We start from the raw sequence: 57,671 nt of genomic DNA, 5'->3' as shown, positions 1-57,671 counted from the left end.
AGGCCCGTTCGCTGACCAAGTGGATGGCGAATGAAGGCAAGGACGTGACCAATCCCGGCCTCGATCTTCAGGATTTTATCGGTCTGAAATTCACCACCGCACCGGATGGCGATCTCTACCAGCTACCCGACCAGCAGTTCGCCAACCTGTACTGGTTCCGCTACGACTGGTTCAACGACGAGAAGAACAAGGCCGATTTCAAGGCTAAATACGGCTACGACCTCGGCGTGCCGGTCAATTGGTCTGCTTATGAAGACATTGCCGAATTCTTCACTGGTCGCGAGGTGAATGGGAAGAAGGTCTATGGCCATATGGACTATGGCAAGAAGGACCCATCGCTTGGCTGGCGCTTCACCGATGCATGGCTTTCCATGGCCGGCAACGGCGACAAGGGCCTGCCGAACGGTCTTCCGGTCGACGAATGGGGTATCAAGGTCAACGAGAAATCACAGCCGGTCGGCTCCTGCGTTGCCCGCGGTGGTGATACCAACGGCCCGGCCGCAGTCTATTCCATCCAGAAATATCTGGACTGGATGAAGGCTTACGCGCCAGCTGCAGCCAACGGCATGACCTTCTCCGAATCCGGTCCGGTTCCGGGCCAAGGTGAGGTTGCCCAGCAGATGTTCACCTACACGGCCTTCACGGCGGATTTCGTCAAGAAGGGCCTGCCGGTGGTCAATGACGACGGAACGCCGAAATGGCGTTTCGCCCCATCGCCGCATGGCGTCTATTGGAAGGACGGGATGAAGCTCGGTTATCAGGACGTCGGCTCTTGGACGCTTCTGAAATCCACCCCGGACGATCGCGCCAAGGCGGCGTGGCTTTATGCACAGTTCGTCGTATCGAAGACCGTGGATGTGAAGAAGAGCCATGTCGGCCTGACACTCATCCGCGACTCGTCGATCAACCACAAGTCCTTCACCGATCGTGCGCCAAAACTCGGCGGCCTGATCGAGTTCTACCGCTCGCCCGCCCGCGTCCAGTGGTCGCCAACCGGTACGAACATCCCGGACTATCCGAAGCTCGCACAGCTCTGGTGGCAGGCGATCGGTGACGCATCTTCGGGTGCCAAGACTGCACAGGCGGCAATGGATTCGTTGTGCGCCGAGCAGGAAAAGGTGCTGCAGCGCCTGGAACGCGCCGGCGTTCAGGGTGAGATGGGGCCGAAACTCGCCGAAGAGCACGATCTCGAATACTGGAACAAGGATGCGGTTTCCAAGGGCAACCTTGCGCCGCAGCTGAAGATCGAGAACGAGAAGGAAAAGCCGATCACCGTCAACTACGACGAGCTGGTGAAGAGCTGGCAGAAATAATCGGCAAACAGCCTATATGAGAAATGCCGGGGCGTGATATCGCGCCCCGGTTCTTATAGAATACGTGGAGGAGTTTGGATTTATGGGTGGGTATATTCTTGCCATCGACCAGGGCACGACATCGAGCCGGGCGATCGTTTTCGATGGCGACATGGCGATCAAGGGGTTTGGCCAGCAGGAATTCACCCAGTTCTTTCCGGCCTCCGGCTGGGTCGAGCACAACCCGGATGAAATCTGGCAAAGCGTCCTTACCACAGCCCGCACTGCGATCGAGAAGGCCGGGATTTCGGCTGCCGATATCGCAGCGATCGGCATCACCAACCAGCGCGAAACCGTTGTCGTCTGGGACCGCAAGACCGGAAAGCCGCTCAATCCGGCGATCGTCTGGCAGGACCGCCGCACATCCGGACTTTGCGAGGAATTGAAGGGTAGGGCGCTTGAGGCCGCCTTCACTGAAAAGACCGGTCTTCTGCTCGATCCCTATTTCTCCGGGACAAAACTTTCCTGGCTGCTCTCCAATGTCGAGGGTCTGCGTGCCCGCGCCGAAGGTGGCGACGTGTGCTTCGGCACGGTCGACAGCTGGTTGATCTACAAGCTCACCGGCGGGAAGGCGCATGTCACCGACGCCACAAATGCCTCGCGTACGCTGATCTATAATATCGGCGATAATGACTGGGATGACGAGTTGCTCGGCATTCTCGATATCCCGCGCGCCATGCTTCCAGAGGTCAAGGATTGTGCGGCGGATTTTGGGGTGGCGGACAGGTCGATATTCGGCGCTGAAATCCCGATCCTCGGCGTTGCTGGCGACCAGCAGGCGGCCGTCATCGGTAATGCCTGCTTCGAACCCGGCATGCTGAAATCCACTTATGGCACCGGCTGCTTTGCACTGTTGAACACCGGCACGGATCGCGTCACATCCTCCAACCGTCTTCTGACAACCATCGCCTACCGTCTCGACGGCGTCACGACCTATGCGCTGGAAGGCTCGATCTTCATTGCCGGTGCCGCCGTGCAATGGCTGCGCGATGAACTCGGTTTCATCAAGGTTGCGTCGGAAGTCGGTGCGCTGGCGCGGCAGGCGGATCCGAAACAGCGGCTTTACATGGTGCCGGCCTTCACCGGGCTGGGTGCGCCCTATTGGGATGCGGAGGCCCGTGGCGCGATCTTTGGGCTTACCCGCAGCAGCGGCCCGGCGGAATTCGCCCATGCGGCGCTCGAAAGCGTTGCCTTTCAGACTCACGATCTTCTCGAAGCGATGAAGAAGGACTGGCAGGGCCACGGCGCGACGACCGTGCTGCGCGTCGATGGCGGCATGGTTGCCTCCAACTGGACGATGCAGCGCCTGTCAGACATTCTGGCAGCGCCGGTCGACCGGCCGGAGCTTCTGGAGACGACGGCGCTCGGTGCCGCCTGGCTTGCCGGCTCCCGTGCCGGGGTCTGGCCGGATGCGAAAGGGTTTTCTGCCCACTGGAAACGCGACAAGCGTTTTGAACCGGAAATGGCGGATGACGAGAGGAAGACGGCAATCGCCGGCTGGCAGGATAGCGTCTCGCGCTGCCTTACCCGCCGGGCGTGATCCTATCCGCTACTTTCCCTCTTCTGGCTCTTCCAGCACGCGGCTGAACGCGCTCAGCTGATCCATGAGGTGGCCGAACTCAGCCTCGCCGAGGGCGGCGTGGAATCGTTTGCGTGCACGTCGTGCGGCGGCGGCGACCTGCTGCAGCATCTCCTCGCCTTCCGGGGTAATGTATATCAGGCGGGCACGTTTATCGCTCGGATCGACTTCCCGGCGAACGAAACCCTGGCTTTCGAGACCTTCCAGGCACTTGGTAACGGATGAGCGATCGAGTGCGATCCGTTCCCCCATCGTATTCTGGTGAATGCCGGGTTCGATATGGGCAAAGGCCAGCGCACTGTATTGCGTGGGAGAAAAGCCGAGATCGCCTGCCTCCTGCGTGAACATGGCGAGCGCCACCTGCTGGCAGCGTCGCAGCAGAATACCGTGCGAATGCAGGATTTCATGAGCAGTAACGATCACGCCGGTGTGCCTCCTTTTGCCGGATTGACAATTATCAATTGGTGGCGTAGCTGATAATCAGCTATCCAACTAATTCGGTGCGGCGGAGGACCGCGCTGTCTAGCGACAGCGTCATTGTGTTCACTCGCGCCTTTTTTGTTGTTGCATGTCCGCGATTCATTGTCCCGCTTCCGCCCTCAATATCCCCACCTCTGACACGATGGGGAGCAGGGTTGCGACGAAACTTGCCCGACATTTCGCGCACACGCAACGCGCCTTAACGGCCGCAGCTTTCACCCCGGAGGCATCAGCCTCTTTTTCCCCATGGTCAGGAAAACGATGACTAGACAGTCGAAAGACCTCAACGGAACGTTGACGATGTCGCGCCGTGGCATTCTGCTCGGCGGTGCGACGCTGTTTGCCGGCAGCATTGCCGCAACGCTCTGTCCCACCCTCTCGCTGGCGGCCGTCGATGCCGGCACGCAGGGACAGTTCATGAAACTGTCCAACCTGCTGATTCAGCACCAGCTCAGCCCGGCTGTCGGCGCGCGTATCGTTGATACGGCAAGCGGTGAATACAAGAACCTTCCGCAGATGCTCGATGCGATCATCGCCATCGCCGAGAAGAAAAATGCGGCGCAGGTCGAAGATTTCTTCGGCGATATTCCCGATGGCGAGCTGAAGGATTTTGCCCATTGGGTGATTTCTGCCTGGTATAGCGGCTGTTCCTCCGAGAAGCGCAATGCAACCGTCTTTACCTATGAAGAAGCGCTGACCTTCAAGACGACCAGCGATATTCTGACCATCCCCTCCTACGGCATTTCCGGTCCCAACCTGTGGACCCGGCCCAACTTGCCGCTTTCGGCGCCGATGCCGCGCTTCTGACGAAATCCAGCGAAGAAAAGTCTTTTTCCCATGGTTACCAAGAATAGTGCCGACGTCGTCATCGTCGGAACGGGCGTCGTCGGCGTCGTGATTGCCGAACAGCTGCTCGATGCAGGTCATTCCGTGCTGATGATCGAGGCCGGTCCGCGCGTCACGCGCGCCGAAGTGGTCGAAAACTGGCGCAACGCTCCTCTTGGCGTGAAGGGCGATACATCGGTCGCCTATCCGTCGCGGCCCTGGGCGCCGCATCCGATGGGCGGAGAGAAGCCGGAAGATGCCTATCTGCAGTTTACCGGGCCTGACGCCTATGACCAGACCTTCATTCGTTACGCGGGCGGCTCGACCTGGCACTGGGCCGGCACCTCCTGGCGCCTGACGCCAGAGGACATGCGCCTGAATTCGCTTTACGGCGTTGGTCGCGACTGGGCGTTCGACTACGACACGCTGGAACCCTATTACGTCCGCACTGAGCACAAGCTCGGCATCTGCGGCCCGTCCGACCGCTCGCAGCAATGGCCGCAGACAGGCGACCGCTCGGCACCCTATCCGATGCCGGCATTGCCGTTTTCACCCGGCGAAGTGAAATTCACCGAAGTCGTCAAGACGCTAGGTTACAACAACATTCCCGTCTCTCAGGCCCGCAACAGCGGCATGCCCTATGATGGCCGTCCTGCCTGCTGCGCCAACAACAACTGCGTTCCCGTCTGTCCCGTCGCCGCCAAGTATGATGCGGAAACCGCATTGCATCGCCTCGAAAAGAAGGGCGCGACGCTGCTGGTCGACTCGGTCGTCTATAAGGTCGAGACGAATGCCCAGAACAAGATCGAGGCGGTTTACTTCTACGACCAGCACAAGGAAAGCCACCGCATTACCGGCAAGCTCTTCGTGCTCGCCTGCAACGGTCTGGAAAACCCGAAACTGCTTCTGATGTCGCAGGACGACCGCAACCCGAACGGGGTTGCCAATTCCTCCGATCAGGTCGGCCGCAACATGATGGACCATCCGGCCCGCACGTTCACGGTCACCACCAAGGAGCCTTTCTGGTCTGGCATCGGCCCGGTCGTCAATTCGGGCATCATGGAAACCTCGCAAGGCGCGTTCCGCTCCGAACATGCCGGCGCCTACTTCCGCTACAACAATTTTGCTCGCAACCGCTTCGTCACATTCGCAGCGCTGAAGAAGGGCTTGGTCGGCAAGGCTCTGGACGACGAAATCCGGCGCATGGCGGCCTGCACGGCCGATATCGTCGCGGCTCACGAAATTCTGCCCGACCCGAATAACCGCCTGACGTTGTCGGACAAGAAAGACTGGCTCGGTCTTCCTAAGCCGTCGATCAATTACGACGTCGGCGACTATGTCCGTAAATGCTGGGAAGTCTACTCCCAGCCAATCGGCAAGCAGATCGCCGAAGCCATGGGTGCGATCGATATCAAGATCAGCCCGAAATACAACAACAGCAAGCACATTATGGGCGGCACCATAATGGGCAAGGATGCGTCCAACTCGGTTGTCGATGTCGATTGCCGCGCCCATGACCACGAAAACCTGTTCATCCCCGGTGGCGGCGCAATGGCAGCCGGTGCCTGCGGCAACAGCACCATCACCATGACCGCGCTCGCCCTCAAGGCCGGCGACGCCATTGTCGAACAGATGCGGGGCGCCTGATCATGAAGACCGTAAAATCCTTTGCCCTCGCGGCACCGCTTGCCCTTGTTGCGCTGGCACCGGCGGCAGCACAGGAATTCTCCAAGGAACTGATCAAGAAGGGCCGCTATCTCGCGACCGCTTCCGACTGCGTTGCCTGTCATACCAACCATGACGGCGGCAAGCCGATGGCCGGCGGCCTATCCATGGTGTCCCCGGTCGGCACGATCATGTCGACGAACATCACGCCCTCCAAGCAGTTCGGCATCGGCAACTATTCGCAAGCCCAGTTTGCCGATGCAGTGCGCAAGGGTGTTCGTGGAGATGGCGCAAACCTCTATCCGGCCATGCCCTATGTGTCCTATTCCAACATGACGGACGAGGACATCCACGCGCTCTATGCCTATTTCATGCAGGGCGTAGAACCGGTGGACGAGAAAGCTCCGGAAACGAAGCTGCCATTCCCTATGAACATCCGCGTTTCGATGATGGGCTGGAACCTGCTGTTCCGTCCGAACGAGGTACATAAGGATGATCCGATCCAGTCGGACGAATGGAACCGCGGCAAATATCTGGCTGAGGGTGCCGCGCACTGCAGCACCTGCCACACGCCGCGCGGCGTCTTCATGCAGGAACAGAAGAGCCTCAATCTGACCGGCGGTCAGGTCGGCGCCTGGTATGCGCCCGATATCACCAATGACAAGGGGCATGGTATCGGCTCCTGGAGCCAGGAGGATCTCGTCACCTACCTGAAGACTGGTAAGCTGGAAAACAGGGCGCAGGCGGCGGGCAGCATGGCTGAAGCCATCAGCTACTCCTTCCAGCACCTGACCGATGCGGACCTTAACGCGATCGCCACCTATGTGCGCAGCGTTCCCTCCGCCAATGCCCGGCAGGCATCGGGCATCACCCGCTTCGACAAGGGTTCAGCAGGCAATGACATGGCCGCTTTCCGCGGCAAGAACTATGCCGACGGACTGAAGGGTGATCACGCCGGCGCGCAAATCTTTGCCGCCAACTGCGCCTCCTGCCATGGCTACAATGCCCAGGGCACTAAGGATGGTTACTATCCGAGCCTGTTCCACAATGCCGCGACGGCAGGTGACAACTCGATCAATGTCATCTCCGCCATCCTCAACGGCGTTGACCGCCATACTGAAGCCGGCCATGTCTTCATGCCGCCTTTCGGCGATCAGGCGAATGCCGTCGTGCAGCTGAACAATGTCGAGGTTGCCTCGCTTTCGAACTATCTTCTGGCTCAATACGGCAATGATAAGCTGACCGTGACGCCGGAAGAGGTTCAGGTGCTTCGCGAGGGCGGACCGAAGTCGAATATCGTTCAGCTGGCAAGGATCGGCATGGGGGCGGGCGCGGTTGCCGCATTGCTGCTTGTCGTCAGTTTTGTCTGGTATAGGGCGCGACGCAAAGCAAGGCCTGCTCACGCAGCATAACAGATTGAGCCTTCGCCAGCCGATATGCTGACGGGGCTTTTTTGTCTTTCGAGGGTATGAAGCCTTCGCTGACCGAGCATTTGTTCGGTGCCATGCCGGATCACCCGTTCGTGACGGTAGGGGCAGATCGTTTGAACGCGTGCGTGCTTGTTGAAACGTAATCGGCTCCTACTTTTAGCTTTCGGACACCCACCGAAAGCATGCCTCAATGGATCTGCATACCAGTCGGCCGAAAACCGCCGAAACTGTCCCTGGCGACGGTCTCGAGAGTGGCCATAAGCCTCGCGGCGAAACTACGCCGGAAATACCCTTTCGATATGCGGGGCTCCCGATCGGCACGCGACGGATGATTGTGCTGGTGCTCAATCTCGCAACGATTGCAGCGCTGGGATATGGGCTGTTCCGCCTCCTTTCACCGGGCGGGATCGATCTGTTCGAGGCCGTCATGTTGCTCGGTTTTCTGCTGGCCATGCCCTGGACCGTGCTTGGCTTCTGGAATGCGATCATCGGACTGATGCTTCAGCATGGGCCGGGTAATCCTGCCCGCAGTATCTATCCGTTTTATCCGCAGGGTGAGCGCGGTCGCCCCAATAGCCTTTCGTCGCGAACCGCACTGACATTGTTTCTGCGAAACGAGGATCCGCTGCCGGCTCTGGCACGGTTGGAGGCGATGTCCGACAGCCTGAAGGCGACGGGCCTCGCGCAGCATTTCCGGTTCTTCGTCTTGAGCGACACATCCGACGAGGCTATTGCGAAAGCCGAGGCCATGGGCTTCGAATGCTTCGTTGGCGCGGTCGCTTTTCCCGCTGAAAACCGCCCGGTCTACCGGCGGCGTGAAGTCAATACCGGCTACAAGGCCGGCAACATTCACGACTTTCTCGATGAATACGGCGAGGATTACGACTTCTTCCTGCCGCTCGATTCAGACAGCGTCATGTCCGGCGATGCGATCATCCGCCTTGTCGCGGCGATGGAGGCCCGGCCCGAGATCGGCATTCTTCAGTCGCTTGTGGTCGGCATGCCGGCGACCAGCGGGTTCGCGCGGATGTTCCAGTTCGGCATGCGCCATGGCATGCGCGCTTTCACCATGGGCGCGGCGTGGTGGAATGCCGATTGCGGCCCATATTGGGGCCATAACGCTCTGATCCGCACGATAGCGTTCAGAGCCCACTGCCATCTGCCCGTCCTGCCGGGCGCACCGCCGCTCGGCGGGCATGTGCTGAGCCATGACCAGTTGGAAGCCGCCTATATGCGTCGCGGTGATTACGAAGTTCGGGTGCTGCCGGTCGAGACGCAGAGCTTCGAGGCCAACCCGCCGACATTTCCCGATTTCGCCAAGAGAGATCTGCGCTGGTGCCAGGGAAACATGCAATATTGGCGTTTCCTGTTCGAGCCCGGGCTGAAGACGCTCAGCCGGTTCCAGGTTCTCCAGGCTATATTGATGTATGTCGCGCCGCCGGCCTGGATCGTCGCAACATTTGCCGCCGCGTGGAAAGCCATCTCTGGGGAGTTCGATCCCGCCTATCTGCAGTTGGGCCTTAGTCTCTTTGCCGTCATCTTCTTCATGTCGGTAGCCCCAAAACTCGCCGGCATGCTCGATGTGTGTCTGACCAAAGGCGCGGTGCGGCGTTATGGCGGACCGCTGCGGTTCGGCTTGTCGGCAATAATCGAAATTCTCGCCTCGATGCTGATGGCGCCGATCATCGCGGTCTACGTGTCAGTCTTTCTGCTCGGCCTGCCGTTCGGACGCTGTGTCACATGGAGCGGTCAGAACCGCGACAGGCTTGGGGTCTCCTTTCTTTCGGCCTTGAAGACAATGGGACTTCAAACGGTCATCGGTTTTATGCTCGCAACCGCTCTCCTTGCAGGAGCAGGAGTAACGGCTCTTCTGTGGACATTGCCTATGGTTGTCGGTCTCTGTCTGGCAATCCCGTTCACAATGCTGACCGCCTCGAAGAGTTTCGGCCGCTGGACGACGCGCTTCGGCCTGTTCGCCGTTCCCGAGGAAGTGCGCATGCCGCGGATCTTGAGCCCGCTCGTGCCGCATGCCGCCCGTCGCTGGAGACGCCGCGCGACTGCACCTTTCCATCGGGATACGACGGTTCAATCCCAAGCTTTGGTGGATAGCCATACATGACGACATCGCGCGCCTTGTGGCTGACGGGTAAAATGAAGGCAGAACTGAAACCGACAATGATCGGACCGCTCACCGAGGGCGAGCTGCTTGTCGAAAGCCGCTTTGGCGCCATCAGCAGAGGCACGGAGGCTCTGGTGGCCGAAGGATCGGTGCCGGAGAGTGAACACGACTGCATGCGCGCCCCGTTGCAGGATGGTGAATTCCCGTTTCCGGTGAAATATGGTTACGCTGTCGTCGGCACGGTCAAGGCGGGCGCAGAGGCGCCTGCCGGTCAAACCGTCTTCTGTCTCCATCCGCATCAGGACCTGTTCCATGTGCCGGCAGATATGGCTGTAGCCGTTCCGCCCGATGTGCCGGCATCACGTGCCGTTCTTGCCGCGAATATGGAAACGGCTCTCAACGGCATCTGGGACGCGAACATTCTTGCCGGCGACAGGGTAACCATTGTCGGTGGCGGACTTGTTGGGCTTCTCGCCGCATATCTTTCGGCAAGAATACCGGGGACGGATGTAACCTTGATCGATGTGAACTCCGCGCGAGAGGCGCTTGCCACCGCTTTCGGTTGCCATTTCGCCCTACCCGGCGAAGCTGAGGGGTCTGCTTGCAACAGCGACGTGGTCATACATGCTTCGGCGACATCCGAAGGCCTTGCGACCGCCATTTCTGTCGCCGGCTTCGAGGCGAGGATCGTCGAAATGTCCTGGTTTGGTGAAGGCATGGTCAATATACCGCTCGGCGGACGGTTTCACAGCCATCGCCTGTCGATTGTCGGCTCGCAGGTTGGCCATGTCCCGGCTGCAAGGCGAGCCCGTTGGCCACTTTCGCGGCGGCTTGAAACAGCGCTCGCTCTCCTGGCGGACGACCGGCTTGATGCTCTCATTTCCGGTGAGACCGCTTTCGATGATCTCGCCGCAAGCTATATCCGGATCCTCGCCGATCCGAATACGTTGTGTCACCGCATCCGCTATTCCTGACAACCGGAGAATCCAAGAACGATGTTTGCCGTCGAAGTGCGCGACCACATGATGATTGCCCATAGCCTGCCGCGCCAGGTTTTCGGTCCCGCCCAGGCCATGCACGGCGCGACTTTCGTTGTCGACGCCGCCTTCATGACGGAGGATCTCGATGACAACGGCCTTGGCGTCGATATCGGGCTGGCGACAGTCGTGCTCAAAGACGCCTTGGCACCGCTCAACTACAAGAACCTCGATGAACTGGATATCTTTCGCGGCAAGGTGACCACCACCGAAGTGCTGGCCAAGCATATCTTCGACGATCTGCGTCGACGCATTGAGGCGGGCGAGCTTGGGCCGGGCGGCAAGCGGATTTGTCGCTTGAAGATCATGCTGCACGAAAGCCATGTGGCGCGCGCATGGTATGAGGCCGCGATTTGAACGGTGTGGATGAGGAAGCCGGAGCACCGCATCTCGTGTTTGCCATTCCCGGAGACATCGAGACCCGCAGTGGCGGTTACAGTTATGATCGGCGAATGATCGCGGAATTGCGCAAGCTTGGCTGGCAAGTCGACCATATGAGACTGCCGGACGGATTTCCGGCTCCAGGCCGCGACGAACTTGAGACGGCGGCACGGCACTTTGCCGATCTTGCGAAAAATAGCCTCGTGCTTGTCGATGGGTTGGCCTTCGGCACCATGCCCGATATTGCAAGGCGGGAGGCGGAGCGGCTGAAGCTCGTCGCGCTCGTACACCATCCGCTGGCGATGGAAACCGGGCTTTCACAACAGCGAGCGGAAGAACTCAGGCAAAGCGAAGCTGATGCGCTGGCTCATGTGCGCGGGGTGGTTGTTACAAGTCCCGAGACGGCCCGCATTCTGGCTTGCAATTTCGGCGTTCGACAGGGTTCGATCTGTATCGCCATACCGGGGACGGCACCTTCCGAGCAGGCGCATGGCAGCATCGACGGCGCACCGCCGATGATCCTTTCCATCGGCTCGCTGACGCCACGTAAGGATCATCAGACGCTTGTCGCGGCACTGGCGAAACTTCGAGATCGTTCATGGCAATGCCGTATCGTCGGTAGCGACAGGATGGATCTCCAATCCGCCTCCGCCCTGCGCCGGCAGATTGCAGAACTTGGCCTGAACGACAGGATTGCCGTGACGAGTGCCCTTGATGACGTTGATGCCGAATATGCGGCGGCCGACATTTTTGCGCTCGCGAGCCGCTACGAGGGGTTCGGCATGGTGTTTGCCGAAGCCATGGCGCGAGGCCTGCCGATCGTCGGCTGCCATGGCGGTGCGGTACCTGATTTAGTCCCCGATCGCGCTGGCATTCTGGTAGAACCTGGTGATGTCACTGAGTTTGCAGAGGCGTTGGTGACGATGTTGGATGAACCTCAGAAACGGCGGGACTACGCTGCCGGTTCGCTTGCCGTGGGCCTGAATTTGCCGGATTGGCCGGCGAGCGCCAGAATTCTTTCCGATTTTTTGGAAGGTATAGGATGAGCGGCTTCGACAAGACTTGGCTTGACCTGCGGGAAGCTGCCGATCATGCGGCGCGGGATCACGGCCTCCAAAAGCAGGTGATCGATCATCTGGCTGCGGCGCATGGAGAAACGCTGGTTGTCGATCTGGGGGCCGGGACAGGGTCGACCTTCAGGGCTTTTCTGCCTAAGGCTCTTCATTGGCGCTGGCGGCTGGTCGATAATGATCCACTGTTGCTAATCGAGGCAAAACGCCGGCATGCAGGGTCCGCACGGATTGAATGTATGGAGGCACATCTGGATGCCCCGGCTGACAGCCTGTTTTTCGAAGCGCGACTTGTGACGGCCTCCGCTCTTTTCGATCTTGTTTCGGAGAGCTTTCTGGCCCGGCTGGTTTCAGAACTCGCCCAGACAAATATCGGCCTTTATGCCGCACTGAATTATGACGGTGTCTGTCGCTGGGACGAACATCATCCGTTGGATGATGAGGTGGTTGCGGCGTTCAATGTCCATCAAAGGCGAGATAAGGGTTTCGGTCCGGCACTCGGCCCAGACGCTACGCCGGTTCTGCGCAGGTTGCTGGAGGAGCAGGGGTTTCAGGTCGCCTTGGCACCCAGCCCGTGGCGGCTTGATAAGGCACATGCGGAGCTGCAGCGGCAATTCATTTTCGGCATTGCGAGTGCCGCTGCTGAAACAGGGCTTGTTGAGGAAGCTGATGTGAACGACTGGCGACTGGCACGGCTGCAGCAGGCGGAAAGCTCGGACTGCCTAGTCGGGCATTGGGATCTGTTTGCATTTCGTTGAGGCTGCGCTCATCACGCCGGCATGTGAAACCGGCGTGATGTTCTTTTTCTGTGCCCTACGCCTTATTTCGCGCCACCCGTCTGCTGGTCAGCCTGGATTGCGGTGAGAGCGATGGTGAAGACGATATCGTCGACGAACGCGCCGCGCGACAGGTCGTTGACCGGCTTGCGCAGGCCCTGCAGCATCGGGCCGACGGAAACGACGTCGGCAGAGCGCTGAACGGCCTTGTAGGTGGTGTTGCCGGTGTTGAGATCCGGGAAGACGAAGACATTGGCGCGGCCGGCGACCGGGCTGTCGGGGGCCTTGGAACGGCCGACGCTTTCGACGCTTGCCGCATCGTACTGGATCGGACCGTCGATCAGCAGATCAGGCTTGCGCTGTTTTGCCAGCTCGGTTGCCTCGCGCACCTTGTCGACATCGCCGCCGGTACCCGACGTGCCGGTCGAATAGGAGATCATCGCCACCCGCGGATCGATGCCGAAGGCCTTGGCCGTATCGGAGGACTGGACGGCGATTTCGGCCAGCTGGTCGGCCGTCGGGTTCGGGTTGATGGCGCAGTCACCATAGACCAGAACCTGATCGGGCATCAGCATGAAGAAGACTGACGAGACGATGCTCTGGCCCGGTTCCGTCTTGATCAGCTGCAGGGCAGGGCGCACCGTGCTGGCGGTGGTATGAACCGCACCGGAGACCAGACCGTCGACTTCACCGACCGCCAGCATCATCGTGCCGAGAACGACGGTGTCTTCCAGCTGGGCCATTGCCTGGGGAGGCGTCATGCCCTTGGATTTGCGCAGCTCGACCATGGCGTCGACATAGTTGGCGCGCACGGCGGCCGGGTCAAGGATTTCGAGATCGGCGGGTAGTTCGATGTCCTTGGCCTTGGCGATCATCTGGATGGCATCGGGGCGGCCGAGCAACACGCAACGGGCAATGCCCTTCTGGTGGCAGATGACGGCAGCCTGCAGCGTGCGGGGTTCTTCACCCTCGGGCAGCACGATGCGCTTATTGGCCTTCCGTGCACCTTCGATCAGGTGGTTGCGGAAGCGCGGCGGCGAAAGCCGGGCTTCGGTCGAGGTGCCGATCCGGTCACGCAGCGATGTCGTGTCGATATGTTCGGCGACGAAATCGATGACCTTTTCCATGTGCTGGCTGTCATCCTGGCTGACATGGTAGCTGAGATGCGCCAGGCGGGAGGCGGTGGCATAGGTATCGTCGGGGGTGGACAGGATCGGCAGGATGTTTGAGCCGACCGAGGCCATCAGGTCTGCGACCGGGGTGGCAAGCGGTGCGCCGCAGGTCAGCAACAGGCCGGCAAGCGGCACGCCGCGGCTATGGGCAAGCGCCGAGGCAAGCGCGATATCGCTGCGGTCACCGGGCATGACGACCAAGGTTTCCGGACGCAGGCGGTCGATCATCTTCTCGACCGAACGGGCACCGACGACGATCTCACGGACACGCACGGCATCGAGCTTGGAACCCTGCACGACGCTTAGATCGAGCGACGAGACGAGGTCGGACAGGCGTGGCGTGTTCAGATTCGGCTCGTAGGGGATCGCGCCGAGGATGGTGCTGGTTTCCATTCCGGCTTTGGCAAATGCAGCCGTCAGAGCCTCACGCCGGCTTTTCTCAGGCAGCTTGTTGACGAGCAGGCCGGCAAAATGCCCCTCGGCGTCGCGCATATACTGACGCTCGGCGAGCGCAACCGTATCGGTCAGCCGCTTGTCATCATCGACACCGCTGACGACCGGAACCACTTCGGCGTCGAGGCTGCGAGCAATCTCGACATTGAGCCTGGGAACGATCTGCAGATCGGTAAACGGGATCAGGCCTTCGACGACAACCACGTCATGATCGGCGCGCAGGGCTTCCGTCATCGTTGCGACTTCTTCCAGCAACAGATCGAGTTCGCCCTTGCGCAAAAGATCTTCCGCATGGGTAAATGCGATCGGCTCGGGGGCCTCCGTCAGGCACAGGCTGCGGGCAAAATAGGTGGAGACTTCGGTCGTCTTCAGCGGCGAGCCGGGATGTTCACTGGCCGTCGGCTGAGCGATCGGCTTGACGAAGCCGACCTTCAGACCGTCACGCTGCAGGGCTCGCACGAAACCGAGCGCTACGGCGCTCAGGTCGACGTCTTGCGCCAGCGGTGCGAGAAAAATGAGATGTGCCGACATGAAACTATCGCCTTTCGATTTGTCATGACCGTTCCGGCCATGCCGGGAAAAATCTATTTTGAGGCGCCCAGCAACCCTTCGTATGGACCGGACGCCTCGGAATTTGATCGGACCGCCTCAGCTTGCCTTACCTATATAGGGCCGGGCCTCGTTTGCTATGGCCCATTCCTCGTTGGTGGCGATAACGGCCGCAGCGGTCCTGCTGCCGGAAGCGCTGATCACGCCGCAACGTCCGCCGAACATCTGGCCATTGGCTTCGTCGTCCAGCGTGATGCCGAGCACCCTGAGCCGGGCGATCGTCTTGCGGCGTACGAAGGCTGAGTTTTCGCCGATACCACCGGTAAACACGATTGCGTCGAGACGAAGCAGGGACGTGGCAAGACCGCCGATATAACGGGCGAGGCGATGGACCATTGCATCGAGTGCAAGAATCGCACCCTCATGACCTTCAGCCGCAGCACTTTCCAGCGTCCGGCAATCGTTGGAGAGGCCGGAAAGGCCAAGCAGGCCGCTCTTGCGGTTGAGCAGGGTGTCGAGTTCATCGATAGAGAGCTTATCCTGTCGGGCAATGTGGAATATTGCGCCGGGATCGATATCGCCGGAACGGGTGCCCATGACGAGGCCTTCAAGCGGTGTGAGACCCATCGACGTATCGACGCTTTCGCCGTTCAGGACGGCGGTTGCCGAAGAACCGTTGCCGAGATGGGCAATCAGGAGGCCATGATCGCTGGGGTCAAGGCCCAGCAGTTCAACCGCTTCCTTCGCAACAAAGCCGTGGCTGGTGCCGTGGAAGCCGTAACGGCGGACGCCGGCATCACGATAGGTCTGCGGAATGGCATAGGCATGTGCGGCTTGTGGGATGGTCATGTGGAAGGACGTGTCAAACACCGCCACATGCGGCACCCAGCCGAGCACTTCCATGGCGACACGCACGCCAAGCACGTTTGCCGGGTTATGCAGCGGAGCGAGATAGGAGAGGGTCTCGATCTCGTCGAGAACTTCGGTATCGAGGCGGATTGCCTTGGTAAAACGCTCGCCGCCATGCACGATCCGGTGTCCGACGGCACCGATCGCGTCCAGCAGATCTCGTTCCTTCAGGCTGTCCATCAGTCGGCGCAGCGCTGCGTCATGGCTGCCGCCATCAAGCGCGATCGTCACTTTCGCATCGTTTTCCTTGAGGATCAGTGAGCTTTCCGGCTGTCCGAGATTTTTGGCAAGGCCTGAAACGGCTGCCGTACGGCCTTCACCGGCAAACAGGCTGAACTTCAGCGACGAGCTGCCGCAATTGATGATGAGAACGTGTGACTGATCTTTGGCCATTCATGTAATCCCCTGGCGGGGCGTGCCGTATAGGCACGGTTCCTCATCGCAACGGCCGTCGCCGCTCGCGCCTGTCCTGTTGATATCGATTTCAATATTGCTGCGGGTTGCGTGACCAGCTTTGGCTACAGCCCGTTCCCCCAAAATTGTCGAGGCGTGGGCACCCACCAGATGCCCACGCCTTTGCGAAGCCGAAGCTTCACAGGGGTGTCTCAGAACGCTTCGACGCAAAGCGCGATGCCCATGCCGCCGCCGATGCACAGCGTTGCGAGACCCTTCTTGGCGTTGCGGGCTTTGAGTGCATGCAGCAGCGTGACGAGGACGCGTGCACCGGAAGCGCCGATCGGATGGCCGATGGCGATTGCGCCGCCATTGACATTGACCTTGGCCGGATCCCAGCCTAGATCGCGGTTGACCGATAGCGCCTGTGCCGCAAACGCCTCATTGGCCTCGATCAGATCGAGATCGTTGATTGTCCAGCCGGCCCGTTCCAGCGCCTTGCGCGAGGCGGGGATAGGACCGGTGCCCATGATGGCCGCATCGACACCCATCGTTGCAAACGAGGCGATCCGGGCAAGCGGGGTGAGACCACGGCGAGCAGCTTCCTCTTCGCGCATCAGCACCACGGCGGCAGCACCGTCGTTGAGGCCAGAGGCATTGCCCGCCGTCACCGTGCCGTCCTTCTTGAAGGCGGGCGTGAGCCCGGCCAGAACGTCGAGCGTCGTGGCGCGCGGGTTCTCGTCGGTATCGACAATGATGTCACCCCTGCGGCCCTTGATCGTCACCGGCACGATCTCTGACTTGAACCGGCCTTCGGCGATTGCGGCTGCAGCCTTGGTCTGCGAGGCAAGTGCAAAGGCATCCTGTGCTTCACGGGTCAATGCATATTTGGCTGCTACGTTTTCGGCGGTGATGCCCATGTGGTAGTCGTTGAACGCATCCCACAATCCATCGCGGATCATCGTGTCGACGAACTCGGCCGGGCCCATCTTGATGCCGGTGCGCAACACGGCGGCATGCGGGGCAAGGCTCATGTTTTCCTGGCCACCGGCCACCACCACATCGGCATCTCCGGCAAGGATCGACTGGGCGCCGAGTGCGACCGCACGCAGGCCCGAACCGCAGACCTGGTTGATGGTGAGTGCCGTGGCGCTCATCGGAATGCCTGCGGCAACGGCTGCCTGGCGGGCGGTGTTCTGGCCCTGACCGGCGCTCAGCACATGGCCGAGCACGACATCGGAAACGGCGGAGGCTTCAAGCTTGGCCCGTTCGAGAGCTTCGCGGATGACGATCGAGCCAAGCTGGCTTGCGGGAAGGGTGGAAAGCCCACCCATGAACTTGCCGATCGCAGTGCGGGCGGCAGAAACAATTACGATGTTGGTCATGGTTTTTCCAATCCTGCCGCATGAATTCGTGACCTTCCGGCCTTCATCCGCAGCGAAAGAGAGAAGATGGCGCAGGAGATCCGCGCCTCGACATTACGGTGGCTCGATGAGAGCCGGAATGACGCGGGAGGGACGACGGAGGAGGATACGCCCCTCCCGCAAACCGATAGTTCAGGCCGCGATGCCCATCACGCCTGGAACCTTCGGTATTAACAGTGTGGCTTCCGACGCTGCGACAACCTGATCGACTGTCACGCCGGGAGCAGTTTCCAGAAGCACAAGCCCTTCCTCGGTCGGCTGGATCACGGCCATTTCCGTGACGACCAGATCGACACGGCGAACGGAGGTGAGGGGCAGCGTGCACTTCTTGATGATCTTCGGAGCGCCCTTGGCCGTGTGGGTCATGGCAACGATCACACGCTTGGCACCCGAAACGAGGTCCATCGCGCCGCCCATGCCCGGCACCATTTTGCCCGGCACCATCCAGTTGGCGAGCTGGCCTTCTTCATCCACCTGCAATCCGCCGAGAACCGTCACATCGAGATGGCCGCCGCGGATCAGTGCGAACGACAAGGCGCTGTCGAAGGCGCAGGCCCCGGGTAGGGCACCGATCGGAGAGCCGCCGGCATCGGTGAGGTCAGCTCCGGCAAGACCCGGATCAGGCAGGGCGCTCATGCCGATAATGCCGTTTTCCGACTGGAAGGAGATGCCAGCATCGGAGGGCAGGTAGTTTGCAACCATGGTCGGCAGGCCGATCCCGAGATTGACAAGATCGCCGCGCTTCAGTTCCAGCGCGACGCGCCGGGCGATGATTTCTTTCTCGTTCATTTCTCGGCTCCCTTCGCGACGATCACGTCGACAAGCACATGCGGGGTAACAACGGCATCGGGCTCGATGCAGCCGATGGGGACGATCTCGTTCGGTTCGGCAATCACCAGCTCAGCGGCCAGCGCCATCAGCGGGTTGAAGTTACGCGATGTCAGCGAATAACGCAGGTTGCCGGAATAGTCGGCGCTACGGGCGGAGATCAGCGCGATATCGGCCTTGATGGCCTCCTCCACCAGATAGGTCGTGCCGTTCAGTTCGACGGTCTTTTTGCCCTCGCCTGCCGTTGTGCCGACACCCGTTGGCGTCAACACGCCGCCAAGTCCGGAACCGCCGGCACGCACGCGCTCGGCCAGCGTCCCTTGCGGAACGAGATCGACCTCGAGTTCGCCCGCGATCATCAGTTTCTGGGTCTGCGGGTTGGTGCCGATATGGCTGGCAATCACCTTCTTCACCAGACCGGCATCGATCAGCTTGCCGATGCCGACACCGGGGCGGGCCGTATCATTGGCGATCACGGTGAGGTTCTTCTTGCCCTGGCGGACCAGTTCGTCGATCAGCAGTGGCGGGGTGCCCGCGCCCATGAAACCGCCGATCATCAATACCGCGCCATCCGGGATCTGCTCGACTGCAGCTGCGACGCTACTTACTTTTGACATGGATCTTTCCTCTTCGGGGGAGGCGGGGCAGCCCGCAAGAGTTCAGGCTGCCCGCACCTTTGGCGCCTTAGTTCTTGGCCGGAATGTCCATCGCGAGAAGCGCGGAGGCCAGGCATTTACCGTGTGCATCAAGGGCAAGCGAGCGAGTTACGCCGCCGCCGAGAGCATCCTGCATGACGAAGTTGAGTGCGCCGAGCGTCGGGATTTCGTAACGAACGACGTCGCCGTTGACGATGCCCTTGAAATGCGCCCTGACCCGTTCGGGCGTGACGTATTCGCGGACCCGTTCGTAGTCCTTCTGGTCATAGACGATGACGGAGATGTTGGAGATGTTGCCCTTGTCGCCGGTGCGGGAATGGGCGATGTCGAAGAGTTTCATAGCCTTAAGCCTCCAGATATTCGATGACGGGAACGACCTTGTCGCGCGGGAAAAGCGCGGAAAGCATCGCAACCACCTGCTTGGCCGATTTCGTGGCGCCACCACCGCTGGCAGGGCCATTGGTGTAGAGTGTCTCGACTTCATTGCCGATGCGCACGGCTTCCTTCATGCTGTCGCAACGGCCGGTGACACGGACACGAACCTCGGTCGGTTCAGGAGCAGGGGCCAGAACGTCAGCGTGGATCGAGTTGACGCCGATCAGATCGAAGCGCAGCTCGTTGGCCTTGACGCCGGTGATCTTGAGCCTTTCCCTGACGATATCGAGAGCCAGCTGGGCACGCGCCAGCGCACCGGGACCAGCATAGGAAATCTGGCCTTCGCCCATGTAGCCGTCGTTATAGCCGACCGAAACCTTGAAGGTGTCAGTGCGGGCACGACCGGTTACGCCACCGACCTTGATGCGGTTGGGAGCTATTTCGGTAAAGGTGATCTGCGAGAAGTCGGCAGTCACATCCGGCGTCAGGTAGGTCTTGGGATCATGAACCTCATAGAGGATCTGTTCCTTGCAGGTGTGCTCGGTGACCTTGCCACCCGAACCCTCGACTTTGGTGATGACGATCGCGCCGTCTTCGGAAACTTCCGCGATCGGGAAGCCGAGGCGTGCGAGGTCGGCAACGTCCTTCTTGCCGGGTTCGGCGTAATAACCGCCGGTGACCTGACCGCCGCATTCCAAGAGGTGGCCGACGGCCGTGCCCTTGCCGATCTTGTCCCAATCGTCCTGCGACCAGCCGAATTCATGGATCTGCGGGGCTAGGAACATCGACGGATCGGCGACGCGACCGGTGATGATGACATCGGCACCGTTGGTAAGTGCCTCGACCATGGGGGCGGCACCCACATAGGCGTTGGCGGAGACGAGCACGCTGGCCATGCCGGAAGCCGGAGCGCCGGTTTCAAGAATATTGGTGTCGCTGACCTTGAGGGCTTCGACGACATCATCCCCGGAGATTGCTGCGATCTTGAGCTTGCCGAGACCCAGACGGGCGGCAATTTCGCGAACCTTGGCAGCGCCGGCCTGCGGATTTGCAGCGCCCATATTGGTGATGATCTTGATGCCGTTCTTCTTGCAGATCGGCAGCACGGCCTCGAAACGTTCGACCAGCAGCGGGTCATAACCCTTTGTCGGGTCGTTCAGCTTGGCGTTCTGGGCGATCGCGATGGTGCGCTCTGCCAGGCATTCGAAAACGAGGTAGTTGATGTTGCCTTTTTCGGCGAGTTCCACCGCCGGCTCGATGCGATCGCCGGAATATCCGGCTCCGGATCCGATGCGAATAGTACGCATTATTGTAACTCCTTATTTCAAATCAGGTGGGCGCGGCTCATCCGAACGGGGATGGGATGACACCCAGGATCACTGCGGTAATGGTCATCAGGACCGTGGCAGCGAAGAGGAATGGAATTGCCAGTTTCTGGTGTTCACCGAGGCTGACGCCGGTAAGGCCCATGATCAGGAAGGTGGCGGGCGTCAGCGGGCTGACGGGGAAGCCGGTGGTCATCTGGCCGAGAATGGAGGCCTGGGCGACGTGGATCGGGTCACCGCCGAAGCTGTGATAGACATTTGCCAGAACCGGCATGACACCGAAGTAGTAGGAGTCGGGGTCGAACAGCAGGCTGAGCGGCATCGACAGGATACCGGTGATGAAGGGAATGGCCTGTGCATGGTCCGCCGGGACGTAGGTTGCGCCGGCTGCGGCCATCGCCTTGATCATGCCTGTACCGCCCATGATGCCGGTGAAGGCGCCAGCGGCGAAGAGGATGGAGGCCATCATCAGCGCGGCTTTTGCATGGGCATCGACGCGAGCCTTCTGGTCCTTGACCTTGGGATAGTTGATCATCAGGGCAAGCACGGTACCGATCATGAACATCGGAGCGGCATCGACATAACCCGAGATCATCGTACCGAGGATCGCAAGCGCCAGAAGAATGTTGACCCAGAAGAGATGAGGACGACGGATTTCCTTTTCGGCATCGGTGAGTTCGCGCTTGTAGGCGCCTTCCGAACCTTCGCCGGTTGCAGCAACCGTGGCGCCAGCACCAAGGCCAAGGCGACGTTCCTCGCGCTTACCCATGTACCAGGCTGTGGCGAAGACGAATACCAGACCAACAATCTGCACGACAAAGAGCGGTGTGAAGATCGACGATACCGGAACATTCAGTGCAGCCGAAGCGCGCAGAACCGGACCTGTCCAGGGCAGGAAGTTGACACCGGCAGCCAGAGCCACGACGAGTGCCAGAATTCGGCGTTGCATGCCCAGACGGTCGTAGAGAGGCAGCATGGCTGGAATGGTGATGAGGAAGGTGACCGCGCCGGAACCGTCGAGATGGATGATCAGGGCGAGCAATGCCGAGCCGACGACGATGCGGGTCGGCTTTAACCCGACGGCTTTCAGAATGCGGTCGATGATCGGGTCCATCATGCCGGCGTCAGTCAAGACACCGAAGAAAACGATCGCAAAGACAAACATGGCTGCCGTCGGCGCGATGTTTTTGACGCCACTGACGATGAATGTTGCTGTTTCTGCACCGAACCCACCAATCAGCGATGCGATGATCGGGATCACGATGAGGGCAACCAATGGTGACAGCTTGTTCGTCAATATAACTGTCAACAGAACAAGGATTGTCACTAATCCAAGAATAGCTATCATATCTGCTCTCTCCCCAGTAACGCTAAAATTAGGAAGCGTTTACTTTTGAATTTGAAATGTATTTCCTCAGAAAGGGCTCCTTTTGTTTCTGATAAGCACAAATGATCGAGTGCAATCCATGTCGAGATTGCCTCAAAAAAACTGATCTGAATTTGCTTTTCACTTCGAAGGAAGCGCCTGAAAACTTTGTGGCAGAGATGTGACGTTTAAAGAATTGAATTTATTGGATCACTGTAATTAGCAAACGTAATGACAAGAGAGATTTCTAGAAAACGTCATATTATCAACCGGTTGCCTGCGTCATTGAGATGGATCCAAGCGCGTGTGGATCAAAATGTTGACGTTTTGTCGCATATTTCGGGCTATGCAACGTCGCCTTAGTATTGGCTTCGGCTAGTTTCGGCCTGAATTGTATCGGGGCTGGAGAAGCCTTCGATCGGGTTTGTTGCGTTTATAGATAGTGGATCACCTCTCGACGGACTGCCGCACGTGGGGCAAGTCCTGTTGCATATCCGTTCGCGCTTCCGAATTTTGACAAAGCTCTAACCCGGCACTGTGGGTGCAGCTATCGCGCAGGTTCATCAAGCGAGCAGAAACTCAGGCTTCAAGGAACAACCTATTCCATGCCGATGAACTGTCGGCCTCACGCCTGCCCTCTCAGTATCAGGCAGAGAGCAGTGGCATATTCGAATGTCTGATTTGTTGGACGAGTGGTTCAGGTGATCGGGGCAGGTCTAGGCGCCTTGCACCAGAATGAGTTTTGTTCGATTTCGGCCAGCGAGTTTGGCGTCGTAAAGTAATCTGTCGGCCTGCTTGTAAAGCTCGGCGAAGCCCGCATCTTCATCTGGTCGGGAGTTTGTCATGCCCATGCTGGCGGTGACCGCTTGCCCAAGTTCCGGTAGCGCAGTTGCGACTGCGGCAGTAATTGCCTGGCGCCGACGTTCCGCCCGTAGCTGGGCGTCTTCACCGCGTACGAGAAGCACGAACTCCTCGCCGCCCAGACGAAATGCACGAATCTGAGGGTCGGCCTGCAGGGTCTCGGCCACCGCTTTCAGAACCTCGTCGCCGATCCCATGACCGTAAACGTCGTTGATTTTCTTGAAATGGTCGAGATCAAGTACGGCAAGCGCGCGATATCCCTCGGCACGATACGTTTCGAAATTCTGTTCTATTGCCCTTCGGTTGAGCAGCCCCGTCAGTGCGTCGGATTCCGACAGGCGCTCGAAGACATCCGCCTCGAAGCGTGCGCTGTCTCTCTGGCGCCGGATCGCCATGAAGCGATCGGCAACCCCCAAGGTGGTGAACAAAACCTCGCATGCGCATCCCATATAGAAGAGCAGCATGGCATCATTGCTCTCCAGCCAAGGAGTGATACCGGTAACCAGCCGCACCGATCCGGCCAAGATCACGGGTATGTAGCCAAGCGCCTGGAATTTGGCGGCACGGCTGCCTCGCATCAAGGCGTCGGCAACTGACAGTAAGAAAATGACGAGAATCGGCGCAAAAGCCGCCGTATAGAGCGTCGACTGAATAGGGCGCGCTACGAAAGGAAATGCAGCGTGAGAGATGCTCAGCAACATTGCCCAGCCTGCGCAATAAAGCAACGCTCGGCGCAGGATGGGATGCATACGTCCGGGTTCGATGAAACTATGCGTAAACATAGCCCCGGATGCCACCGTAAAACCGAAAATGATCGTCGTCATCCAGCTTAGCGTCATCGCCGGCAGGTCGAAGAGAACCGCTGCAAGTCCAGACGAGACCAATATCGTCAGCAGAAGCGAGATGGTCAGCGTGGAATGCCACAATACAAAAGGCTCGTTCAAGATCCTGTAGAAAGCAGCGTTGAAAATGAGCGGCATGGAAAGCATGCCGGCAAGGATGGCAAGAAGCAGAAATGATCGTAGAAGATTGCCACTCAACGGGAGGTCGGATTGTGACAGATACGCTCGCTCCAGCGTCATCCGATGGCTTGGCAGATCAAATGCAGCTATGACGTGTTGCGTGTTGCGCGTGACTTCAGGCAACGATGCCTTGAAATACCCGCCACGAAGGGAATTCGACAGGTCACCTGAGGAAAATGAACTCTGGCGTGTCGCGCCATCCCGGTCGATCACCAACAGATGAACGGCCTGAAGTGCGCTTCTCCTGGAGAACAGATAGCGGGGAAGCGTATCGTCGGGCCCGATTTCGAAGCGCAGAACCACCCTTTCGCCCTCGAGCGAATAGGTCTGATCCCCGCAAATCCAATGCTCAAGCGATCCTGCAAGTTCGACCATGTCGCTCGATAATCCGCTCGAGGTCCAGCAGGAGCTAACAATTTTTGAAGGTTCTTCCGCACGCAAAGGATTGGCAACCAGATAGACCAGCACCGCCAAGCCTAACATTGCTATAAAGAATGACTTTTGAATTCTGTCCCTCAGCATCTCTCGACGCTATACGCCAAACATTGCAATGAAGTTACACCAGTTGTGTGTGTTCTTGCCTATGCTAGGTGCCTTGCCGGCCGCACCTGCGAGATTTTCGCGGCCGGCTGACCGCATCCACATTTGCATAAGCCAACCAGTCTGTGTTCATGTCAGGCGCCATACTTTATCGCTTGCGGCTGACCGTTCTTAAGTTTCAGATCACGATGCAGCGGTGACCGCCATGGCCGCCCCCTTGAACATGCCGGATGCTCCGAGCAGAGAGATATTGGTTGACGATGCTTCCACCGTTCAGCCACAAGCGACCGACTGAAGGATGGAAATTTTATGATCGAGTCCGTTTCCAGAACCACCCTCATTGGCTCGGATAGCAGGCTTGAAGCCCGAGACGTCACGTTGGTTTATGGCGACCGGACCATTTCGCGCGATCTGCGTTTCAAGGTTCCGGACGGTCTCTTCACCGTCATCGTTGGCCCCAATGCCTGCGGCAAGTCCACGCTTTTAAGAGCGCTCGCCCGGATCATCCGGCCGAATGCCGGTCATGTCGTGCTCGACGGCAAAGAGATCGAACGCATCCCGGCCCGCGATGTCGCCCGCACGCTCGGTCTTCTGCCGCAGAGTTCGGTGGCGCCTGACGGGATCACGGTTGCCGATCTCGTGGCTCGCGGCCGTTATCCACACCAGTCTTTTCTGCAGCGCTGGAGCCAAGCGGACGAGGACGCAGTCTCATGGGCGATGCGCACCGCACGGGTGGAGGAGCTTGCCGAGCGCGCCGTTGACGAGCTTTCCGGCGGGCAGCGCCAGCGTGTGTGGATCGCCATGGTGCTTGCACAGGAAACACCGCTTCTGCTGCTCGACGAACCTACGACGTTTCTCGACATCGCCCATCAGATCGAACTTCTCAATCTTCTGCGCGATCTGAACCGCCGGCAGGGCAACACTGTCGTTGCGGTTCTGCATGATCTCAACCAGGCCTGCCGTTATGCGGATCACATCGTTGCCATGCGCGACGGAAACATTGTCGCGGAAGGAAATCCGCGCAGCATCATGACCGCGGAGCTTGTGAAGTCTGTTTTCGGGCTTGCGGCTATCGTTATCGACGATCCGGTGACCGGCGATCCGATGGTCGTGCCGCTCGATGAGATGGCAACGTCGGCGTGATCTTGCTGTCAGCGCTGTTTTGATCGCGTGAGCAGCCACAAAAGATAGAGGCCGCCGACAAGGCCGGTCGTCCGCCCGATGGGCAGGACAATATCTGCGGCAATGTACTGGGTCACAAGATCGGCGATGACCAGAAGGAAAGCCCCCATGGCTGCGGCGCTGAAGACCGGCATTCCGCGCGAGGCGGTCAAACGTGCCGCAAGCTGCGGTGCCGCCAGCGCCAGGAAGGCGATCGGTCCCGCCGCACCGGTGGCGACGCCGGCGAGAAGAACGGCGCAGGCAATCATGGCGAACCGCGTCCGCTCTATATTGACGCCCAGCTGTCGGGCCAGATCATCGCCCATCTCGATCATCCGCAGCCGTGTTGCGGCAAGGCCGACCAGCGGAATGAGCAGAAGCGCCCCGCCAATCACCGTCGATGCGTGATCCCAGTTGCGGGCATCGAGCGAACCGGCAAGCCAGAGATTGGCGGCGATCGCATTGTCGAGGTCGCCCTTTACCAGCATCAGCCCGTTGAGGGCATTGAGAGTCGCACCCGCGCCGATGCCGATCAGGACCAGGCGATAACCGCCGGTCACTCCCTGCCGGAATGACAGGAGATAAACGAAGGTTGCCGTTATCAGTCCGCCGAGCATGGCCGACAGCGCCACGGCAAGCGGGCCTTCACCGAAAATGACGATCTGTAGCAGCGCGCCTGTCGCGGCCCCGGTGGTGAAGCCGATCACATCCGGCGAGCCGAGCGCGTTGCGGGACACGGACTGGAATACGGCACCCGATACGCCGAGAGATGCGCCGGCAAAGATCGCAACGAGCAGGCGCGGCAGGCGCAGGTTGATGACGACCTGTTGTCGCATGCCGCTCTCTCCATATCCGAATAGCGTTGCCACGACCTCCATGAAGGGAACCGAGACGCGCCCGAGCGTGATGGCGAAAAGTGCGGCGAGGAGTGTGAGAACCGTCAGGCAGAGCGTGATCGCGATCGGGCGGACGGCGATGGCAAAGGACATGCGCCGGCTGCGCCAGACAAGCCGGCGAGCCGTGCCGGTGGAACTGGAGGCAGATGCGCGGCTCATAGTTTCGATATCCGGTGGCGACGCACGAGCGTGATGAAGAACGGTCCACCCATCAGCGCCACCATGATGCCGACGCCGACTTCTCCGGGTGGTGCGATGATCCGCCCAAGCGCGTCGGCGCTGACTGTCAGGAGGGCGGCAATGGTCATGGCGTAGGGCAGCAGCCAGCGGTGACCGGGCCCGGTCATCAGCCGGGCGATATGCGGCGCGGTGAGGCCGATGAAGCCGATCGGACCCGCGGCCGCCGTCGCCGCGCCGGAAAGAATGATCACGGCAAGCGCCGAAAGGCTCCAGACATGCAGCGGATTGCCGCCGAGCGCCTTGGCGAGGTCCGCACCAAGGGCTGCCGTGTCCAAGGCCCTGGTCAGGGTGAGCGCGATCAGGATACCGACCGACGAGAGGGCGAGAGCAGGCACAAGAACCGCATAACCGCGGCCCTGAAGCGATCCGACGGACCAGTTGCGAAACTGATCAAAAACCTGTTCGTCGCTGTTGACCAGAACGATCTGGGTCAGCGACAGAAGAACGACGGAAAGCGCGGCACCTGCCAAGACGACACGCACCGGATCGCCGTTTTGCCCGAGATTGCCGAGCAGATAGACGGCCGCTCCGGCAAATGCGGCCCCGGCGATACCGAAGGCCATATAGGCCGTCACATCGGTTATGCCCAATACGGCAATCGCGCCCGTGACCGCCATCGCTGCCCCGGCATTGATGCCGAGAATGCCGGGATCGGACAAGGGATTGCGGGTCAGTGCCTGCATGATCGTGCCGGCCGCCCCGAGCGCTGCGCCGACCAAGATGGCAAGCAGCGTGCGGGGAATACGCAGCAGCCGAACCAGAAGATGATCGCTGTCGGCGGGATCGAAATGGGTAATCGCGTTCCAGGTGGTGGCAAGCGGGATGGGCCGGGCGCCAGCGACGATGCCGAATACGACCGCGGCGAGAACCAGCACGAAGAGCGCGCAGAGCCCGGCCGTCAGGCGGCTGTCACGTGTGCGGGTTGCCGCTGCCATACGTTTCGGGCCGCTTCGCAAGACCTCAGTCTCCGAACCTGGAGACGATGCCGTCGACGATTTCCTTGCCGCTGTAATAGTCGATACGGAAGGAATGGATACCTAGTCCAAAGACCTGGCCGTTCTTCACTGAAGGCAGGTTGGCAAGCACGGGATCGTTGCGGAAAGCTGCCGCCTTGCTGTCATCCACGCGCAGGAGGAATGTTGTTTCGGCCTTCAGATCCACCAGGCGCTCGTAGTCGGCCCAGACGAAATCGTCGCGGCTTGCCGCCTGCGTGTGCCATGCTGGATCCGGAGCCTCGATGTCGAAGCCGAGGGCTGTGAGAAGGGATGCATGCGGACCGCCCGGTCGCCCGATCGGATTGCTCTGGCCGGCTCCGTTGAAGCTGATGATATTGGCCTTGCCGGCTGGGATCTTGATCCTGGCTCTGGCTGCCGCAACATAGGCGTCGAAATCGGCGATCGATGCGGCGGCCTCTTCCTCCAGCCCCGTTGCTTTAGCCAGTTCGGTTGCAAGTTCCTGCCAGGAAAGGGCGCCGTCATCGACGAGAATGGTCGGTGCGACCTGCCGGAATGCGGCAATCTGATCCTTCGTCGAGCCTGCGCCGCTTGCCGTCACGATGATGAGATCGGGTTCGGTGGCATAGACGGCTTCCAGATCGACCTTGCCGGCTGGCCAGGCATTGTCGACGTTTTTCTCCTTGGCGACCTTTTCCCACTGGGCGAAAAACTGGCCGTTGGCAGCCGAGCCGCTTGCGACAACCGGAGCCTTGATCGCCAGAAGCGTGCCCGTCAGCGTCACCGAGGTCGAGAGAATGCGTTTCGGCTTGGCGGGTATTTCCGTCTGGCTGCCATCGACATTGGTGAAGATGCGCGGCCAAGTCTCTGCGGCGGAGTCCTGCGACCAGAATAGGAGCGACGCAATCGCTGCTGTAGCGATCCGCGCCGCGAATCGGCTGGTTGTCGCAATCCTCATGGCTGCATTCTCCGCTGACGGCGTGGGAAGGGCAGGGGCCGTGCCGTCCGCTCGCAGCCCGTGCGGGCGGCACCATTAGCATCGCTGACCGGCACCCGCTACCAAAACATGAGCGCATCGGGCAAGATTGTTCGGGCTGCGTCGTTCAGCCCTCGCCCTGACCTGTCTGACGCCGCAGTGACGAAGGTGGAAAGCCGAAATGCTTGCGGAAGGCGGTCGTGAAGTTCGACAGATGCACGTAACCCGCCTCGTAGGCGATATCGGAAATGCTGCGATTGCTGAAGAGAAGCGCCTGGCGCGCCTCGGTCAGCCAGCGGTTGCGGATGAACTCGTTGAGGGAGCAATGATGCGCCTTGCGCACCAGCCGCTGCAGCGTCGCCTGGCTGGCACCGAGTTCGTTCGCCATCTCCGCGACGGCCAGTTCCTGAGCTGAGTGGCGATCGATATACTGCACCAGCGCATAGATGCGCTGCTGTTCTGCTGCCGTCAGGTTCGTCGGCGGCATCACAGCATCGGGATTGGAGCCGAAGGCGGCAGTCAGTGCCTCATAGACTATGGCAAGCGTGTGGCTTTCCAGAAGCACAGCCGAAAACGGCGGCTTGCGGGCTGCGATATCGAACATCTGCCGGGCCAGGAATTCCACCTTGCGATTGGGCTGCCATTGCCAGAATCCGGGATCTGCGCCCAGAAGCGCCTGGAATGTGTCTGGAGACTCGCTCGTCTCTGAAAAGCGCTGCAGCCATTCGCGCGACATGCCGATGACCATCTTGTCGAGATACTGGCCCTTGCGTGCCCGCCGCCTGAGCCGCGCGCCGTTTTCGTGGGAAACGATGATTGCGGATGATTGCCAGCGTCCCTGCGCCGTGCGTTGCGGCATGGGCATCGGCACCCCGTTCAGCGAGGCCTCGACGAAACCTTCGAGGAAGATCTTGATGCAGACCTGAGCGTCGAGCGCCACTTCCATCTCGAGATCGTCGACCTGCATGCGGCGGCCGAAATTGACGTGGATGCCATCCATCCGCACCTGCCCGACAATACCGCATGCGACAACCGCATCGCCTTGATCGCCGCCATCGAGCACGCGCACGCCGTTCTTGCGCAATTCGCGCCGCGTCAGGACGGGGTTGGGATTGGCGAGCACGGGCGGAAGGGGATCGACGGCACTGTTCACACAGGTCTCCTGCATAAGTTTATGCGTGATTAACGAAAGCGGAGGTTTGCAAGACCACGTATAGGAATACATGAAATATGCACTCAAGAATAGCCGCGACGTGGGACGTCCGGCACTGTTTGCCGTGTGGGGCGCGACAATCGTGCGGAATGAACTGGTTGCCCAGGGGTATGGGAATGAACGGAAATAAGACAATCGCACAGCGGCAGGCAATCGGGCGGCTGACGCGGATCCTGCTGGCAACGACCGTGCTGACGGGCCTTGCGACTGCGGCGCAGGCGCAGGACGGCAGCGACAATCAGGACAGCAGCACGGAACTGGCGCCGATCGTGCTCGAAGGTGCGACCTACGAGACTGAAGGCACGAACAGCTATACGACGAAGGAAATCAGCGTCGGCGACAAGGACACGCGCACCCTGCGCGAAGTGCCGCAGTCGACCACCGTGATGACGCGCGAACGTCTCGACGACGGCAATTTTTCTTCGCTCGATACCGTCATGCGCAAGACGCCGGGCGTTGTGGTTCTGACCAATGACGATGGTCGCTCCAGCCTTTATTCGCGCGGCTTCGAATATGACACGCTCTACATGAACGGCCTTTCGACGCCGGTCTCTTCGATCTACGGCACCCAGCCGGACATGGTTGTGGTCGACCATATCGAAATCCTGCGCGGGCCTTCCGGTCTTTTCGGCGGGGCAGGCGAGCCGGCCGGTGCCGTCAACATGCGCCTCAAGCAGGCTTCCGATCAGTACAGGGCCAGCATCAACACGATCATGAGTTCGTGGGACGGCAAGCGCATCGAGGGTGATGTGACCGGACCTTTGACCAAGTCCGGCCGGGTGCGCGGTCGCCTTGTCGGCGCGCTTTCGACCAAGGACAGTTTCATCGATACCGTCGACAACAAGGTCGGTGTCATCTACGGCACGATCCAGGCCGACATCACCGACAACACGACGGCAACGCTCAGTGTCAATCACACCCGCCGCGACATCACGCCGTTCAACGGCCTGCCGACATTTGCAGATGGGACGCTGATCGATCTACCGCGTTCGACCTATACCGGTGCGGACTGGAACAATTTCGAAAACAACGTCACGCAGTATATCGCCGAACTCGAGCACCGTTTTGATGACGGTGGTCATGCGAAGATTTCGGCGCTCTATTCGCATGTGGACGTCAATTTCCTTTATGCTTACGCGGCAAGTGCCGCATCGCCAACCGGCAATGTATCCGCGACAGCTGGAGGCATTACTGGCGGAACGCGCTGGCTGGCGCGCGACTATCAGCAGGATTCGTTTTCGCTAGATGCCCACATCAGCAAGCCCTTCGAATTTTTTGGCCTTGAAAACAATATAATCGCTGGCGCCGACTATCGTGGTTCGGATGACAGCCTGCGGACGGCAACAGGCCTGATCGCGGGGACGCAGAATATCTACGATTGGAATTCCAACGTCGCAAAGCCGACCGTCAATTTCGGTAGCCCTGCCGAAACGGAGACCGATCAATATGGTATCTATGGCCAGTGGCGCATCAAGCCGATCGACAAGCTGACATTGATCGGGGGTGGCCGCTTCAGCTGGTACGATGCTCAGTCCGGAACCAGTGAGGTCAAGGTCAACGGTGAATTCACTCCCTACGCCGGCATCATTTACGACTTGACAGACCGCTTGTCGGCATATGCCAGCTATACGGAAATCTTCCAACCGCAGTCTTCTCTTGAATACGCGACGAAAGACATTCTCGATCCGCGTACGGGTGAGCAATACGAGATCGGGTTAAAGGCTGAATTGACTGAAGATCTCAATGCTTCACTGGCATGGTTCGATCTGACTGACAAGAATCGCGCGGTTTCAGATACGGATCCGGCCCATAGCGGTTACTATCTTGCTGCAGGTGAAGCGCATATTCGGGGCATTGAGTTCGAGATCAATGGGGAAATCCTGCCCAACTGGGAAGCAATGGCCGGTTACACCTATACAGATACCCAGTTCAAAAACACGACGCGCGCTGCAGGCTCCGAGTTTTACACCCCGGAGCATATGGTTCAGCTCTTTACCAAATACACGTTTGACGGCTCAGGCACCTGGACCGACGGCATCTTCGTTGGCGGTGGCGTGAAATTGTTCTCCTCGTTCCAGAACATTTCACGCACGGCTGCAGGTGGGGCCACCACAATCGAAGCCCCGGGTTACGGTGTGGTCGATTTACAGGCAGGTTACAAGTTCAACGAAAATCTGACGGCGAGCCTGTCAGTCAACAACGTGTTCGACAAGAAATATTACGAACGGGTAGGTGGCACTTCGGTGTTCAACTTCTACGGCGAGCCGCGCAACGTTGTCTTCAAGCTCAACGCGACTTTCTGATCAGGAGATTGCAAATCTCAAAAAGACGGCCCGGAACCAATGTTCCGGGCCGTTTTCGTTTTGCGGTCGATCTCAGTCGGCCGAATCCGCCTCGGTGAAGGCCATTGCCTGCGCGCGCCGGACACCATGCAGCAGCATGTCGAAATGGTCGTGATCGGCAGCGACGATCAGATCGACCTTCATGGTCGGGTTGGCGCGGGCGATCAGGCCGGCAGCTTCCGTGATATTGTCGACCATGGCCCGGCGCGACAGGTGGTCCTGCCGTCCGGCCGGCAGAGCGTGCGTTGCATATTGCTCGTCCTTGCCGACTGTGATCACAAGCCGCTCGGCCGCTCTCGTCGACGCATCCTCGCGCATGCGGCGCATCATCAACGCGTCGCTGAACCAGAGTGACGGGCTTGCGGCCCAATATCGCTGGAAATGGCCGGGACAGTGCAGCAGAGTGTGGACGGTAAAGAGCCCGCCATAGGAGAAGCCGAAGAGGGTGTTGCGGGTTAGGTCCAGCGGATAGAGCGCTGAAAGCGCCGGACGGAGTTCTTCCACGAGGAAATGCAGGAAATCCCTGGCTCCGCCGAAGACACTGGAGACGATGTCGCCGGTCTCCTGATCCGGCTGCGGTGTGTAGTTTCTGGATCGTGCGGGCGCATCGAACGGTGCGCCGCCGGGAAAGCCGATTGCAACGGTCAGACCCGTGCCCAGATCTGCCGGTGTCGATGCCGGGGGGGAAAGCCCGCCTGCAGGCTTGCTAAAGACGAGTGGGAAGCTCGCGTCCCCGTCCAGCATCCACAAAACCGGATAGCCTGCCTGTGGAGGTGGCCTCAAGGGCGCGCGGACTAGGATTCGGTAGATTTCACCCGTGCGTTGAGAGTGCACTTCGAATGTTTGTGATCCAGGCAGATTAACCGGCTGCCATTCACTCATGCCTTGCATAATAGAGGTCATTTTCGTCCGATGGCGTTATGCTGAGCCGCTTGGCAGAACACAGCTTGGCTCGACGAGATTCTAAGGAAAATCTATCAGAGATCAGTAGTTTATGGTACCTCTCTATTTGCGTTGAAGCGCGTCGCTTCGGCAAGGTTTTTGCAAAGAAACAGGCATGAGTTCGACATCGGCGCCTTGTATGCCTTTACTCCAGTCAGCGCGCCTGTTTTCCCGGATGCAATGCGCCTGAGGCTTGGTATCCGTAGATCCTGTTAGCGGCGGTCTAGCCTTCTGGCCCGATTTGATTGCAAACAACAATCATCAGCGCGGATATTCTGTGGGTTATCGGATGACAATTCACTCGGTTGAGACTAGCTGTCGCTTACGAACGTGATGGGAGCCGAGCTTGATCTCTGGGACCACAGGCGTGCGACGCACGCTACATAGCGAAATTGTCGACGCTATCCGCGAGATGATCGTCGATGGACATCTGGAACCGGGTCAGAAGATCCCGGAAAAAGAACTGTGTGACAGGTTCGATATCTCTCGCACTCCACTCAGAGAGGCTCTGAAGGCGCTTGCCGCCGAAGGCATGCTCGAGCTTCTACCGCAGAGAGGTGCCCGGGTCGCGATCCTCGACGAAGAAGAAGTGGCCGAGCTGTTCCCGATCATTGCAGCCATGGAGGCGCTTGCCGGCGAACTCGCCTGTGACAGGATCACCGATCCGCAGGTCGAAGAAATCCGGCAGATGCATGAGCGTATGCTGTCCGCATTCAACCAATCCGACCGGCTGGAATATGCCATGCTCAATCGTGCCATTCACATGGCAATCTTCGATGCCGCAGGCAATGCGGCCCTGACTGCGCTTTACCGCAACATGGAACTCAAGATCCGCAACATCCGCCACACGATGCGCCAGCTTCCCGATGACTGGAAGCAGGCGCTCGATGACCATAATGAGATGCTTTTTGCACTCGGTGTTCGTGACAAGGTACGTCTTTCAGCGATCATGAAACTGCACGTGTTGAACACGGCAGAGGCTGTTCGTCATTCGATGAACGATCTCAACGGGCCAAGATTCGCTGCGGAGAGTGGCTCTTAAAGAGGCGATCGCAGGTCAATATTGAAGCATATATTCATTTCTCGCCGAAGCTTTGGGCAGAAAAATAAATTCATAATTCATTATTCTGTTTTTGGTTGACGAGCGAAGCGGCTTCCCCAAGCATGGGTCCAATAACAGGCCTGTTCACCTGCCAAGCGGCGGGGGATCAACAAACCGGGGAACTTTCATGACGATCAAACTGCTCGCAGCGTCGCTGATGACGCTGATGCTTGCCACATTGCCTGCGCATGCCGCCGAAGAGAGCGCCACTCTCGCCAAGATCGCCGAGCGCGGCGAGATAACGGTCGGTCACCGGGATGGCGCTGTACCCTTTTCCTATTATGACGATCAGCAGAAGCCGATCGGTTACGCGATGGACATCTGCGCACGCGTCGTCGATGCGGTAAAGGCCAAGCTCGGCAAGCCGGATCTGAAGGTCAGCTATATGCCGGTCACGGGCACAACCCGCATCCCGCTTCTTGTCAATGGCACGATCGACATGGAATGCGGTACGACAACCAACAATGTCGAACGCCAGAAACAGGTGACTTTCTCTACCACCAATTTCGTTGCCGGCATTCGCATCCTGTCGAAAAAGAGTGCGCCTGTCGCCTCCATGGCAGACGCCAAGGGCAAGACGGTCGTGACACTTTCCGGCACAACGAGCGTGAAGCTGATCAACGCGGCAAACACGGCCGAAAACCTTGGCCTCACAATCCTCTCGGCCAAGGATCTTGCCGAAGGTATGCTGACGCTGGAGACCGATCGCGCTGTGGCGCTGATCTTCGATGACGTCTCTATCGCCGGCGCTGCTGCCACGTCCAAGGCGCCGCAGGATTATCAGATGTCGTCTGATCCGCTGTCGGTTGAACCCTACGGTATCATGTTGCGTCGCGATGACGACGGCTTCAAGTCTCTGGTCAACGGGACGATCGAAGGCCTCTACAAGGGCGGTGAGATCAACGGCATCTATGAGAAGTGGTTCACCCAGCCCATTCCGCCGAAGGGCATCAACATGAACTTCCCGATGTCAGCCCAGTTGAAGAAGGTCATCGCCAACCCGACCGACGATCCGAACCCGGATCTCTATCGCTGATATTTTTTACCCTCCCGGTCGCAGCGTCGGCCCAGAGCCGGAACTGCGGCCGGGAGGATCTGCTATTCGACGGACACCCCCCATGAATTATCACTGGAATTGGTGGATCTTCTTCGAGCCTTCGCTCGATGGTACCAACACGTATCTTACGACCCTTTTCTGGGGGCTCGGCTGGACGGCGGCAACCGCAGTCGTCGGGTTTACCATCGCGCTCGTTCTTGGCTCCGTCGTCGGCGTGGCGCGTACTGCGCCAATCGGCTGGGTGCAGACGTCGGGCATGGTGTTCGTCGAGGTCTTCCGCAACATCCCGCTGCTGGTGCAGATGTTCCTCTGGTACTTCGTGCTGCCGGAAGTGTTGCCACGGGATGCGGGAATGTGGCTGAAACAGTTTCCCAACGCCCAATTCTACACGGCCGCAGTCTGCCTTGGTTTCTACCATGCTGCCCGTATGGCCGAAGTGGTGCGCGCCGGCCTGCTTAGCCTTTCCAGGGGGCAAAAGATGGCCGGACAGGCACTTGGCCTGACCTTGCCGCAAACCTATCGTTACGTTCTTCTGCCTGTCGCCTATCGCATCGTCGTGCCGGCTATCACATCGGAATTTCTGAGCTGCACCAAAAACACCTCGGTCGGCATTGCGATCGGTCTGGTGGAACTCACCGGTACCGCCCGCGCCATGCAGGAGAACACATTCCAGGTCTTCGAGGCTTTCGCAGCTGCAACGGTTCTATATCTGGCGCTCAACATGGTCATCGTTTTTGCCATGCGTTCTGTCGAGAAAGCGGCAGTCATTCCGGGGCTCGGCAATCGTATCGCTGGACGGGGGCGCTGAGATGCTGTCCGGTTTCGATTTTCAAACCATCGTCCACGCGCTTCCTTATCTGTTCCTGACGGGTATGTCGTTCACGCTGACGCTGACGCTTTGCGCCACGATCGGCGGCATGATTTTCGGTACTCTGCTTGCGGTCATGCGACTTTCCGACAACCGCATATTGTCAGCCATCGCCGGCGGCTACGTGAACCTGCTGCGATCGCTGCCGCTCGTGCTTGTCATTTTCTGGTTCTATTTCCTTGTGCCGTTCCTGGCGCAGTGGCTGACAGGTTCGTCCAGCCCGGTCAGGATCGATCCATTCTGGTCGTCCGTGATCACCTTCACCCTGTTTGAGGCCTGCTATTTCTGCGAAATCGTGCGCTCGGGCATTCAGTCGCTGCCGCGGGGACAAACGCTTGCCGCCAGCGCGCTCGGCATGACCGACCGGCGGGCGCTCTTCTACATCATCCTGCCGCAAGCGCTCAGAAACATGCTGCCGCTGATCCTGACGCAGACCATCATTCTCTTTCAGGACACATCGCTCGTTTATGTGCTTTCGATCACCGATTTCCTCGGTGCTGCCGCCAAGATCGCCCAGCGCGATGGCCGATTGCTCGAGATGTATGTGTTCGCTGCGGTCGTCTATTTCATCATTTCCCTCATCGCGTCGCAGGCAGTCAGACGATTGCAGAAGCGTGTCGCGATCATTCGCTAGGGGCACTCCATGAGCATGATTACACTTCGAGACATCAACAAGACCTACGGGGATTTCCAGGTCCTGTCGCATTGCTCGACATCTATTTCCAAGGGCGAGGTCGTGGTTGTCTGCGGTCCGTCGGGGTCGGGCAAGTCGACGCTGATCAAGACGATCAACGGGCTGGAGCCTATCGACAGTGGCGATATCATCGTCGACGGTACAACTGTCTCGGCGCCGACGACAAATCTCCCACTTCTGCGGTCTAGGGTGGGGATGGTGTTCCAGCATTTCGAGCTTTTCCCGCATCTCAATATCCGTGAGAACCTGGCGCTTGCGCAGGTGAAGGTTCTGAAGCGGTCGAAGGATGCTGCAATGGAGAAGGGCATGGCGCTGCTTGATCGCGTCGGTCTTACCGCCCACGCGGAGAAATTTCCGGGTCAACTTTCCGGCGGCCAGCAGCAGCGTGTCGCCATCGCGCGGGCGCTTGCCATGGATCCCATCGCGATGCTGTTCGACGAGCCGACATCGGCACTCGATCCCGAGATGATCAACGAAGTGCTGGACGTGATGGTGGAACTTGCCCGTGACGGCATGACGATGATGGTCGTCACCCATGAGATGGGTTTTGCCCGCAAGGTGGCGAACCGCGTGATCTTCATGGATCGCGACGAGATTGTTGAGGATGCCGACAAGGGCGACTTCTTCGGCAAACCGCGCAGCGAGAGGGCACAGCAGTTCCTCTCCAAGATTCTCGTACACTGACTGGCTTGAAAATGGATATCGACGTCTGGAACGAAAACGGTCTACTGCAGGCGGCTGCGGAGCGAAGCTGGGTGTTGTCGCGTGAGCGCATCGTGCTCTATGCCGGGGCAAACCTTCCTAGCGAGGCAGCACAAAATGCCTATTCCGCAGGTCTGAGCGCCTATCCCGCCATGGGGCCGAGTTTCGACAAGGAGCAGCCGGAGACCGATCTCGTTTCGCGATTGGAAGTGGCTGTTCGATCTGAAATTTGTGCTTTGTTTTCAGCCGAATGGGCGGAGCCACGGCTGCCAAGCTGCACGATCGCCAACATGGCGGTCTTCCATGCGTTCACAAAGCCGGGCGATCTTCTGCTTGCACCGTCCGCCGATCACGGCGGACACTTGAGCCAGCGTCGCGGTGGTACGCCTGATCTTGCCGGATTAGAAATCGAGGATCTGCCCTTCGATATGGAGAACTGCCGGCTTGACGCCGCGGCCGCTGCCGCTGCGATACGCAAATCTGCGCCTGCCATGGTCATGCTCGGTCGATCGGTGATGATCAAGCCGGATGAGCTTGCGCCGGTGGTTGCTGCTGCAAAGGAGGTGGGAGCAAAGACTGTCTTCGATGCCTCGCATGTCTCGGGATTGATCGCGGGTGGAGCTTTTCCCAATCCGCTTTCACTTGGTGTCGATGTGATGACAAGCTCGACCTACAAGACGATTGCCGGTCGGCCACATAGTATCATCGCAGGTCGTATTCGAGGCGACGGCGAAAAGCTCGCGGCCCTCATCGATCAGAAATTCCTCGCCAATTTTGATGCCGGCAAGCTACCCTCGTTCCTCTTGACGCTCCAGGAGACGCGCGCTGGCGCGAAAGCATATGCTGCGAGGGTTTGCCATAATTCGCAGGTATTTGCACAGGCGTTACGCGAACGCGGCATAGAGGTTATCGCTCCGTCAGAAGGCGAGCAGTTTACCCATCAAATTCTTTTGCCGCTCGCGGATCATCTCAATCCGCCGCAGGTGATGCAAGGTTTGGAAAAGCTCGGGATTCTGGTTGGTACGTGCAAAAATCCAATCTTGCCTGGCCGGCATGCGCTTAGGGTCGGCACGCAGTTCATAACGGCGCAAGGTTGCGATAACGACTATCTTCAAATGGTGGCCGAGAAGCTGGCGAAAGCTCTGGTTCATCTTTGTCTCTGAATTTCGTCGGGTCTGGTTGGGCGCGTGGTATCTTTTGGAGGTGCATCTTGACTTTGGGCCATCGCGCGCCGGAATTACCTAGGCAAATCTAAAGTTGGCGGGCCGTGAGCATGCGTTCCGTATGGTGCCGGATCACGAAGCTGGCCTTCCGTGTCTCTAGCGTTCGCAATGTTTGGGCAATTAAAGTGTGAAGGCTTCGATGTTGCCTCTATATGGTCGCCAGGCTTATGAGGTTGATGTGCTTGCAGGATATCATACGCACAAACCCATCGCGCGACATTGGCACAGCAGACGGCCCCTGGTCCATTGGACCGGGTGACACCTCATTAGGGCTCCGGCACCGAACAGGCTATGGGCTTCGTCTGATTTGCCTTCGTTATCGATGTTTCCACGCTTCGCATCGTGGGGTGATGAGTGAGCCGGAGGGCACATGCGATTTTTTCGCGATGTTCTGCGGCCAATCCTTCATGATCGACGTTCCACTCGTTGGCCGTCTCATGCCTCACTATTCCGACAAAGGGCGGATCGTCATTAAAGATTGCCTTGCGTCGTTCGAAGGTATGAAAACCGCTTGCAAAGGAATAATCCGTCGCTAACATACCGATATATCGGGTAACGGGTCCGATGCAGGACCCAGGGAGTTTTTGATTGACGACCACCCCCTACATGCTTCTGACCGGCGCCAGCCGCGGCATTGGTCACGCGACGGTCAAGCTGTTCATGGAGCACGGCTGGCGGATCCTGACGGTTTCGCGCCAGCCTTTTTCCGAGGAATGCCGCTGGCCCTCTGCCCGCGAAAGCCACATCCAGGCCGATCTCGCAGACCTATCGACGATCGATGCGCTTGCCGCGACAGTGCGTGAACGGTTGCCTGACGGGAAGCTCGCAGCGCTGGTAAACAATGCCGGGATTTCGCCCAAGGGACCGGGCGGCAGCCGCCTCGGTGTCGCGGAAACGGATGCCGAGACCTGGATGAAGGTGATGAACGTCAACCTCATCTCGACGGCGCTTCTGGCGCGGGCGTTGTTGCCGGAACTAGAGGCCGCACGGGGATCGATCGTCAACGTTACCTCGATTGCCGGCTCCCGCGTGCACCCGTTTGCCGGTGTCGCCTATGCTGCGTCGAAGGCCGGGCTTGCTGCACTGACCCGCGAACTGGCGCATGAATTCGGTCCGCGTGGCATTCGCGCCAATGCGATTGCACCGGGCGAGATCGCGACCTCGATCCTGTCGCCAGGCACCGACGAACTGGTCAAGGCCGAAGTGCCGCTGGGTCGGCTCGGCACGACCATCGAAGTTGCCAAGACCATCTATTTTCTCTGCACCGAACAGTCGTCCTACATCAACGGTGCGGAAATCCACATCAATGGCGGACAACATGTCTGACCCTGTCATCTAAGGATAGACGCAGGCCAACTGCGCACCCTGCTGGAGGAAACGAAAGGATCCGTATCAACGTCCAAGGCCCAGGATAACAGTCCGGGCCAAATCAGGGGAACGAAATGAAAAATCTCTTCAAGACCGCAGCCTTCGGCATGTTCGCGCTTGCCTCCACGGCGTTTATAGCGGGGCAGGCAAATGCACGCGACCTGACGATTGTCGGCTGGGGTGGCGTGGCGCAGGCGGCGCAGAGCGACGTCTATTTCAAGCCGTTCTCGCAAAAGTCCGGCAAACCTTTCCTGGAAGAAAGCTGGGACGGCGGTTACGGCGTTTTGCAGGCCAAGATGAAGGCCGGCGCTCCGAACTGGGACGTCGTGCAGGTCGAGGCGGAAGAGCTGGCGCTCGGCTGCGCCGACGGTCTTTACGAAAAGCTCGACTGGGACAAGATCGGCGTGAAGGGCGAGTTCCTGCCGGAAGCCGTCAACGAGTGCGGTGCCGGCGTCTATTACTGGTCGCTGGCAATGGGATATGACGGCGACAAGCTCAAAGACGGCCCGAAGAACTGGGTCGATTTCTGGGATACGAAGAAGTTCCCGGGCAAGCGTTCGCTGCGCAAGGGCGCCAAATACAATCTCGAATTCGCGCTTCTGGCCGATGGCGTGAAGCCGGCGGAACTTTATGACGTCCTGTCGACCGATGAAGGCGTCAACCGGGCTTTCAAGAAGCTCGACGAGCTGAAGCCGAACATCGTCTGGTGGGAAGCCGGTGCGCAGCCGGTACAGTATCTCGCATCCGGCGAAGTTTCCATCGCGGCAGTCTATAACGGCCGCGTCACCGGCATCAACAAGGCGGAAGGCAAGAACTTCAAGCTGGTCTGGCCGGAAAGCATGTATGCGATCGACAGCTGGGTGATCCTCAAGGGTGCCGAGAACAAGGATGCGGCGCTGGATTTCATCGCATTCGCGAGCCAGGCTGAAAATCAGGCCAAGCTGCCGCTGAAGGTGGATTACGGCATGCCGAACAAGAAGGCTGCGGCGACCATCCCGGCGGAAATCGACGTCAACCTGCCGACCCATCCGGACAACCTGAAAGTCGCGATCCCGCTCAATGTCGATTTCTGGATCGACAATTCCGAAGCGCTGACAGCACGCTTCAACGCCTGGCTGGCGCAGTAATCAAGCCATTTCCCGACGACCGGGAGGCTGCAGACATGCGGCCTCCCTCTTTAGCCGACATAACGGATGGATACGGCCCGCCAGATGAGCGCGACCGATCGGCTAACCGTATCCAGCGACTGAAAAAGGGGAATGGCGTGGCCGAATTCCGCATACGCTTCGATGGCGTCAGCAAATATTACGGACAGCAATGCGTAGTCGACAAGTTGAGGCTGGATATCGAGAAGGGCGAGTTCGTCAGTCTTCTCGGACCATCGGGATCGGGCAAGACCACGCTTCTGATGATGCTGGCCGGCTTCGAGACCGCAACCGAAGGCCAAATCCTCGTCGACGGCTACAAGGTCAATGATGTGCCGTCGCACAAGCGCGACATGGGCGTGGTTTTTCAGAACTACGCGCTCTTTCCGCATATGACCGTCGGCGCCAATGTCGCCTTTCCGCTGCAGATGCGGGGGATTTCCAGGGCTGAAATCGCGTACCGTGTAAAGACGGCACTCGACATGGTGCAGCTCGGCACATTGTCGGAACGCAAGCCGTCGCAGCTTTCCGGTGGCCAGCAGCAACGCGTGGCGCTGGCGCGTGCACTCGTTTTCGAGCCGCGCGTGGTGCTGATGGACGAACCGCTCGGCGCACTCGACAAGAACCTGCGCGAGCAGATGCAACTCGATATCCGCGCGCTGCATCAGCGGCTCGGGCTGACGATCGTGTTCGTCACCCATGATCAGGGTGAGGCGCTGACGATGTCGGACCGGATTGCGGTGTTCAACAAGGGCAAGATCGAGCAGATCGGCACGCCGCGACAGGTCTATGACGAACCGGCAACGCGTTTCGTGGCGGAATTCATTGGCGAGACGAATTTGATCGACGGCACGGTGGAGACGGTTGAGCCGACATCCGCCGTGATCCGCCTGAACGGTGGCGATATCGTGCGTGTCGCAGGCTCCGGTGGCTTGGCGGCAGGGCAGGGGATCTCGGTATCGCTTCGCCCGGAACGGCTTTCGCTGCCGGACGGCTTTAGCGGCAATAAAGGCCTGTCGGGCAATGCCATTTCCGCGATCGTGACGGACTGTGTCTATCAGGGTGACCATCTGCGTGTGCAGCTCGCTGGTCCCGCGGACGCATCTTATGTCGTGCGCCTCGACCGCAGGTCGCCGGAGCCGCAGCGCGGCGCTCAGGTCACGGCGTTTTTCAGCCCCGAGGATTGCAAGGTGATTGCATGATGAGCGGCAAGAGCTTTCTGAAGAAAAGTGGGCCGTTTCTTCTGGTCGCTCCGCTTTTCCTGTTCATCTGCCTGTTCTTCATCTGGCCACTCGGCTCCGTGCTGACGCAATCGGTTTCGGACAATGCGGTAGCGCGGCTCTTGCCGGAGACCTCCAAGGTTGCCTCGTCCTGGGATGGAGAAAGCGCGCCGGGCGCAGACTTGCAGGCGGCATTCGTCACCGATCTGCGGGCAGCAGCAACCGATGAACAGGCTGTCGGCGACATGGTACGCCGGTTGAACAGTGCCCAATCCGGTTTCCGGACGTTGATGAGCAAGACGCTGAGGGCCGTGCAGGAGACGCCGGACGCGCCGATTGACCTCGTGGCGCTCGACAGGAAATGGAGCCAGCCGCAATACTGGAAGGCGATTACCGACGCCCTGTCGCCGACGACCGATCGCTATCTTCTCGCGGCCTTAGACCTGATGCGAAATGATACCGGTGAAATCGTCTCACAACCGCCCGAGCAGACGATCAACGTGGCGATCTTCGGGCGGACATTCTGGATTTCCGCGACAGTCACGATCTTCTGCGTGCTGCTCGGTTATCCCTATGCGCTGCTGATCACGGTTGCGACGGGCTGGAAAAGGCAGGCACTGCTGGCAGCCGTGCTGTTGCCGCTCTGGACCTCGCTTCTGGTGCGCACTGCCGCGTGGTTCATCCTGCTGCAGGAACAGGGGCTGATCAATTCGGCCTTGATGGACCTGAACATCATCGCCGGTCCGCTGGCGCTGATCTTCAACCGCACCGGGGTGATCATCGCCATGACGCATGTGTCTTTGCCGATGATGGTGCTGCCGATCTACAGCGTGCTCCTGACCATCCCGAAGAACCTGATGCCCGCGGCGGCCTCGCTCGGGGCGCATCCGCTCAGGGCTTTCGTTCGGGTGCTGCTGCCGCTCAGCTTCGGCGGCATCGCGGCGGGCTCGCTGCTCGTCTTCATGTCGGCGATCGGATATTACATCACGCCGGCGCTGATCGGTGGGGCAGGGGACCAGATGATCAGTTCCTTCATCGCCTTCCATGCCCAGAATTCCGGAAACTGGGGCATGGCGAGCGCGCTCGGCATCGTGCTGCTTGTCGTCACCATCATCCTCTATGCCGTTTATGACCGGCTCGCCACACAGCGGGAAAGGAGCGCCTGATGCCGGCCAAAACACTGCAGTGGCTCTTCGGAGCGCTGATGGCTGCATTCCTGATCGTTCCGCTTCTGGTCATGATGCCGCTTGCCTTCACTTCGAGCCTGCTTCTCGTATATCCGATACGGTCATTCTCGTTTCGCTGGTTCGTCGAACTGTTCACCGCACCGGCCTGGCAAAGGGCGATCGTCAACAGCCTGATCATCGGTTTCGGAACCACGGCGCTGGCGACGGTGCTCGGCGTGCTGGCGGCACTCGGTCTGCGGCGGCGGTTGCCGATGATCGGCGGGCTGATCCGCACGCTGTTCATGCTGCCGATGGTGGTGCCAGCGGTGGTGCTCGGCATCGGCATGCAGATCTTGCTTGCGCGTATCGGGCTTGCCAATACGCATCTGGCGGTCATCATCGCACATACGGTCGTGGCGGTGCCTTTTGTCATCGTCAGCGTTTCCGGATCTCTGGCGGGCATCGACAGGAGGGTGGAGCTTGCGGCGGCAAGCCTTGGCGCTTCTCCGCAAAGGGTATTCGGCAAGGTGACCCTGCCGCTTGCCATGCCGGGGATCCTGACCGGTGCGGTTCTAGCATTTGCGACGTCGCTGGACGAAGTGGTGCTGACGCTGTTCGTGGCCGGGCCGAACCAGCGGACGCTGGCGCGCCAGATGTTTTCCACCATTCGCGACAATATCAGCCCGGCGATCGCGGCGGCGGCCTTCTTGTTCATCTTCGGCACGCTGCTGCTTGCTGCCTTGGTGTTGATCGTCCGGCGGAAAAAGGAGGTGGCTGCGATCTAGTATCGCAGCCATGTTCCGGAAGTCTCCCTGCTGCGCGTTCACGTGGGTGCAGAAAACCCGCGGGGCGGAGCTTTGCCTGAAAAACCTGACGATATTCCTTGCAAACCGCGGAGAAGAGACTAGGGAGAAGCCGCGATATATCGGTATGGCGCTGGCTGAAAACCTTCAGGGAAGGAGGACCGAGATGAACACACGTTTGCAGCAGTCCGACTTCCTGCCCGGAAATGCGGTGGGTCAACCCAAGGCGCTGACGGCCTATAACTACATCCGCCATGCGATCATCACCATGAAGATGGAGCCGGGCGCGACGATCAGCGAGAAGGAAACCTGCGCCGAGCTCGGCGTATCGCGTACCCCGATGCGCGAGGCGGTGTTAAGGCTTGCGCAGGAGGGGCTGGTCAATGTGGTGCCGAGCGGCGGCACTTTCGTCAACAGCATCTCGCTGCGGGGCGTGATCGAGGGGCATCTCATCCGTTCCAGCCTGGAACTACGGATGGTGCGGTTAGCTGCGCGTTCCCATGACGCCGAGCGGGACCGGGATTTCGATCTTCTGATGTTTCTGCAGGGCGATGCGGCCAAGCGTCAGGACTACGACCAGTCCTTTGCGGTCGACAATGACTTTCACCGGCTGATCTGCGCGATGGCCGGCTTCCCGGATGTCTGGCAGACCATTCACAACGCGACGGGGCAGCTTGACCGGATAAGGCGCTTCGCCATTCCGCGGTCGGGTTATTTCGATGAGGTCGAACAGGAGCACCGGGCGATTTACGAAGCGATCATTGCCGGCGATGCCGATCGCGCCCATGATCTGATGCGGCGGCATCTCGACGATATCGCCGCAGTCGTCGAATATGTGTTTGTCGATCAGCCGGGCCTGATCGTGCAGGAACCCGGCTTCGGTCTGTCGACGCTGGACGTGATGCTGGCGCCTGCGGCTCAATAACCGCTTTCACGACTGCCGGAATTGAGCGGCTCCTGTCCGGCCAGAACCCTCGTGGCGTTCTCAAAAATCTGCGCTGCGACATCGCGCGGATTGGGCATGGAGGCGATATGCGGCGTCGCGAAGATTCTGGGATGGCTCCAGAGTGGGCTTTCTTCGGGAAGGGGCTCCTTGAGGAAGACGTCGAGGACCGCGCCACGCAGATGGCCTGTGTCGATCGCGGCCAGAAGATCGGCCTCCACCATGTGCTCCCCACGCCCCATGTTGATGATCGCAGCACCTTGCGGCAGGTGGGCGAAGAGGTCGGCATTCAATATGCCGCGCGTGGCATCGGTGAGGGGAAGCAGGCAGATCAGCGCATCGCAGCCAGAGAGAAATTCCGGCAGTTGCGTGTCGCCGTAATAGGTGGCGATCCCTGCCTCTTCCTTAGGCGAGCGCGCCCATCCGCGGACATTGTAGTTGAGGGCGCGCAGACTGCGCCCGACGGTACGACCGATTGCGCCGAAACCCAGTATGCCGACCGTATAATCCTGTGCCGCTTTCTGTCCGGGGCGCTCCCAGCGTTTGTGCGCGGCGTTTTGCAGGTGCCGGTCCATTTCTCGGTGAAACAGCAGCACGGACCAGATCGCATATTCCGCCATGCCAAGCGCATGCTGGCTGTCGACGACACGGCAGACGGGGATGGCGGGAAGGTTCGGATCGGCAAAGATGTTGTCCAGGCCCGCGGCGATGCTGTGCACCATTTTCAGGTTCGGCATATCGGCCAGAAGCCCGTGCGGCGGGTTCCACGCCACGGCGACATCGGCTTCCTCGAAGCCGGGCTCGGGGTATATACTCAGCCGCACATTCAGGCCTGAAGCCTCGAATGCGGTTTTCAGAAAGGTGAGGTCGAGCGTGCTGCTGACCAGCGCGATGTGAGCGATTTTTGCGTCCGTTCGGCTCATCAATTCCATCTTTATCAGGACCTCATTGCTGCTGCTTGTCTGTCTTCAAAGCATATGGCGTCGCGATTTTCCGCAAGTTGATCATTTTTTGAGCGACCATTTTTCGAGTTCAAGTTTTATGCAAAAAATCACCTGCCTTGCTTGACAGGTGCCAAAGGCCGGAGTCAAGATGATGTATCGATATATCGGTATATTGTAGTTCCGATACGATCACGAAGTGACGTCTGCACGCAAACGAAAATCCATAAAGGGGAACTTCATGCGACGACTGATTTCTGCATCCCTAGCCATTTTCATGACGACGACAGCGGCCTTTGCCCAAGGCGTACCGGGTGGCAAACTGAACCTCATCGTTCAGCCCGAACCACCAAGCATCATGATCGGCACCACCACCAACGGCCCGGCTCTGCTCGTCGGCGGCAATATCTACGAAAGCCTGCTGCGCTACGACGAGAACCTCAAGCCCGAGCCGTCGCTCGCCAAGTCGTGGACGGTCTCCGATGACGGCCTGACCTATACGTTCACACTGCAGGATGACGTGAAGTGGCATGACGGCAAGCCGATGACCTCGGCCGACGTGCTGTTCTCCGCCAACGACTATCTGATGAAGATGCAGCCGCGTCATCGCAACCTGATGACCCATGTGGAAAGCGTCACGGCACCGGACGACAAGACTGTCGTGTTCAAGCTGAAGCAGCCCTTCGAGGCCTTCATCCGCGGTCTGGCCTTCTACACGATGCCGGTCCTGCCCAAGCATATCTATGAAGGCACCGACTACGCCACCAATCCGGCCAACGACAAGCCGATCGGCACCGGCCCGTTCAAGTTCGACGAATGGAAGCGCGGCAGCTACATCCATCTCGTCAAGAACCCGGACTATTACGTGAAGGGCAAGCCCTATCTCGACGAACTGTATTACCAGGTCATTCCGGACGGCGCATCGCGTTCGGTCGCATTCGAGACCGGCAATATCGACGTGGTGCCGGGCGGCTCGGTCGAGAATTTCGACATTCCGCGGCTGAAGGATCTGCCCAATACCTGCACAACCGAAAAGGGCTGGGAATATTTCGCACCGCTCTCCTGGCTGTGGCTCAACAACCGCAAAGCGCCGATGGACAATGTGAAGTTCCGTCAGGCGGTGATGTATGCGCTCGACCGTGAATTCGCCAAGGACGTTCTGTGGAACGGCTACGGCAAGGTTGCGACCGGGCCGCTGTCGTCAAAGCTTCCCTTCTACAAGGATGTCGAGCCAAAATACCCGCATGATGTCGACAAGGCCAAGGAACTGCTCAAGGAAGCCGGTTATGACGGCAAGCCGCTGAAGCTCCTGCCGCTTCCCTATGGCGAGACCTGGCAGCGCTGGGCCGAAGCCGTGAAGCAGAACCTCGAGGAAGTCGGTATTCCGATCGAAATCGAAGCGGCCGACGTTGCCGGCTGGAACCAGCGGACATCCAACTGGGAATACGACATCGCCTTCACCTATCTCTACCAGAATGGTGACCCGGCAATCGGCGTGGACCGCAACTACAAGACCTCGCAGATCGCCAAGGGCAACCCGTTCAACAATGTCGAGGGCTATTCCAATCCCGACCTCGACAAGCTGTTCGACGAGGCTGCAGTCGCCTATCCGGCATCCAAGCGTCAGGAACTTTACGACCAGGCGCAGAGAAAGCTTCAGGAAGACGTTCCGGTTGCTTGGCTGCTCGAACTCGGTTTCCCAACGATCTACAACTGCAAGGTTCAGGATATCGTGACGACCGCCTCCGGCCTGCCGGAATCCATGCGCGACGCCTGGATCAAGAAGTAATCGACATTCAGGCGGAGATCCGTCTCCGCCTGGCTCATTCCTGACCTGAAAAATCTAGTCGGAGCCGTGCTCATGCTGAGATTCATCTCGGGGCGATTGCTGAAGGCAGTCGTGATCCTGATCTGTATCACCGTGCTCAATTTCTTCCTCATCCATGCCGCACCGGGCGATCCGGCTGCGGTCATGGCCGGGGAAGCGGGTGATGCCGATCCTGCCTTCCTGCAACAGCTCAGAGAACGTTTCGGCCTCGACAAGCCGCTTTACATGCAGCTCTGGATCTACGTTTCTTCGGTGGTCCAGCTCGATCTCGGTTATTCCTACCGCCAGCAATTGCCGGTGCTGCAACTGATCGGCGAGCGCCTGCCGGCGACGCTGCTACTTTCCCTTTCAGCCTTCGTGATCTCGCTCGGCCTGGGCGTTGCGGCCGGTGCCTTTGCCTCCGCGCGGCAGGGCAAGTGGGCCGATACGATCATCTCGCTCGTCGCGCTGATCTTCTACGCGACGCCGCTCTTCTGGCTGGCGCTGATGGGCGTGCTGTTGTTTTCCGTCCAGCTCGGATGGCTGCCCGGCTTCGGTTATGAAACCGTCGGCGCGAATTATACCGGCCTTGCCCGCGCGCTCGATGTCTTCCTGCACCTTATCCTGCCGGCAATGACGCTCGGGCTGTTCTTCATGGCCGTCTATGCCCGGATGACCCGTGCCTCGATGCTGGAAGTCAGCACGCTGGATTTCGTCAAGACCGCCAAGGCCAAGGGCTTGCGTCCCAGTGTCATCCAGCGCCGCCATGTACTGCGAAATGCGCTTCTGCCGGTGGTGACGCTTGCCGGCCTGCAGGCCGGGCAGCTGGTCGGCGGCGCAGTGCTGATCGAAACCGTGTTTGCCTGGCCGGGCATCGGCCGGCTGATGTTCGACGCCCTCTCGCAGCGCGACTACAATCTGCTGCTCGGCGTCTTTGTCGTCTCGGCGGCGATGGTGCTGCTCTTCAACCTCATCACCGACGTGCTTTACCGCCTCGTCGATCCGCGCATCAAGGTGACGTCATGAAGGATTTCTGGAAACGTTTTTCGCAGAACCGAGGCGCCGTCGTCGGTCTGGTCATCCTGCTTCTGGTCGTCGTTCTTTCGATCGTCGCTCCGTTCATCTACACCAAGTCGCCCTGGGCGATGGTGCAGCGGCCGTTCATTCCGCCCTTCACCATGGACGCTTTCGTGCTTGGCACCGATCCGATGGGACGCGACCTTGCGGCGGGTCTCGCCCACGGCGCACGGGTTTCCCTGCTGGTCGGGCTCGTATCGACCGTCGTCTCGCTACTGATCGGTATTCCGATCGGCGCAATTGCCGGATATTTCGGCGGCTGGGTCGATGATCTGCTGATGCGGTTCACCGAATTCTTCCAGAGCGTGCCGAGTTTCGCGCTGGCCGTGGTGCTGGTGGCGATCTTCCAGCCGAGCATCTATTCGATCGTCATCTCGATTGCCGTGGTCTCCTGGCCGCCGGTGGCGCGCTTGCTGCGCGGCGAGGTTATGTCGCTCCGGTCGCGTGAATTCGTCGAGGCCGCCGTTCTTTCCGGCCAGACGCATTCGACGATCATCTGGCGGCAGATCCTGCCGAACACGCTCTCGCCGATTATCGTGCTCGCCTCGATGATGGTGGCGGCGGCGATCCTGATCGAAAGCTCGCTGTCTTTCCTGGGGCTGGGCGACCGCAACATCATGTCCTGGGGCTATATCATCGGCGCGGGCCGCACCGTGATCCGTCAGGCCTGGTGGGTGAGCTTCTTCCCGGGCCTTGCAATCCTTCTGACCGTGCTGGCGCTCAATCTCGTCGGCGAAGGGCTGAACGACGCCCTCAACCCGCGCCTTGCGCGCAAGGGGAGGTAACCATGGCAGACATGATCGACACCAATGCCGTGACATCCGACGAAACCGCTGCCGCCGTCATCCATCCGGGTGCTCTGAAGGAAGAGGGGAGGGGCGAACCGGTCGTCCATATCGACAGGCTGAGCATCGCACTTCCGGACGGCGCTGATCGCCCCTATGCAGTCGACCGCGTCTCCTTCAAGCTGTTTCCCGGCGAGATGCTCTGCGTGGTCGGTGAAAGCGGCTCGGGCAAATCCATGTCGGCCAATGCGTTGATGGGGCTTCTTCCCGATACGGTGCGCGTGGCGCAGGGTCGTATCCTGCTTGGCGCCACCGATCTGATCACCATGCCGGCGGATGCGCTCTACTCCATTCGCGGTCGCCGGGTGGCGATGATCTTCCAAGAGCCGATGTCGGCGCTCAACCCGCTGATGAAAGTCTCGGCACAGATCGAGGAAGTGTTCGAGGCGCATGGTCTTCTGACTCCGAAGGAGCGCAGGCAAAAGGCGCTATCGCTTCTGACGGAGGTCGGTCTGCCCGACCCGCCGCGAGCCGCCGACAGCTATCCGTTTCAGCTTTCCGGCGGTCAGCGTCAGCGTGTGATGATCGCGATGGCGCTGGCGCTCGAGCCGGAAGTGCTGATCGCCGACGAGCCGACAACGGCGCTCGACGTGACGACGCAGGCGCAGATATTGAAACTCATCGCCGGGCTCCAAAAAGAGCGCAACATGGCAGTGATGTTCATCACTCACGATTTCGGCGTCGTGGCCGAGATCGCCGACTATGTGACGGTGATGCAGCTCGGCCGCATCGTCGAGCAGGGAACGGCCGAAGAGGTGCTGTTTTCGCCGCAACACCCCTATACGAAGAAGCTGATCGCGGCGATCCCGCGTCCCGGCGAAGGGGTGGCGCGTATCGGGACCCGCGAGCCGCTGCTTGCCGTCGAGAACCTCTCGAAAATCTATCGCATGGGCGGCGGGCTGTTTTCCAAGGCCCGTGAAGTGCATGCCGTCAAGGACGTGTCGTTCACACTCGGTCGCGGCGAAACGCTCGGCATCGTCGGTGAAAGCGGCTCAGGCAAGTCTTCGGTCGGTCGCTGCCTCGTGCGGCTGCAAGACCCCGAAAGCGGCCGCGTTCTGCTTGGCGGACAGGACATGGCGCATCTGAAGGGCGAACAACTGCGCGCCATGCGCAGACGCATGCAGATGATCTTCCAGGACCCGTATTCGTCGCTCAATCCGCGCGAAAAGGTCGGGCGCATCATTGCCTCGGGGCCGATCGCCTATGGTGAGGATGAGAAAAAGGCGCTCGCCCGCGCTGCCGAACTGATGGAGATGGTCGGGCTAGATCCCAAAGGAACTAATCGTTTTCCGCACGAGTTTTCCGGCGGTCAGCGGCAGCGTATCGGCATTGCCCGCGCATTGGCGCTCGAACCCGAGATCATCATCGCCGACGAGGCGGTGTCTGCACTCGACGTTTCGATCCAGGCTCAGGTTCTGGAACTTCTGGGCCAGCTGAAAAAAGACCTCAACCTCTCCCTCGTGTTCATCACCCATGACCTGCGCGTCGCGGCCAAGATCTGTGACCGCGTTATGGTGATGCAGAAGGGCGAGGTCGTCGAACTTGGTACGGGGAGCGAGATCTTCGACACGCCCCGGCACCCCTACACGAAAAGCCTGATCGAGGCCATTCCCGGTCGGGCAAAGGAAGCGCTGATGACGGCCTGAGCCCGTCGGATATCAATCAATCTGGGCAACAGAGCCCGCTTATGGAGCAGCACATGACGATTATGCCGAACTCGGTCGAAGCCCGCGACATGGCCTATCAGATGCATCCGATGGTCAATCTTCGGAAATATGAAAAAACCGGCGGCCTCGTGATCGAGAGCGGCGACGGTATCTATGTCACCGACAATACCGGCAAGCGCTATATCGAGGGCCTGGCCGGCCTGTGGTCGGTGGCGCTCGGTTTCGGCGAAAAACGTCTGGCGGAAGTCGCCAAGGCGCAGATGGAAAAGCTGCCCTATTACCACAGCTTCTCCTACAAGACGCATGGCCCGTCGATCGATCTGGCCGAGATGCTGGTCAAGATCGCACCGGTACCGATGTCGAAGGTGCACTTCACCTCCTCCGGTTCCGAAGCCAACGACCTTGCCTGCAAAATGGTCTGGTACCGTTCCAACGCGCTCGGCAAGAAAGACAAGAAGAAGATCATCGGCCGGATCAAGGGCTATCACGGTGTGACGATCGCCTCAGGCTCGATCACCGGCCTGCCGCGCAACCATGAAAGCTTCGACCTGCCGCTCGACCGGATGGTTCATACATCCTGCCCGTCCTATGTGCATTTCGGTCTCGAGGGCGAAAGCGAAGCCGATTTCACCAAGCGCATGCTGAAGGATCTGGAGGACCTGATCCTCAAGGAAGGCCCTGAAACGATCGCCGCCTTCTGGGGCGAGCCTGTGATGGGCGCCGGCGGCGTGCTGATGCCGTCAGACGGCTATTGGGCCGGCGTTCAGGCCATCCTGAAGAAATACGACATCCTTCTCGTCGCCGACGAAGTCATCTGCGGCTTCGGCCGTACCGGCAAGATGTTCGCCTGCGAGACGCTCGGCATCGAGCCGGACGTGCTCGTCGTGTCGAAGCAGATCTCGTCGTCCTACATGCCGCTTTCGGCGATCATCATGAACGACCATTTCTATCAGCCGATCGCTGACGAAAGCGACCGTATCGGCGTGTTCGGCCATGGCTTCACTGCCTCCGGTCATCCGGTTGCGACCGCGGTTGGTCTCGAAAACCTGAAGATCATCCAGGAGCGGGATCTCGTCGGCAACGTCGCACGTCTTGAAGAAAAGTTCCTCGGCGGCCTGGCAGAACTTGCCAAGCACCCGCTGGCGCATTCCTCGCGCGGCGTCGGCCTGCTCGGCGCGCTGGAGATCAAGCCCTGGGCGGATGCCAATGCCGGTGATGCGGCTGCAGCAATCGCCGCCGCATGCCAGGACGAGGGCCTGATCATCCGCAATATCGGCGAAGCCATCTGCTTCTGCCCGCCGCTGATCATTACCGCCGAACAGATCGACGACATGTTCGGTGCCGTTGCCCGCGCGCTGGATACCGTTGCGGCCGCGCACGCCTGAAGCATCAAGGATTGAGATCATGAACATGATGGAAAAGACCGATCTTGGCGAAATGACCGCGGCACAGCTTTCCGAGCTGTTCGCTTCGGGCAAGGCGTCCCCGGTCGAAGCCGCCAAGGCCTCGCTTGCGCGGATCGAAAAGTTCAATCCGAGCGTCAACGCCTTCGCCTATGTGGTGCCAGAACTGGCGCTCGCCGAGGCAAAGGCATCCGAAGCGCGCTGGAAGAAGGGCGAACCGCTTTCACCCATCGACGGTGCGCCGACGACGATCAAGGAACTCACTCCGGTCAAGGGCATTCCGTGGCGGCGCGGCTCGGCGCTCGGTGCAACGACGCCTTCCGAAAAGGAGTTCCTGATCATGGAACGCCTGCGCGGCGCGGGTGTGACCATCCTCGGCACGACGACGTCGCCGGAATTCGGCTGGAAGGGTGTCACTCACGGTCCGGCATTCGGCAACACGCTTAACCCGTGGCGCACCGATCGCGCCTCTGGCGGCTCGTCGGGCGGTGCGGCCGTGGCAGCTGCGCTCAATATGGGCGTTTTGCATGAAGGGTCGGATGGTGCGGGTTCGATCCGCATTCCGGCTTCGTTCTGCGGCGCGTTCGGCATCAAGCCTAGCTATGGCTGGATTCCCTCCGACACGCCGACGGCGCTGTTCGAGCTTGCCCATCGCGGCCCGCTGACGCGGACGGTCGAGGATGCGGCGCTGTTCATGAATGCCACAACCGGGCCGACGCCGAAGGCGATGTATGGCTATAGTCCGACACCGGTGCCGAACTGGCACGAAGGGATCAATGCTACCAGCGTCGAGGGCGTGAAGATCGGTTACAGCCGAAATCTCGGTTATGCCGAAGTGCAGCCGGATGTCGCTGCTGCGGTCGAGCGGGCCGCCCAGCGGCTGGCGGATATGGGCGCGATCATCGAGGAGATCGATCCGGGCTTTTCCAATCCGCAGGATGCTCTTCTGGCGCTCTGGTACGCCGCCGAAGCCCGCACCGTCGAGATGGTCAATCCGACGGAAGAGCAGAAGAAGTTGATGGATCCCGGCCTGATCCGCATCTACGAGAAGGGAAAGACCTACTCGGCCATCGATTATGTCACGGCCGAGCAGGTGCGTGCCGATCTCAAGGTGACGATGGCGCTTTTCCACGAAAAGTATGACGCGCTGATGCTGCCGACCATGCCGACGACGGCGATCGAGGCCGGTGTCGATTTTCCCGGCGGGATCGAGGGCAAGGACTGGTCCGACTGGTCGCCCTTCACCTATCCGTTCAACATGACCGGCCAGCCGGCCGTATCGGTGCCCTGCGGCTTCGATGCCGGCGGGTTGCCGATCGGCCTGCAGTTCGTCGGTCCGCGTTTCCGCGACGATATCGTGCTGGCATTGGCTGCGGCCTATCAGTCCGCCTATCCCGAAGACGTTCTCAGCGCGCCCAGGCTCGGCTGAGCCGGACAACAAAGGTGCGGGAGGCCTTGTCTTCCGCACCAAACGATCAACAGCAGTATCGGGATGGGACAGATGGCCTCCACGGCAAGCCAAGGAGCGGCAAGCGGGCTTGGCGCAGAGCTGAAGACGGGCGCGACTGCCGTGCCTCCGGATCAGGCCGAGCGCATCGCAAGGGAAAAATACGGGCTGTCCGGCAAGGCCGAATGGCTCTGGGGCGAGAAGGACAGCAATTACCGGCTGACGCTGGACGACGGAAGGGAATATCTCTTCAAGGTTCTCAACCCGGCGGAAAATCCGGCGATGACGAACATGCACAGCCAGGCGCTTCTGCATGTCGAAGCGGCCGATCCCGGCATTCCGATCCAGCGGATCATCCGCACACTGGACGGCGAGGCCGATTTCCGCATGACCGATGACGAAGGCGGCACGCGCGGCGTGCGCATGGTGACCTTCGCGCCTGGCATTTCACAGAAATCACAGCCGCATTCACCCATCCAGCGCTACCGCGTCGGCGTACTTCTCGGTTGCATGCAGAAGGCGCTTGAAGGATTTACCCACGAGGCCGCGGGCCATCGCATCACCTGGGACATGTCGCACGCCGCGGGGCTTCGCGAATTGCTGCCGGTCTTCGAAGACGAAGCGCAACGGGTAAGGCTGGAACGGGCGATGGCCGATTTCGAGACCCTGATTGCTCCGCGCATGGGCGAACTGCCGGCGCAGGTGATCCATAACGATTTCAACATGGAGAACATTCTCGTCAGCGAGGATGATCCGGATGAGATCAGCGGCATCATCGATTTCGGCGACATGGTGCATGCACCCATCCTGTTCGATGTCGCTGTCGGCGCGGCCTACCAGATGGGCGACGCCGATGATCCGGTGGAGGCGATGTGCGATTTTCTGAAAGGGTATTCGACCGAAAAGACGCTCGCTCAGGAAGAGATCGAGTTGCTTTACACCGCGGTGACCACCCGGATGCTGATGCGGCTTGCGATACCCGAATGGCGCGGAAAGCTGTTTCCCGAACACCGGGCGCTTTACACCCGTAACAGCCCGACCGTATGGGCGCAGTTTGCCCGGCTCGACGCAATTTCAAGAGATGATGCCGTAAAGCGCCTGGCAGCGGCCTGCCGCGCCTGACACCCGAGGGAGAGAGACATGAACAAGCCAGCCACAACGATGATCAACGGCTTCGATGCATCGCGCCTGAGTAGCCTGCCGGAGCGCGAGCGGTCGATGATCGAGCGCCGCCAGGCGATGCTCGGGCCGTCCTACCGGCTGTTCTACGAAAACCCGCTGCATCTGGTGCGCGGCGAGGGCGTCTGGCTCTACGATCCGGACGGCAATGCCTATCTCGACACCTATAACAACGTGCCTTCGGTGGGACATTGCCATCCGCGCGTTGTCGCCGCGATCGCCGAACAGGCTGCTGTGCTGAATACGCATACGCGTTATCTCGACGAAAAGATCCTCGATTACTCCGAAAAACTGCTTTCAACATTTCCCGACGAGATGAACCGGGTCATGTATTGCTGCACCGGCAGCGAGGCGGTCGACCTCGCCATGCGGCTGGCCTGTTACTACACGGGCGGAACCGGCATCATCATTACCGAGAACGCCTATCACGGCACGACGGCCGCCGCCGCCGCCATCTCGCCGTCGCTTGGCCCCAACATGCCCCTCGGCATGCATGTGATCACCGTGCTGGCACCGGATGCCTATCGCGCTGATGGCAAGGATGTCGGCGAGACCTTCGCGCAAGAGGTGTCCAAGGCGATCGCCTTCATGTTGCGCCATGGCATCAAGCCGGCGGCCTTCATCGCGGACAGCATATTCTCGACTGACGGCATCTATTCGGAGCCTGCGGGCTTCCTGAAGAAGACGCTGGACGTGGTGCATGAGGCCGGCGCGCTTTACATCGCCGACGAAGTGCAGCCGGGCTTTGGCCGCACCGGCTCGCATATGTGGGGTTTCATGCGTCACGGCATCGTTCCCGACATCGCCGTCATGGGTAAGCCGATGGGCAATGGCCTGCCGATCGCGGCCGCGGTGATGAAGGGCGAGGTGCAGGAACGTTTCGGCAAGGACATCCGCTATTTCAACACGTTCGGCGCCAACCACGTATCGATCGCCGCCGCCAATGCCGTGCTCGACGTCATCCGTGACGAAGACCTGATGGGCAATGCGCTGTCGACCGGCAATTACATGCTGGAAGGCATGCGCAAGCTGCAGCAGCATTTCGACTGCATCGGCGATGTGCGCGGCGCGGGCCTCTTCCTCGGGCTGGAATTCGTCAAGGACCGGCAGAGCCGCGCCCCGGACGGACCGCGCTCGCTCGCGGTCGTCAATCGCATGCGCGAGCGTCGTGTGCTGATCAGCGCCGCCGGAATTCATGGAAACACGTTGAAGATCCGTCCCCCGCTGCCGTTCGGCAAGGACCATGCGGACATCTTCCTCAAGGTGCTCGAAGAGGTGCTGCACGAGACCCAGTGACAGCATCCGCCTCGCTTATCGCTGCCATACCCAATGCCAAAGGATAGACCATGACCACCTCGCCGGAAATCAACGCCGAACGCCTCTGGGCGGATATCATGACGATGGGGGCGATCGGCGCGACGCAGGGCGGTGGCAGTTTCCGGCCCGCGCTTTCGGATGCGGACCGCGAGGGGCGCAACCTGTTCCGTTACTGGGCGGAGGAGGCGGGGCTGGTGGTGACTGTCGATGCTATCGGCAACATGTTCGCGCGGCGGGAAGGTACCGATCCGTCGCTGCCGCCGCTAATGATCGGCAGCCATCTCGACACGCAGATGCCGGGCGGCAAGTTCGATGGCGTTCTGGGCGTGCTTGCCGGGGTTGCGGTTATCCGCGCGCTCGATGCGGCAGGCGTCAGCACGCGGCGAG

The 57,671-nt window shown here is 59.8% G+C and carries 49 protein-coding genes (2 of these 49 cut by a window edge); 33 read left to right on the top strand and 16 right to left on the bottom strand.

Annotated elements, in window-relative coordinates:
- Both MRBLMR1_RS09895 and glpK read left to right on the top strand, forming a co-directional pair.
- Positions 1-1,313: the 3' portion of an ABC transporter substrate-binding protein gene (locus MRBLMR1_RS09895; protein WP_500064349.1), read on the top strand. The gene continues 409 nt to the left of window position 1, outside the view; the window shows 1,313 of its 1,722 coding nt (coding positions 410-1,722); its start codon lies beyond the left edge, outside the window; it ends in the stop codon at positions 1,311-1,313.
- Positions 1,314-1,395: 82 nt separating this feature from the next.
- Entirely contained in the window at positions 1,396-2,892 is a 1,497-nt protein-coding gene (gene glpK / locus MRBLMR1_RS09890; RefSeq protein WP_500064346.1) for a glycerol kinase GlpK, read from the top strand.
- Positions 2,893-2,901: 9 nt separating this feature from the next.
- Here glpK and MRBLMR1_RS09885 read toward each other — a convergent pair whose 3' ends face one another.
- Positions 2,902-3,354, bottom strand: coding sequence for a MarR family winged helix-turn-helix transcriptional regulator (locus MRBLMR1_RS09885; RefSeq protein ID WP_206827837.1), 453 nt, complete (start codon positions 3,352-3,354; stop codon positions 2,902-2,904).
- 318 nt (positions 3,355-3,672) lie between these two features.
- On the opposite strand from MRBLMR1_RS09885, the gene MRBLMR1_RS09880 reads away from it, so the two are divergent.
- The 8 genes from MRBLMR1_RS09880 (at position 3,673) to MRBLMR1_RS09845 (ending at position 12,696) form a co-directional block, all read left to right on the top strand.
- Positions 3,673-4,218: a sugar dehydrogenase complex small subunit gene (locus MRBLMR1_RS09880; RefSeq protein WP_404945429.1), complete on the top strand. Its 546-nt coding sequence runs from the start codon at positions 3,673-3,675 to the stop codon at positions 4,216-4,218.
- A 30-nt stretch (positions 4,219-4,248) separates the two neighbouring features.
- A complete protein-coding gene (locus tag MRBLMR1_RS09875) occupies positions 4,249-5,883 on the top strand; it encodes a GMC family oxidoreductase (RefSeq protein ID WP_500064339.1) in 1,635 nt (544 codons plus the stop codon).
- A 2-nt stretch (positions 5,884-5,885) separates the two neighbouring features.
- Entirely contained in the window at positions 5,886-7,313 is a 1,428-nt protein-coding gene (locus MRBLMR1_RS09870) for a c-type cytochrome (protein WP_500064335.1), read from the top strand.
- Between the two features lie 208 nt (positions 7,314-7,521).
- On the top strand, positions 7,522-9,450 hold the full coding sequence (mdoH, locus tag MRBLMR1_RS09865; protein WP_500064333.1) for a glucans biosynthesis glucosyltransferase MdoH: 1,929 nt from the start codon (positions 7,522-7,524) through the stop codon (positions 9,448-9,450).
- The gene (locus MRBLMR1_RS09860) at positions 9,447-10,424 is read left to right on the top strand and encodes a zinc-dependent alcohol dehydrogenase (RefSeq protein ID WP_500064329.1); all 978 of its coding nucleotides are present in this window, start codon (positions 9,447-9,449) and stop codon (positions 10,422-10,424) included. Before mdoH ends, MRBLMR1_RS09860 begins: the two co-directional genes overlap by 4 nt.
- Before the next feature lie 21 nt (positions 10,425-10,445).
- The gene (locus MRBLMR1_RS09855; RefSeq protein WP_500064325.1) at positions 10,446-10,844 is read left to right on the top strand and encodes a 6-pyruvoyl trahydropterin synthase family protein; all 399 of its coding nucleotides are present in this window, start codon (positions 10,446-10,448) and stop codon (positions 10,842-10,844) included.
- 5 nt (positions 10,845-10,849) lie between these two features.
- Positions 10,850-11,914 carry a glycosyltransferase family 4 protein gene (locus MRBLMR1_RS09850; RefSeq protein ID WP_500064395.1) on the top strand — a complete coding sequence of 355 codons (1,065 nt, stop codon included), beginning with the start codon at positions 10,850-10,852 and terminating at the stop codon, positions 11,912-11,914.
- Positions 11,911-12,696 carry a class I SAM-dependent methyltransferase gene (locus MRBLMR1_RS09845; RefSeq protein ID WP_206827828.1) on the top strand — a complete coding sequence of 262 codons (786 nt, stop codon included), beginning with the start codon at positions 11,911-11,913 and terminating at the stop codon, positions 12,694-12,696. Before MRBLMR1_RS09850 ends, MRBLMR1_RS09845 begins: the two co-directional genes overlap by 4 nt.
- 62 nt (positions 12,697-12,758) lie before the next feature.
- On the opposite strand, the gene pta is transcribed toward MRBLMR1_RS09845, so the two are convergent.
- The 9 genes from pta to MRBLMR1_RS09800 form a co-directional block, all read right to left on the bottom strand.
- Complete coding sequence (gene pta / locus MRBLMR1_RS09840; RefSeq protein WP_500064321.1) at positions 12,759-14,870, bottom strand: phosphate acetyltransferase; 2,112 nt, start codon at positions 14,868-14,870, stop codon at positions 12,759-12,761.
- A 117-nt stretch (positions 14,871-14,987) separates the two neighbouring features.
- A complete protein-coding gene (locus tag MRBLMR1_RS09835) occupies positions 14,988-16,190 on the bottom strand; it encodes an acetate/propionate family kinase (protein ID WP_500064319.1) in 1,203 nt (400 codons plus the stop codon).
- Between the two features lie 212 nt (positions 16,191-16,402).
- Entirely contained in the window at positions 16,403-17,575 is a 1,173-nt protein-coding gene (locus MRBLMR1_RS09830) for an acetyl-CoA C-acetyltransferase (protein ID WP_500064316.1), read from the bottom strand.
- A 171-nt stretch (positions 17,576-17,746) separates the two neighbouring features.
- Positions 17,747-18,403 (bottom strand): 3-oxoacid CoA-transferase subunit B, encoded by a 657-nt coding sequence (locus MRBLMR1_RS09825; protein WP_404945420.1) that lies wholly within the window; start codon positions 18,401-18,403, stop codon positions 17,747-17,749.
- Entirely contained in the window at positions 18,400-19,059 is a 660-nt protein-coding gene (locus MRBLMR1_RS09820; protein WP_404945419.1) for a CoA transferase subunit A, read from the bottom strand. Before MRBLMR1_RS09820 ends, MRBLMR1_RS09825 begins: the two co-directional genes overlap by 4 nt.
- A 67-nt stretch (positions 19,060-19,126) precedes the next feature.
- Complete coding sequence (locus MRBLMR1_RS09815; RefSeq protein ID WP_206827816.1) at positions 19,127-19,438, bottom strand: AtuA-related protein; 312 nt, start codon at positions 19,436-19,438, stop codon at positions 19,127-19,129.
- Positions 19,439-19,442: 4 nt separating this feature from the next.
- On the bottom strand, positions 19,443-20,780 hold the full coding sequence (locus MRBLMR1_RS09810; protein WP_500064311.1) for an acyclic terpene utilization AtuA family protein: 1,338 nt from the start codon (positions 20,778-20,780) through the stop codon (positions 19,443-19,445).
- Positions 20,781-20,817: 37 nt separating this feature from the next.
- Positions 20,818-22,146, bottom strand: coding sequence for a CitMHS family transporter (locus tag MRBLMR1_RS09805; RefSeq protein ID WP_500064309.1), 1,329 nt, complete (start codon positions 22,144-22,146; stop codon positions 20,818-20,820).
- A 734-nt stretch (positions 22,147-22,880) separates the two neighbouring features.
- Positions 22,881-24,530 carry a GGDEF domain-containing protein gene (locus MRBLMR1_RS09800; RefSeq protein ID WP_404945523.1) on the bottom strand — a complete coding sequence of 550 codons (1,650 nt, stop codon included), beginning with the start codon at positions 24,528-24,530 and terminating at the stop codon, positions 22,881-22,883.
- A gap of 366 nt (positions 24,531-24,896) precedes the next feature.
- On the opposite strand from MRBLMR1_RS09800, the gene MRBLMR1_RS09795 reads away from it, so the two are divergent.
- Positions 24,897-25,730 (top strand): ABC transporter ATP-binding protein, encoded by an 834-nt coding sequence (locus MRBLMR1_RS09795; protein ID WP_500064305.1) that lies wholly within the window; start codon positions 24,897-24,899, stop codon positions 25,728-25,730.
- An 8-nt stretch (positions 25,731-25,738) separates the two neighbouring features.
- On the opposite strand, the gene MRBLMR1_RS09790 is transcribed toward MRBLMR1_RS09795, so the two are convergent.
- The 4 genes from MRBLMR1_RS09790 to MRBLMR1_RS09775 form a co-directional block, all read right to left on the bottom strand.
- Entirely contained in the window at positions 25,739-26,803 is a 1,065-nt protein-coding gene (locus MRBLMR1_RS09790) for a FecCD family ABC transporter permease (protein WP_500064303.1), read from the bottom strand.
- Positions 26,800-27,840, bottom strand: a complete 1,041-nt coding sequence (locus MRBLMR1_RS09785) for a FecCD family ABC transporter permease (protein WP_500064300.1) — start codon at positions 27,838-27,840, stop codon at positions 26,800-26,802. Before MRBLMR1_RS09785 ends, MRBLMR1_RS09790 begins: the two co-directional genes overlap by 4 nt.
- 4 nt (positions 27,841-27,844) lie before the next feature.
- Entirely contained in the window at positions 27,845-28,795 is a 951-nt protein-coding gene (fepB, locus tag MRBLMR1_RS09780) for a Fe2+-enterobactin ABC transporter substrate-binding protein (RefSeq protein ID WP_500064297.1), read from the bottom strand.
- Between the two features lie 145 nt (positions 28,796-28,940).
- Complete coding sequence (locus tag MRBLMR1_RS09775) at positions 28,941-29,966, bottom strand: AraC family transcriptional regulator (RefSeq protein ID WP_500064294.1); 1,026 nt, start codon at positions 29,964-29,966, stop codon at positions 28,941-28,943.
- A gap of 176 nt (positions 29,967-30,142) precedes the next feature.
- Between MRBLMR1_RS09775 and MRBLMR1_RS09770 the strand changes: the two genes are divergently transcribed.
- Positions 30,143-32,329, top strand: a complete 2,187-nt coding sequence (locus MRBLMR1_RS09770; RefSeq protein ID WP_500064291.1) for a TonB-dependent siderophore receptor — start codon at positions 30,143-30,145, stop codon at positions 32,327-32,329.
- A 72-nt stretch (positions 32,330-32,401) separates the two neighbouring features.
- Here the strand turns inward: MRBLMR1_RS09770 and MRBLMR1_RS09765 are convergent, their stop codons facing one another.
- Positions 32,402-33,250 carry an alpha/beta hydrolase gene (locus MRBLMR1_RS09765; RefSeq protein ID WP_500064391.1) on the bottom strand — a complete coding sequence of 283 codons (849 nt, stop codon included), beginning with the start codon at positions 33,248-33,250 and terminating at the stop codon, positions 32,402-32,404.
- 406 nt (positions 33,251-33,656) lie between these two features.
- Between MRBLMR1_RS09765 and MRBLMR1_RS09760 the strand changes: the two genes are divergently transcribed.
- The 12 genes from MRBLMR1_RS09760 to MRBLMR1_RS09705 all read left to right on the top strand — a co-directional run bounded on the left by MRBLMR1_RS09760 (position 33,657) and on the right by MRBLMR1_RS09705 (position 45,583).
- The gene (locus MRBLMR1_RS09760; RefSeq protein ID WP_148144694.1) at positions 33,657-34,352 is read left to right on the top strand and encodes a GntR family transcriptional regulator; all 696 of its coding nucleotides are present in this window, start codon (positions 33,657-33,659) and stop codon (positions 34,350-34,352) included.
- A gap of 187 nt (positions 34,353-34,539) precedes the next feature.
- A complete protein-coding gene (locus MRBLMR1_RS09755; RefSeq protein WP_148144695.1) occupies positions 34,540-35,448 on the top strand; it encodes a transporter substrate-binding domain-containing protein in 909 nt (302 codons plus the stop codon).
- Positions 35,449-35,530: 82 nt separating this feature from the next.
- A complete protein-coding gene (locus MRBLMR1_RS09750) occupies positions 35,531-36,277 on the top strand; it encodes an amino acid ABC transporter permease (RefSeq protein WP_148144696.1) in 747 nt (248 codons plus the stop codon).
- A 1-nt stretch (position 36,278) separates the two neighbouring features.
- A complete protein-coding gene (locus MRBLMR1_RS09745) occupies positions 36,279-36,971 on the top strand; it encodes an amino acid ABC transporter permease (protein WP_500064288.1) in 693 nt (230 codons plus the stop codon).
- Positions 36,972-36,986: 15 nt separating this feature from the next.
- A complete protein-coding gene (locus MRBLMR1_RS09740; RefSeq protein ID WP_500064387.1) occupies positions 36,987-37,715 on the top strand; it encodes an amino acid ABC transporter ATP-binding protein in 729 nt (242 codons plus the stop codon).
- 11 nt (positions 37,716-37,726) lie between these two features.
- Positions 37,727-38,896 (top strand): glycine hydroxymethyltransferase, encoded by a 1,170-nt coding sequence (locus tag MRBLMR1_RS09735; protein WP_500064286.1) that lies wholly within the window; start codon positions 37,727-37,729, stop codon positions 38,894-38,896.
- Between the two features lie 666 nt (positions 38,897-39,562).
- A complete protein-coding gene (locus MRBLMR1_RS09730) occupies positions 39,563-40,282 on the top strand; it encodes an SDR family NAD(P)-dependent oxidoreductase (protein ID WP_206827902.1) in 720 nt (239 codons plus the stop codon).
- 116 nt (positions 40,283-40,398) lie between these two features.
- Positions 40,399-41,451 (top strand): ABC transporter substrate-binding protein, encoded by a 1,053-nt coding sequence (locus tag MRBLMR1_RS09725; RefSeq protein WP_206827788.1) that lies wholly within the window; start codon positions 40,399-40,401, stop codon positions 41,449-41,451.
- A gap of 137 nt (positions 41,452-41,588) precedes the next feature.
- Entirely contained in the window at positions 41,589-42,671 is a 1,083-nt protein-coding gene (locus tag MRBLMR1_RS09720; RefSeq protein WP_206827787.1) for an ABC transporter ATP-binding protein, read from the top strand.
- Positions 42,671-43,855, top strand: a complete 1,185-nt coding sequence (locus MRBLMR1_RS09715; RefSeq protein WP_404945408.1) for an ABC transporter permease — start codon at positions 42,671-42,673, stop codon at positions 43,853-43,855. The genes MRBLMR1_RS09720 and MRBLMR1_RS09715 overlap by 1 nt, the downstream gene beginning before the upstream one ends.
- Positions 43,855-44,640, top strand: a complete 786-nt coding sequence (locus tag MRBLMR1_RS09710; RefSeq protein ID WP_500064282.1) for an ABC transporter permease — start codon at positions 43,855-43,857, stop codon at positions 44,638-44,640. Before MRBLMR1_RS09715 ends, MRBLMR1_RS09710 begins: the two co-directional genes overlap by 1 nt.
- A 184-nt stretch (positions 44,641-44,824) precedes the next feature.
- Positions 44,825-45,583 carry a GntR family transcriptional regulator gene (locus MRBLMR1_RS09705; RefSeq protein ID WP_500064279.1) on the top strand — a complete coding sequence of 253 codons (759 nt, stop codon included), beginning with the start codon at positions 44,825-44,827 and terminating at the stop codon, positions 45,581-45,583.
- On the opposite strand, the gene MRBLMR1_RS09700 is transcribed toward MRBLMR1_RS09705, so the two are convergent.
- Positions 45,577-46,524 carry a 2-hydroxyacid dehydrogenase gene (locus MRBLMR1_RS09700; RefSeq protein ID WP_500064277.1) on the bottom strand — a complete coding sequence of 316 codons (948 nt, stop codon included), beginning with the start codon at positions 46,522-46,524 and terminating at the stop codon, positions 45,577-45,579. The two genes, MRBLMR1_RS09705 and MRBLMR1_RS09700, sit on opposite strands and share 7 nt — an antisense overlap.
- A gap of 259 nt (positions 46,525-46,783) precedes the next feature.
- Between MRBLMR1_RS09700 and MRBLMR1_RS09695 the strand changes: the two genes are divergently transcribed.
- The 9 genes from MRBLMR1_RS09695 to MRBLMR1_RS09655 all read left to right on the top strand — a co-directional run.
- A complete protein-coding gene (locus tag MRBLMR1_RS09695; RefSeq protein ID WP_206827782.1) occupies positions 46,784-48,331 on the top strand; it encodes an ABC transporter substrate-binding protein in 1,548 nt (515 codons plus the stop codon).
- Positions 48,332-48,403: 72 nt separating this feature from the next.
- The gene (locus MRBLMR1_RS09690; protein WP_500064274.1) at positions 48,404-49,375 is read left to right on the top strand and encodes an ABC transporter permease; all 972 of its coding nucleotides are present in this window, start codon (positions 48,404-48,406) and stop codon (positions 49,373-49,375) included.
- Entirely contained in the window at positions 49,372-50,211 is an 840-nt protein-coding gene (locus MRBLMR1_RS09685) for an ABC transporter permease (RefSeq protein WP_183993661.1), read from the top strand. The genes MRBLMR1_RS09690 and MRBLMR1_RS09685 overlap by 4 nt, the downstream gene beginning before the upstream one ends.
- A gap of 11 nt (positions 50,212-50,222) precedes the next feature.
- Complete coding sequence (locus MRBLMR1_RS09680) at positions 50,223-51,917, top strand: ABC transporter ATP-binding protein (RefSeq protein WP_500064382.1); 1,695 nt, start codon at positions 50,223-50,225, stop codon at positions 51,915-51,917.
- Between the two features lie 53 nt (positions 51,918-51,970).
- Positions 51,971-53,323 carry an aspartate aminotransferase family protein gene (locus MRBLMR1_RS09675; RefSeq protein ID WP_404945407.1) on the top strand — a complete coding sequence of 451 codons (1,353 nt, stop codon included), beginning with the start codon at positions 51,971-51,973 and terminating at the stop codon, positions 53,321-53,323.
- 19 nt (positions 53,324-53,342) lie between these two features.
- Complete coding sequence (locus MRBLMR1_RS09670; RefSeq protein ID WP_500064270.1) at positions 53,343-54,770, top strand: amidase; 1,428 nt, start codon at positions 53,343-53,345, stop codon at positions 54,768-54,770.
- A 72-nt stretch (positions 54,771-54,842) separates the two neighbouring features.
- The gene (locus MRBLMR1_RS09665) at positions 54,843-55,910 is read left to right on the top strand and encodes a phosphotransferase (RefSeq protein WP_206827775.1); all 1,068 of its coding nucleotides are present in this window, start codon (positions 54,843-54,845) and stop codon (positions 55,908-55,910) included.
- 18 nt (positions 55,911-55,928) lie between these two features.
- Complete coding sequence (locus MRBLMR1_RS09660; protein ID WP_500064268.1) at positions 55,929-57,263, top strand: aspartate aminotransferase family protein; 1,335 nt, start codon at positions 55,929-55,931, stop codon at positions 57,261-57,263.
- A 50-nt stretch (positions 57,264-57,313) separates the two neighbouring features.
- Positions 57,314-57,671 carry the 5' portion of a Zn-dependent hydrolase gene (locus MRBLMR1_RS09655; protein ID WP_500064266.1) on the top strand. 881 nt of this gene lie beyond the right edge of the window, so the window shows 358 of its 1,239 coding nt (coding positions 1-358); its start codon is at positions 57,314-57,316; its stop codon lies beyond the right edge, outside the window.

The sequence above is a fragment of the Neorhizobium sp. LMR1-1-1.1 genome, from assembly GCF_040675795.1.
Taxonomy (GTDB): Bacteria; Pseudomonadota; Alphaproteobacteria; order Rhizobiales; family Rhizobiaceae; genus Neorhizobium; species Neorhizobium cellulosilyticum.
This window is presented reverse-complemented; position numbering and strand designations above follow the sequence as displayed.

Coding starts and splice junctions, on each gene's coding strand:
- mdoH (WP_500064333.1), top strand. CDS start 7,522: ATGGATCTGCATACCAGTCGGCCGAAAACCGCCGAAACTGTCCCTGGC.
- MRBLMR1_RS09835 (WP_500064319.1), bottom strand. CDS start 16,190: ATGGCCAAAGATCAGTCACACGTTCTCATCATCAATTGCGGCAGCTCG.
- MRBLMR1_RS09740 (WP_500064387.1), top strand. CDS start 36,987: ATGATTACACTTCGAGACATCAACAAGACCTACGGGGATTTCCAGGTC.
- MRBLMR1_RS09670 (WP_500064270.1), top strand. CDS start 53,343: ATGAACATGATGGAAAAGACCGATCTTGGCGAAATGACCGCGGCACAG.
- MRBLMR1_RS09875 (WP_500064339.1), top strand. CDS start 4,249: ATGGTTACCAAGAATAGTGCCGACGTCGTCATCGTCGGAACGGGCGTC.
- MRBLMR1_RS09805 (WP_500064309.1), bottom strand. CDS start 22,146: ATGATAGCTATTCTTGGATTAGTGACAATCCTTGTTCTGTTGACAGTT.
- MRBLMR1_RS09790 (WP_500064303.1), bottom strand. CDS start 26,803: ATGAGCCGCGCATCTGCCTCCAGTTCCACCGGCACGGCTCGCCGGCTT.
- MRBLMR1_RS09710 (WP_500064282.1), top strand. CDS start 43,855: ATGCCGGCCAAAACACTGCAGTGGCTCTTCGGAGCGCTGATGGCTGCA.
- MRBLMR1_RS09845 (WP_206827828.1), top strand. CDS start 11,911: ATGAGCGGCTTCGACAAGACTTGGCTTGACCTGCGGGAAGCTGCCGAT.
- MRBLMR1_RS09690 (WP_500064274.1), top strand. CDS start 48,404: ATGCTGAGATTCATCTCGGGGCGATTGCTGAAGGCAGTCGTGATCCTG.
- MRBLMR1_RS09755 (WP_148144695.1), top strand. CDS start 34,540: ATGACGATCAAACTGCTCGCAGCGTCGCTGATGACGCTGATGCTTGCC.
- MRBLMR1_RS09795 (WP_500064305.1), top strand. CDS start 24,897: ATGATCGAGTCCGTTTCCAGAACCACCCTCATTGGCTCGGATAGCAGG.
- MRBLMR1_RS09660 (WP_500064268.1), top strand. CDS start 55,929: ATGAACAAGCCAGCCACAACGATGATCAACGGCTTCGATGCATCGCGC.
- MRBLMR1_RS09725 (WP_206827788.1), top strand. CDS start 40,399: ATGAAAAATCTCTTCAAGACCGCAGCCTTCGGCATGTTCGCGCTTGCC.
- MRBLMR1_RS09685 (WP_183993661.1), top strand. CDS start 49,372: ATGAAGGATTTCTGGAAACGTTTTTCGCAGAACCGAGGCGCCGTCGTC.
- MRBLMR1_RS09815 (WP_206827816.1), bottom strand. CDS start 19,438: ATGAAACTCTTCGACATCGCCCATTCCCGCACCGGCGACAAGGGCAAC.
- fepB (WP_500064297.1), bottom strand. CDS start 28,795: ATGAGGATTGCGACAACCAGCCGATTCGCGGCGCGGATCGCTACAGCA.
- MRBLMR1_RS09860 (WP_500064329.1), top strand. CDS start 9,447: ATGACGACATCGCGCGCCTTGTGGCTGACGGGTAAAATGAAGGCAGAA.
- glpK (WP_500064346.1), top strand. CDS start 1,396: ATGGGTGGGTATATTCTTGCCATCGACCAGGGCACGACATCGAGCCGG.
- MRBLMR1_RS09880 (WP_404945429.1), top strand. CDS start 3,673: ATGACTAGACAGTCGAAAGACCTCAACGGAACGTTGACGATGTCGCGC.
- MRBLMR1_RS09705 (WP_500064279.1), top strand. CDS start 44,825: ATGAACACACGTTTGCAGCAGTCCGACTTCCTGCCCGGAAATGCGGTG.
- MRBLMR1_RS09695 (WP_206827782.1), top strand. CDS start 46,784: ATGCGACGACTGATTTCTGCATCCCTAGCCATTTTCATGACGACGACA.
- MRBLMR1_RS09735 (WP_500064286.1), top strand. CDS start 37,727: ATGGATATCGACGTCTGGAACGAAAACGGTCTACTGCAGGCGGCTGCG.
- MRBLMR1_RS09830 (WP_500064316.1), bottom strand. CDS start 17,575: ATGACCAACATCGTAATTGTTTCTGCCGCCCGCACTGCGATCGGCAAG.
- MRBLMR1_RS09770 (WP_500064291.1), top strand. CDS start 30,143: ATGAACGGAAATAAGACAATCGCACAGCGGCAGGCAATCGGGCGGCTG.
- MRBLMR1_RS09700 (WP_500064277.1), bottom strand. CDS start 46,524: ATGAGCCGAACGGACGCAAAAATCGCTCACATCGCGCTGGTCAGCAGC.
- MRBLMR1_RS09855 (WP_500064325.1), top strand. CDS start 10,446: ATGTTTGCCGTCGAAGTGCGCGACCACATGATGATTGCCCATAGCCTG.
- MRBLMR1_RS09825 (WP_404945420.1), bottom strand. CDS start 18,403: ATGAACGAGAAAGAAATCATCGCCCGGCGCGTCGCGCTGGAACTGAAG.
- MRBLMR1_RS09810 (WP_500064311.1), bottom strand. CDS start 20,780: ATGCGTACTATTCGCATCGGATCCGGAGCCGGATATTCCGGCGATCGC.
- MRBLMR1_RS09675 (WP_404945407.1), top strand. CDS start 51,971: ATGACGATTATGCCGAACTCGGTCGAAGCCCGCGACATGGCCTATCAG.
- MRBLMR1_RS09730 (WP_206827902.1), top strand. CDS start 39,563: ATGCTTCTGACCGGCGCCAGCCGCGGCATTGGTCACGCGACGGTCAAG.
- MRBLMR1_RS09715 (WP_404945408.1), top strand. CDS start 42,671: ATGAGCGGCAAGAGCTTTCTGAAGAAAAGTGGGCCGTTTCTTCTGGTC.
- MRBLMR1_RS09680 (WP_500064382.1), top strand. CDS start 50,223: ATGATCGACACCAATGCCGTGACATCCGACGAAACCGCTGCCGCCGTC.
- MRBLMR1_RS09800 (WP_404945523.1), bottom strand. CDS start 24,530: ATGTTAGGCTTGGCGGTGCTGGTCTATCTGGTTGCCAATCCTTTGCGT.
- MRBLMR1_RS09665 (WP_206827775.1), top strand. CDS start 54,843: ATGGCCTCCACGGCAAGCCAAGGAGCGGCAAGCGGGCTTGGCGCAGAG.
- pta (WP_500064321.1), bottom strand. CDS start 14,870: ATGTCGGCACATCTCATTTTTCTCGCACCGCTGGCGCAAGACGTCGAC.
- MRBLMR1_RS09765 (WP_500064391.1), bottom strand. CDS start 33,250: ATGAGTGAATGGCAGCCGGTTAATCTGCCTGGATCACAAACATTCGAA.
- MRBLMR1_RS09745 (WP_500064288.1), top strand. CDS start 36,279: ATGCTGTCCGGTTTCGATTTTCAAACCATCGTCCACGCGCTTCCTTAT.
- MRBLMR1_RS09820 (WP_404945419.1), bottom strand. CDS start 19,059: ATGTCAAAAGTAAGTAGCGTCGCAGCTGCAGTCGAGCAGATCCCGGAT.
- MRBLMR1_RS09870 (WP_500064335.1), top strand. CDS start 5,886: ATGAAGACCGTAAAATCCTTTGCCCTCGCGGCACCGCTTGCCCTTGTT.
- MRBLMR1_RS09750 (WP_148144696.1), top strand. CDS start 35,531: ATGAATTATCACTGGAATTGGTGGATCTTCTTCGAGCCTTCGCTCGAT.